Genomic DNA, 54,211 nt, shown 5'->3' with positions numbered 1-54,211 from the left:
GACCAGCAGCGCGACCGGCTCCGCGTTTGTCGCCGACCTCGCCGCCGCCGAAGCGAAGGCGCGTGCGCTGGCACGCGCCAACGGCCCGCCACTGGAAGATCTCAGCCAATGGCGGGCGCTCGAACTGGTCGGTGACTTCGTGCGCCTGGCCAATGCCGGTGACCTCGCATTCGCCGACATTTCCGACGAGCGAATGGCCCACTACCGGCTGCTCGCCCGCGTCCTGCAGCAGACCGATGCGCGCTTGGTTATGCACGGCGAGCGCGTCAGCAACGCCAACACCCTCGGCGACGTGGTGCAGGCGCGTTTCAAGCCGCTGATGGCGATCCTGCAGAAGTTGGTCGCAGGCGCACCATCCGAACACGTTCTGCTGGACCTGAAGTGCGACGAACTGATCGACCTGTCGGACAAACCTTCGTCGTCTGAGGTCGGCGTTCCAGTGAAATCCCGATAGACGTCAGGGGCGGGGCGCCACGTCGCCAGCGTGTTCGGCGATGGGGCGGACATCCTGCACCAGCGTGACCAGCATCTTGCCCGGCTCTTCGATCATGACTTCATGGGCCGACTGTTGTGCGGCCCCGGCGCCTCGGAGGCCGGTGACGGCATGCACAGGCCCACGAGGGTGATAGTCAGGATTGCGGAAATCAGCGCTTTCATCAGGATTCGTAACGCTCAGTGCGATGCAGCCTGGGAGGATAGCCGGACCCGGGATGCGTTCTTCCAGTTGTTGTTGGCCGTGACGGGCAACACACCCGGTACTGATGGCCTACGTGCCCCGGCGGGCCTTGCTGCATCATCGACCGGTCCGGGAGCCCCGCTCCCATCCAACCCCGGAGCCGCCATGCGCCGCACCCTCGTCCTATCCGCCTTGTCCCTGGCCCTGCTGACCGCGTGTGCCACCACCGCGCCGACGGGCACCACCGCCACCGAGCCGACCTCCACCGTCGCGCAGGCCGGTGCCACCTCCGAAGACGCGCGCCTCAATGCGTGGTTCGAGCGCAAGTACGAGGAGCAACTGCAGTTCAGCCCGATCCAGATGACCTTCCTCGGGCGCAAGGACCGCTACTCCGAACTCGACGACATGTCGCGCGAGGCGTCCGACCGGCAGCTGGCCTGGCAGGTCGCGGCGCTCGAGGAGATGAAGTCGACGTTCGACTACGACGCGCTCAGTGATGCCACCAAGTTGTCGTGGGACCTGTTCGAGTACCAGACGAAGGCCGCGCAGGCGGCCGACCGGTTCACCGACCACGGCTATCCGTTCGAGCAGATGGGCGGCATGCAGTCGCAGTTGCCGACCTTCCTGATCAGCTTCCACAAGGTCGAGGAAGAGTCCGACTACACCGCCTACATCGCACGCCTGCGCGAGGTGCCGCGCGCGTTCGGGCAGCTGATGGACCACGTGAGGCATTCGGCCGAGCTCGGCATCCGCCCGCCGCGCTTCGCCCATGAGGGTGTGATCGAGCAGGGCACCAAGGTCATTACCGGCGCGCCGTTCACCGATGGCGAGGACAGCGCGCTGTGGGCCGACGCGCAGGCCAAGGCCGATGCGCTGGTGAAGGCCGGCAAGATCGACGCCGCCCGCGCGGAAGAGCTGAAGGCCGAAGCGCGCGCGGCGCTGCTGGAGGCGGTGAAGCCGGCCTACGACGAGGTGCTGGCGTGGTTCAAGGCCGACCTGCCGAATGCGCTGGAGAATCCCTCCGGCGTCGGCACCACCCACCCGGACGGCGCCGCGTACTACGCCCAGCGGCTGCGTGCTTCGACCACCACCGACCTCACCGCGGAGCAGGTCCACCAGATCGGCCTGGACGAGGTCGCCCGGATCCGCGGCGAGATGGAGGCGCTGAAGGACAAGATGGGCTTCAAGGGCGACCTGAAGGCGTTCTTCGAGTTCATGCGCACCGATCCGCAGTTCAGGTACCCCAACACCGACGCCGGCCGGCAGGCTTACCTCGACGACGCGACCAAGGCGATCGCGACCATCAAGAAGCAGCTGCCGAACTATTTCGGCCTCCTGCCGAAGGCCGACCTCGTCGTGAAGCGGGTCGAGCCGTTCCGCGAGGTCGACGGCGCCGCGCAGCACTACTACCCCAGCACGCCGGACGGCAGCCGCCCGGGCGTGTACTACGCACATCTGTCCGACATGAACGCGATGCCCAAGACCGAGCTGGAGGTCATCGCGTACCACGAGGGCCTGCCGGGTCACCACATGCAGATCGCCATCGCGCAGGAGCTGGAAGGCGTGCCGGAGTTCCGCAAGCAGGCCGGCTTCACCGCCTATGCCGAAGGCTGGGGCCTGTACGCGGAGTGGCTGGCGCGCGAGATGCCGGGCACCTACGCCGATCCGTATTCGGAGTTCGGCCGCCTGACCTCGGAGATGTGGCGTGCGATCCGCCTGGTGGTCGACACCGGCATGCACGCCAAGGGGTGGACCCAGCAGCAGGCGGTCGAGTACTTCGCCGAGAACAGCTCGGTCCCGCATGAGGCGATCGAGGCCGAAGTGCGCCGCTACATCACCTGGCCGGGCCAGGCGACGGCCTACAAGATCGGCATGCTCAAGATCCAGGAGCTGCGCGCGAAGGCCGAAGCCGAACTGGGTGACGACTTCGACATTCGCCGCTTCCACGATGCCGTGCTCGGCGGCGGCGCCCTGCCGTTGACCCTGCTGGAGCGCAAGATCGACCAGTGGATCGAGGACGAGAAGAAGGCCTGAGTAGGCCGCGACGGCCATTGGGGGTGGGGCGGCTGCCGGCCGCTCCACCCGGAGACCGGTCATGAAAGCCACCATGTTGTTGCCTGTGCTGTTGATGCTCGCCGGGTGCAGTACGCGCCCGGCGGATCCGGCGCACGGCGGAAACGCGCCGGAGTGTTCTAACGCGGGCGCCCCGCGCCCGTGCATGCCCGAGGCGGAGAGGACGCGGCGGGTGCAGATGCACCTCGACAGCGGCGTCGCCGGGCCAGCACCGGTGACGTTCCATTGCGACGGCGACAGCCGGCCGCTCACCGCCGTGTTCTACAACGATCTGGACCCCGAGGCGGCCGTCCTCACCTGGGGTGGCGACCGGGCGATCGTGTTCCCGGCGGTCGCGGCCAGCGGCGCGCGCTACATCGGCAACGGCGTCGAGTTCTGGGAACACCAGGGCGTGGCCCGCGTCGACTTCCGTGGCCACCCGCTGGTGTGCCGGCCGGGGCCATAGCCTCGCGGCCACCATCCATTCCGGGTCGCAGCCCGTGCGGAAGTCTCGGTTCGGTGAGCGGCCGCTTGAGCGGATGAAGGCGCTTTTAGAACGAGATCCGGTGGCACAGCGACGCGCGCTCGCCCGTGTGGGCGGCGCTGCCACGTGACGTCCGTGGCGGGTTCACCCGCTCCCTGTCGGCACGACCGGGAGCGGGGACCCGTTCGCTCACTTCTTCAGCGTCTCCGGCGTCACCGCACCGGTCACGTTGCCTTCCGCGTCGAGGAACTCGATCGAGGCGCTCCCGTCCGGCTCCACCTTGAGCCGCAGGCGCGTGTCGCCCGCGGCATCCATCGCCGTTCCGGCAAGGCACTGCATGGCTTCCGGCCAGACCTCGCCGACGCCGCTGCGGCAGGCCGGTCCGTCGACCCCGGCGCGGTTCATTTCCGCCACCGGCAGGCTCCAGAAGAAACTCAGCCGTGGCGTGGGATCATCCGGCCGCGTACCAACGGGGAGCATCCCGACCATCCGTCGCGCGCCGATGTAACGCTGCTGCAGCTCGTCCGGCCAGGGCCAGTCGACGCCGGTCGTCTGCCCGCCCGTGCCGTAACCCACCACCGCCACCCGCAATCGCCCGTGCGGCGCCGAGCCCCCGTTCACTGGCACTCGCGCCCGCATGGACGTGGGTCCCCGTCGCCGTCCATCAACGGGTTGTTCCGTTCCGGATGGCGAAACCGGAACCACGCGCGTGGCTCCACTCGACGATCTTTCCCTGTCGCCCCATGTCGCTCCCCCTGGCCGGAATCGGCAGTCGGGGGCCTTCCCCAGGGCGCGATGCCTTCTCCATCCGGATTGAAGCCCGCCTGTACCGGGGGCCGGCGGCGCGGCTAAGCGGCGAGGTACGGCTCGACCACCTGCGTGATCCACTGCAGGAACGCCTGCACCCGCGGCGCGAGCTGGCGGCGGTGCGGGTAGACCAGCGACACCGGCATCGGCGCGGCGGTGAACTCCGGCAGCACCTCCACCAGCCGCCCCGCGTCGACCAGCGACTGCGATCCCGGCACTGGCACCTGGATCAGGCCGAGTCCGGCCAGACAGGCCGCGCTGTAGGCCTCGGTGCCGTTGACGATGATCGCGTTGCGCACCGGGTGCTGGAGGACCGTGTCGCCATCGCAGTACTCCCAGCTGGCACCGTGCGGGCTGAGCCGGGTCGAGTAGTGGACGACGCGGTGATGGTCGAGGTCGGCCAAGCAGGTGGGCACGCCGTGCGCCCGCAGGTAGGCGGGGCTGGCGAGGTTGCGCATGGCCATGACTCCCAATGGCCGCGCGATCAGTTCGGCATCGGCGAGCGCACCGACACGCAGCACGCAGTCGAATCCTTCCTGCACCAGGTCGACGTGGCGGTCGGTGGTGCTGATCGCCAGTTCGAGTTGCGGGTGGCTGGCGAGGAACTCCGGCAAACGCGGGATGACCAGGTCGCGGGCGAGCACGTTCGGCATGTCGACCCGCAGGCGGCCGCGCAGTCCGCTCGCCGCTGGGCGGAACATCCCCTGCAGCTGCTCGGCGTCGGCGATGAGCTGGCCGCAGCGATCGAGGAACTGTTCCCCGTCGGTGGTCAGCCGCACGTGCCGGGTCGTGCGTTGCAGCAGCCGCGCGCCCACCCGCGCCTCCAGTTGCCGCACCACGGTGGAGACGCGGCTCTTGGCGAGTCCCAGCTGCTCGGCGGCCCGGGTGAAGCTCCCCAGCTCGGCCACGCGGGCGAACACACGCAGGTCATTGAGTTCCATCGCCGGACTGTACTCCCGATGAGAACAGTGATGTCACTTCACGCGTGTTTATCCGCCACCAATGAATTGCGCACAGTACCCGCGTGGCTTCATTCCCCCCGAAACAGGAGACCGACAATGACCGGATCAACCCGACGCGTGGCGCTCATCACCGGCGCGAGCCGTGGCCTGGGGCGCAGCAGCGCGCTGAAACTCGCCGGGAACGGCGTCGACGTGGTGCTGACCTACAAGGACAACGCCGATGCCGCCCGCACCACGACCGCTGAAATACAGGCGCTCGGCCGGCAGGCGGTGGCGCTTCGGCTCGACCTCGCCGACGCCGGCAGCTTCGCGGCATTCGCGGCCCAGTTGAAAAGCACGCTGGCCGGGACCTGGCAGCGCGAGCGCTTCGACTACCTGGTCAACAACGCCGGCACCGGCGCGCAGGTGCCGTTCGCGGAAACCACCGAAGCCCAGTTCGACGAGCTGGCGGCCGTCCACCTGAAGGGCACGTTCTTCCTGACCCAGGCGCTGCTGCCGCTGATCGCCGATGGCGGACGGATCGTCAACACGTCATCGGGCCTGGCCCGGTTCAGCATGCCGGGCTACGCCGCGTACGCGGCGATGAAGGGGGGCATCGAGGTGCTGACCCGCTACATGGCCAGGGAGCTCGCGCCGCGCGGCATCCGGGTCAACACCATCGCGCCGGGCGCCGTCGAAACCGACTTCGGCGGCGGTCTGGTGCGCGACAACGCGCAGGTCAACGCGCACATCGCCGAAGCCACCGCGCTGGGCCGGGTCGGCCTGCCCGACGACGTCGGCGGGGCGGTGGCGGCCCTGCTGTCGGACGGCAACCAGTGGATCACCGGCCAGCGCATCGAGGTGTCGGGCGGGATGATGCTCTGAACGGACTCAGGGCACCGGCGGCGTGGACGCGCCTTCACCGGCGGGCGTCGTTTCCTCCGGCGACGCGCCGTCCTGCGCGGCAGCCTGCGGCGGCGGTGTCGGCGCCGCCGGTGCCACGGGTGTCTCCGGCGTCACCCGCCAGATGATGTTCGACAGATCGTCGGCGACTATCAGCGCGCCGCGCGGGTCTACGGTCACGCCCACCGGCCGGCCGTAGGTCTTGCCGTCGACGCGGAAGCCGGTGATGAAGTCGACCGGGTCGCCGGCCGGCTCCCCATTGCGGAACGGCACGAACACCACCTTGTAGCCGACCGGGTCGCTGCGGTTCCAGCTGCCGTGCTCGCCGACGAACGCGCCCTCGGCGAACTCCTCCCCCATCGCCGGGGAGGAGAAGTCCAGCCCGAGCGCCGCCACGTGCGAACCGAGCGCATAGTCCGGGACGATCGCCGAGGCGACCTTCTCCGGGTCCTGCGGCATCACCCGCGGGTCGACGTTCTGGCCCCAGTAGCTGTACGGCCAGCCGTAGAAGCCGCCCTCGCGCACCGAGGTCAGGTAGTCGGGCACGAGATTCGGGCCGAGCTCGTCGCGCTCGTTCACCACCGCCCACAGCTGATCGGTGCCGGGTTTGATCGCCAGCGCGGTCGGGTTGCGCAGGCCGGTCGCGTAGGGCCTGTGCATGCCGGTCTGCGCGTCGATCTGCCACACCAGGGCACGGTCGACCTCGGCGGTCATGCCACGCTCGGTGATGTTGCTGTTGGAGCCGATGCCGACGTACAGGAACCGCCCGTCGGGGCTGGCGGTCATCGACTTGGTCCAGTGGTGGTTGATCTTCGACGGCAGCATCGCGACCGACTCGGGCTCGCCACTGGCCTCCGTCTGGCCGACGCGGTAATCGAAGCGCACCAGTTCGCCCTGGTTGGCGACGTAGATCGCGTCGTCGATCAGCGCCAGGCCGTACGGCGCATCAAGGTTGTCGGCGAACACGGTCTGCAACTCGTAGGTGCCGTCACCGTCGGCATCGCGCAGCAGGGTGAGCCGGTTGCCGCTCTTGGCCGAGGTGGTGCCGGCGGCCTTGATCGGGCCGGCGATCACGTCCTTGGGCTTGAGCTTGGGCGCGTTGCCGCCGCGCCCCTCGGCCACCAGGATGTCGCCGTTGGGCAGCACCAGCGTTTGCCGCGGAATCATCAGGTCGGTGGCGATCGGGGTGATCCTATAGCCGTCGGGCACCACCGGGCGGCGGTCGCCCCACTCGCCGGGGTTGGCGATCACCATGCTCGGCAGCAGGCCGCGGTCGGGCTCCGGCAGCGTCGGATTGGCGCCGTATTCCTGCGCCGGCGGGTTGCCGCCACAGCCGGCCAGCACCATCGCGGCGGCGACACCCGCGCACAGCATCGAGCGGTTCATGGCGCACCTCCCGCGCGGTAGGCGGAGAACCCCAGCCACGTCGCCACGCACGCCAGCAGGAACACCACGAGTGACAGCACCGGCGCCTCGGGCATGATCGCCCACGCGTCCTGGCCGTGGACCAGCGCGTTGATGAAGCCCAGTACGAACGTGGCCAGCACGACGATGAAGTACAGCACCGCGCGTCCACCGCGCCGCGCGGCGCGGAACAGGTCGACGATCGCGAACACCAGCACGATCCCGGTCAGCACCATCGCCCCGACGATCAGCCACGACGCGAAGTTGCTCCATTGGATCTGCTGGCTTGAGCGGTACGCCCAATCGGTCAGCAGCGCACCGAGGAACAACGGGACGCTCCCGGCGAGCAGGACCGCGTGCAGCGGGTGGATCGGGTGGACCGCCCGAAGGCGGGTCCGTTCGAACGTGGCGGCAGCCATGCCTCTCTCCTGACGGGACTGAACACGACCACCCCATCACAGCCGGAGTGGACGGGAGGCGAAGGCGAATTCCGTCTTCGACAGGCTGCAGCCGCCCCACGGAGCCCATGGCGCCTCCTGGCCGCGCCCGCGGCGACTAGCGCCCGGTGCCCGCCTCCACCGACGCGATCCACTCGTCCACCACCTGCTCCAGCACCAGCAGCGGCAGGGCGCCGTTGCCGAGCACCACGTCGTGGAAGGCGCGGATGTCGAAGTGCTCGCCCAGCCGCGCCCTGGCGTCCTCGCGCAGTTCCAGCATCTTCAGGTGGCCCATCTTGTACGAGCACGCCTGCCCGGGTTGCACGAGGTAGCGGTTGACCTCGTTGCGCACCTCGCCGGGGTTCATGCCGGTCTTCTCGACCATGTAGGCGACGGCCTGCTCCGGCGTCCAGCGCTTGCGGTGCAGGCCGGTATCGACCACCAGCCGCACCGACCGGAACATCTCCGCCTGCAGGCGACCGAGGTCGGCCAGCGGGTCGTCCTCATACAGTCCCATCTCGGCGACCAGCTGCTCGGCGTACAGCGCCCAGCCCTCGGTGAACGCGCTCGGGTTGAGGCTGCGCCGCAGCAGCGGCAGGTCGGTGAGGGTCTGGCCCAGCGATATCTGGAAATGGTGGCCCGGCGAACCTTCGTGGTACGCCAGCGTCGGCAGGCTCCAGCGCGTGTTGGAGGCGATGTCGCCGAGGTTGATGAAGAACGTACCCGGCCGCGAGCCGTCCATCGCCGGCGGGTAGTAGTAGCCGCCGGGGGAGCTGGCCTGCGCGTGCGCCGGCACCGGCTTCACCTGCAGCGGTTGTTCGGGCACCCGGCCGAAGTACCGCGGGACGTACGGCTGCAGGCGGTCGAGCGCGGCCTCGATGTCGGCGATCACTTCCGCGCGGCCGGCGTCGGAGTCCTCGTAGGCGTAGCGGGGATCCTTTGCCAGCGCCACCACGCGTTCGCCGACCGTGCCTTCGGTCAGGCCCTGCGCGTCGAGCAGCGCATCCATCCGCGCTTCGATCCGCGCCACTTCGTCCAGGCCGATCCGATGGATGGCGTTGGCGTCCAGCGTGGTGCTGGTGTTCCAGCGCAACGCGGCGTCGTAGTACGCGTCGCCGTCGGGCAGCGCCCACATGCCGTGATTGCCGGGGTGCTTTGCGAGCGCCTCGTCGAGGCGTGCAAGCAGTCGTGCGTAGGCGGGATTGGTGTGCGTGCGGACGGCCTCCTCGGCCTCGGTCAGCAGCGCCGCGCGCCGTGCGGCGTCGATGCCCGGCGCCTTGTCCAGCTTCCGCCGCAGGGCGGCGACGAACAGGCTGGCGCCGGGCTCGGGCGCCAGCAGCGTGCGGATCCGCGCGGCGGCGCCTTCGAGCGCGACCTCCGGCGGGACCACGCCGTGCCCGACCTGCATGTCGAAATTGGCGCCCACCTGGTCGAGCTTGGTCGCGATCGCCCCCAGCCGGGCGATGTAGTTCTCCGCGTCATCCTCGTCGACCACCCGGTGGTGGTTCTCCATGAACTGCGGGATCGACACCGGGATGCTGAAGAGCTGGTCGACCGCATACACCGACGCACCCGCCGGCAGCCACGCCGGCGACCAGTCGAACGCCATCAGGTCGATCTGGGTCCGGTAGAACCACGTCGCCAGGTCATGGCTCCAGCGTTCCTGGCCGACCAGCGCCTGGCGATCGAACGCAGTGACCGCCTCCAGCCCTTCTTCCATCTCCGCGCGCAGCACCTCGCGGCGCGGCAGCGACACGTCGTTCATCCGGTGCGACAGGTCGCCCACGCCGTCGTCGGACAGGCCGAGCATGCTCCGCAGCTCGGGATTGCTGTTAATGCTGCGTGCCGTCAGCTCGTCGAGCAGCCGGTGGAAGCTGCCCGGGCGGGCGTCGGCCGCGGCTTCCCGCGCCGAGCTGTTGTCCTGCGGCATGCGGTCGGCCGCCATGGCCGTGGGAAGGGCAGCAGCGAGGCAGAGCGTCAACAGCAGTTTTTTCATCAGGTGTTTTCCTTGCAATTGGCCGACGGGAGCGACGGCGGCATATGGGAATCGGCTGGATGCGCGCTCAGGCATTTTTCCCAGCGGTTTGGCGGGCGAGCAGCGAGGTCCATTTTTTCGACGTGGCCGAGAGCGGGAGCAGTGCCACGTAGACCTCCCGGCCCAGTTTCGACACGGCGTAGCCATTGTCCTGCTTGACCACCAGGCCGGCGGCCCGCAGCTCCTTCAGCCGCGTGTTCAACACCGCGGGCGAGATGGTTTCGCAGGCGGTCTCGAGCTGTCCGAAGGTGCACGGACCCTGCTCGCTCAACACCCACACCACGCCCATCGCCCAGCGCCGGCCCAGCAGGTCGAACAGCGCCATGATCGGGCTGCCACTTTTGGACCCGCGAACGGGCGCGCCTGGAACCGGAACTCTGGCCATCTGACGTGCCTCTCCCGATGCTATTGTTTTCATAGTACGCTATGTTTTCGATAGCGAACAGGGCACGAGCATGAGCCGACCAACGCTCTACATCGGCACCCGGAATGCCTCCAGCTGGGCGATGCGCGCCTGGCTCGCACTCGAGGCCGCCGGCTACGAATTCGACGAGGAGGTCGTCGACATCCGCCGGCCGCAGCGCTTCCGGAACCTGGACAGGATCGGGACGTTCTCGCCGCCGGCGGCGGTGCCGGTGCTCGATACCGGCCACACCGTGATCTACGATTCCAGCGCGATCATGGAGTTCGCCAACGACGTCTGCGACGGCGGGCTGCTGCCACGCGATATCGAAGCCCGCGCCGCGGCCCGCGCCCTCATTGCGTGGCAGCACGCCGGGCTGTCCTCGTTGTGCCACCGGATTTCGTTCGAAAGCGCGTTCTATCCGATCAAGCGGCCGCTCACCGACGCGGAACAGGGCGAATGCGGCCGGCTGTTCCGTTGCTACGAGACAGCGCTGCGTCGTTACGGCGGCCCGTACCTGTTTGGTGACGTCTCGCTGGCGGACTTCATGCACGCACCCACGGTAGTGAGGCTGGGGCGGCACGCGCCCGACACTTCCGCATGGCCTGCGACCCGGGACTGGATGCGCCTGCTGCTCGCCCATCCACTGGTCGCCGAATGGCTGGAGCAGGCCGACCGGCTTCCGCATATCTGGTACGACGACTATCTCGTTTACCCCGCGGCGCTGCTCGGTGGCGGCCCGTGCGCAGGTGTGTCGGAGGTGCCGGCCCCAGCCGCTCAACGACCAAACCGATGAGACACTCGACCGATCGCACGCAGGAGGCAACATGAGCCCACCCGACGAGCAGTCCCCGCCAGCCACCATCCGCAGGGCCGTCACCGGCGACACGCCGGGCGTGCTGGCCCTGATCGACCGCCTCACCGCGTTCGGCCCTCCGAACCATCGCGATGCGCAGGCCATGGCCGCCGTCGATCACGAGGTCATGGCGGCCGCGATCGGCGACACGCAGGACGCGCAGGCGGTGTTCGTGCTCGAGCTCGAAGGCCGGATCGCCGGCGTGCTGCACATGACCACGCTCGTGGACTACTACACACGCCGCGCCAATGCGCACGTCGCCACCTTGATTGTCGATGCGGCCTTCGAAGGACGGGGGCTCGGCGCACGCCTGCTGGCCCATGCGGAAACCTGGGCGCAGGCGCGCGGCGACGACTGGATGACGCTGACGGTGTTCCCGCAGAACACACGCGCAGTGGCGATGTACGAACGCCACGGGTTCCGCCCCGACATGGCCCGCTACCTCAAGCCCATCGCGCTGCCCGGCGCTGCTAACACATCCGTCCGAGTCAAGGAGGGTTACCCGCAGTGAAAATCCCAAACCATCTGTTCGCCGCATGGCTCGGCATTCTCACCATCGGCCTCGGCGTGCTCGTCGTGACCGGCGCCACCTCCGGCGCAGCGACAGGTTCGACGTGATCGACGTACAGCACATCAACGTGCGCGAGCCCGACGGCACGCTGCGGATGACGATATCGAACATGGCCGAGTTCCCCGGTCTGTTCCTAGACGGCAAGGAGTATCCGCACGAACGCGAGGTCGCGGGAATGCTGTTCTTCAACGACGAGGGCACCGAGAACGGCGAGCTGGTCTTCGCCGGCAGCAAGGTGAGCCACGGTGTGCACCTGAGCATGGACCAGTTCGAACAGGACCAGGTGGTCGCGCGCTCAACAGCATCGAAGCAGGTGGACGCCGTCGCAGTGGCTTGACTGTCGGCGACCGCCCCGACCGTCCCATCGTGCAGGACGTGCAGGAACGCGAGAACCTCGAGGCGACGCCCGATGCGGAGCGCAAGGCATTGATGGAACAACGCCGTGCCCGGAACTACTACGGCGCGAACCGCATGTTCTCGGGTCGCAACGGAGACCGGGAATCGGTCATCGACCTGATGGTACCCGGCAGCCTGGCCCGGGCGCGCTACCGCGATACGGTGCACTCGACCTGGCATCGCGGGGGCGCCGTGCTGCTTGGCGATGCCGCGCATGCGATGAGCCCGCAGCTGGGGCAGGGCGTCAACATCGGTGGCCACGCGATGCGCTCGCGCCTCTGGGCGGCCGACGGCCTGCTGTGCGAGCGGCTGGGCTGCTGGTGCATTACCGGGGGTGGCTGCATGTCGACCCGCTCTGACGGCGCAGTCATCGTCTTCGATGGCGTCTGCGTGCTGTGCAATGGCTGGGTGCGGTTCCTGCTGCGGTACGACCGTGAAGCGCGGTACCGGTTCGCGGCGATGCAGTCGGCATCCGGGCGCGGACTGCTGTCCCGGCACGGGCTCGATCCGGACGATCCGCTGTCGTTCCTGGTGGTCGACGAGGCCGGCGCGTGGACCGACACGGACGCGATCGCCCGGGTCCTGCACGGACTCGACGGTGGCTGGCGCGTGGTGGCGCAAATGCTGCTTGCGGTGCCCCGCGGGTGGCGCGACCGGGGCTACCGGCTTACCGCGCGGAACCGCTATCGGTGGTTCGGGCGGCGGGCGCAGTGCCGGGTTCCGGAGCCGGCGGAACTCGATCGCTTCCTGCCGTGGGCAGCGCGCACGTGGCGGCGTGGATCGGCAGGCCGTCCAACGCCTGCAGGAACTCGTCGAGGGTGAACAGGTCCAGACACGGGCGCGCACCGCCGCCGGGCAGTGCGCCGCGTGCGAGCTTGCGCGCGAGCACGACCGCCGCGGTCGCCGGGATATGCGGACCGCTGCCTTCGGCCGATGCCTCGGCCGAGTGCCGGTTGCGGCCGGTCAACACCAGCTCCAGCAGGTCATCGCGCGCCAGCGCCGACGCGATGCGCCGGCCGAACTGGCCGTGGGCGCCGATGATGACAATCCGGAACGTGGGCGTGGAGCGGGTTCTGCTCAGGGGCGGGAGGCGGACGCGAACGAGGCTCCGCTCCCGACCAGTCCCGCCACCGCACGCCCGAATGCCGCGCCGGCTTCGGGCGCGGTGTCGAGGTAGAAGTCCGGCTCGATCAGTTCGGCTTCCATCAGCAGCCAGCGGCCATCCACGTCCGGCACGGTGTCGATGCGGGCGTACAGCAGCGGCGCGTCGATCGCGGCCAGCGTCTGCTCCGCCAGCGCGAGCGCGCCGGTGGGCGGCGTCGGCACCGGCGTGTAGATCCCGCCGTACTGCACCTGGATGCGGAACTCGCCGGCGACCGGCCGCTTGTTGACGGCGTGGCTGAAGCGGCCGCCGAAGAACAGCAGCGAGGTTTCGCCTTCGGTCTCGATGGTCGGCAGGTAGGGCTGGATCATCGCGTCGCCGGCCGGGATGTCATGCGTCACGCCGTCGTGCGTTACGTCGTCGAGCGCATCGCCACGGCGCAGGCGCCGGGTCTTCCAGCCGCCGCCGGACACGGTGGGCTTGACGATCAGCTGCCCGGCGCCGGTGCTGGCGAACGCGGCTTCGATCCGTTCGGCCGTCACCCGCGGTGTCCACACGGTCGGCGGCACCGCGATGCCACGTTGCGCGAACCGGTCCAGATAGCGCTTGTCGGCGTTCCACGCGAGCACGTCGGCGGGGTTGGCAAGGCGGATGCCTGCGGCCTGCCACGCCCGGCAGGCCTGCTGCCAGCGCTCGGGCACGTAGTGGTAGCCCCAGACGATCAGCGGCAGCACCAGCGGGAACCGTTCCAGTCGGCCGGCGTCGTCGAGGTGGTCGGTCCACGGCGTCGGCACCGCGCGCACGCCGGCGCCGGCCAACGCTTGCTGCAGGCGCTGCAGGACGCCCGGCCACAGGGCCGCGAAGGTGGCGTCGGACGGGTCGGGGGTGAGGATGGCGATCTCGGTCATCGGGGCTCCTGGGCTTGGGGAGGCGGTCAGGCCAGCCGTTCCTTCAGCGCCTGGCGGTAGCGGCGGCTCACCGCGACCGTGCCGCCGCCGTGCAGGTGCGCGCGGGCGTCGCCGGTGTCGAACGGCTCGATCTCGCGCACGCGGTCGAGGTTGACGATCGCGCTGCGGTGCACGCGGGCAAAGCCCTGGCCGTCGAGCTTCTGCTGGATGCCGGCCATCGTCTCGCGCAGCGGGTAGACGCGCTCGCCGACGTGCAGGTTGACGTAGTTGCCCGAGGCTTCGATCCAGTCGATCTGGTCGACCCGCACCAGGAACTCGCGGCCGAGCTTCTTGACCAGGAAGCGGTCGGCCACCGGCTCGGGCGGCACGTCCTCGACGCCCTCGGCGATGAACCCGGCTTCGCCCTGCCAGCGGCGCAGCACGAAGCGGTACAGGTGGATCAGCGCGAGGAACAGGATGTAGCTGCGCACGTCCTTCAGGTACTCGTACCACAGCCGCCCGGCCCAGCCGCCGAAGTCGTATTCGGCGCCCATGCCGGCATAGCCCAACTCACGCAGGGCGACCATGCCCAGCACGTGCAGCAGCGACACCGGGATGGTGAACAGCAGGTGGGCCGGCACGCTGCGGCGGAAGTGGCCGGCCTGCAGCGGGAAGCGCCCGGTGAACCACAGCAGCAGCGGGATCAGCGCCAGCCAGGTGACGGCGCTGGTCGCCTCCCATACCCAAGGCTCCCACCGCGCCACGTCGAGGCCGCTGTTGGCCATGTCGATATTGACCGTGATGGCGTTGCCGGTGCAGTTGACCGCGGCCGCCAGCACCCAAAGGCCGATCTCGTAGCGGCGTCGGTGGCGGAGATAGGTCTGCGGCTGCACGGCGGTCCTCGGCGTTGGGGGCGGGCGCGGGATGCGATGTGACCGCTCCTGTGGCGGGCGGGCGAGTCTAGCGCGGCCGTCCGTCCCCGGCTCCCGCCATTCGTCCCCGGAACGCCGCGGGACGGCACTTTCCGCTGGCGGGCGGCGCCCGGCGACGCGAGCCTGCGGTCCCTTCCCGAGGAACCCGGCCGATGCCTCCCGCCCCGCTGACCCGCGCCCCGGACCACGCCGCCGAGGGCGGCCGCCGCCACGACGTCGACGCCCTGCGGGTGCTCGCCTTCGCCGTGCTGATCCTCTATCACGTCGGCATGTTCTACGTGCCGGACTGGGGCTGGCACGTCAAATCCGGCCATTCGTTCGAATGGCTCAAGTGGCCGATGATCCTGGTCAACCAGTGGCGGATGTCGCTGCTGTTCCTGATTTCCGGCGTGGCGGTGCACTTCCTGCTGCGCCGCGTCACGGCGCCGGGGTTCGCCTGGTCCCGGGCGAAACGGCTGCTGGTGCCGCTGCTGTTCGGCATGGCGGTGGTGGTGCCGCCGCAGGCCTGGCTGCAGGCGCAGGCCAACGGCGCGTTCGACGGCGGCTACCTGCAGTTCCTCGCCGCCTACTTCACCTTCCAGCCGTGGCCGGACGGAGCGTTCGACGGTTCGCACGTCGGCGTGACCTGGAACCACCTGTGGTACCTGCCGTACCTGCTAGCGTACTCGCTGTTGCTGGCAGCGTTGCTGCCGCTGCTGCGCGGTCGCGTGGGCACGGTGGTCGGCGGCTGGTTCGCCGGCATGCGCGGATGGCGGCTGTGGCTGCTGCCGGTCGCGCCGCTGGTGCTGGCGACGTGGACGCTGTCGGCGCGCTTCCCGACCACCCACGACCTGCTGCACGACTGGCACATGCACGCGCAGTACGGGGCGATGTTCCTCTACGGCTACTGGATCGGCGCCGACGCAGGCCTGTGGGCCGAACTGCGCAGGCGGCGCTGGTGGCTGCTGGGCGCGGCGCTGTGCACGTTCGCCGCGTTCCAGTGGCTGCGCTTCACCACCGAGCCCGAACCAAGCGCGGAGCGCGCGCTGTACGACGTCGCCCAGCGCCTCAATGCCTGGACCTGGCTGCTGCTGGTACTCGGCTGGGGCCACCACGTGCTGAACCGGCCGTTCCGCTGGCTGCCGTGGGCGAGCGCGTCGGTTTACCCGTGGTACGTGCTGCACCAGACCATCACCGTCGTCGCCGGGGTGTGGCTGGCGTCGCTGCCGCTGGGGCCGTGGATGGAGCCGCTGGCGCTGGTCGGTGCGACCGCGCTGGGCTGCGTGCTCGTCACCGAACTGGTGATCCGCCGCGTGGCATGGTTGCGGCCGTTGTTCGGGATGGGCGCTCGGCCGGAGTCCGCGCCTGCCGTGGCGGTCCAGGCAACGCCGGCACGCTGATCCGCCACTCCCGGGCAACCCGAGCGCCGGCATGTTCATGCGTGCCGGCCGATAATGCCGGCCCGTCGACAACCGCGCAGGCACCCATGGAACTTGGCGTCGAGGTCATCGCCCTGCTGATGGCGGTGGCGTTCGTGGCCGGCGTGATCGACGCGATCGCCGGTGGCGGCGGACTGCTGACAATCCCGGCGCTGATGGCCGCCGGGGTGCCGCCGGTGCATGCGATCGCGACCAACAAGCTGCAGAGCAGCTTCGGCACCGCCAGCGCGGTGGTCGCATTTGCGCGCAAGGGGCGGATCGACTTCGGGCGCTTTCTCAGGCCCGCGATCGGAGCGTTCCTCGGATCGGCGGTCGGCGCATGGGTGCTGCAGCGGGTCGACCCGGCGTTCCTGGCCGGGCTGATACCGGTGCTGCTGATCCTGATGGTGATCTATTTCACCGTCGCGCCGAAAGCGTCGGAGGAGGACCGCCACAGCCGCCTCGGCGCCGGCGCGCTGGTCGGCATCGTCACCGCGATCGGCTTCTACGACGGCTTCTTCGGGCCCGGCACCGGTTCGTTCCTGACCACCGTGCTGGTCGCGCTGTTCGGCATGGGGCTGGTGTCGGCGACCGCGCACACCAAGTTCCTCAACCTCGCCAGCAACGTCGCCGCACTTATCACGCTCGTCATCGGCGGCCAGGTGCTGTGGGCGGTCGGCCTGATGATGGCGGTGGCGAGCATCGCCGGCGGGCAGGTCGGCGCGCACCTCGCGCTGCGCGTCGGCGGCAAGGTGATCCGCCCGCTGCTGGTGATCATGGCGCTGTTGCTGACGGCCAAGCTGCTGTCGGATCCGGCGAACCCGCTGACCGCGTTGGTGCTGGGAAACCGCTAACCCGGGCGTCACATCCGCAGCCCCTGTCGTCGGTCCCATGGAAGCGTGATCCGGACAACTGCTCTACTGGGCCGGATTTCCCGTTGTCCTGTCCGACATCCCCAAGGAGCTCCAGATGCAAAGACCGCTTATTCCCGTCGCAGGCCTCATCCTCGCCATGTCGGTGTCCACCGCGCTGGCGCAGTCCGCACCGACCGCCGCCGAGCGCATTGCCGGCACCGAGCTGATTGCGCGCGAGGCGCTGTTCGGCAACCCCGAGCGCGCGATGGTCATGATCAGCCCGGACGGCCGGTACCTTAGCTGGGTCGCGCCGGTCGACGGCGTGCTCAACGTCTGGGTCGCGCCGGCCGACAATCCCGACGCCGCGCGTCCGGTGACCAATGACACCACGCGCGGCATCCGCAACTACTCGTGGTCGTACCGGCCGGGCACCCTGCTGTACATGCAGGACACCGGCGGCGACGAGGATTTCCACCTCTACGGCGTCGACGTCGCGACCGGCACCGCGACCGACCTGACGCCGTACCCGAAGACCACCGCGATGGTGGTCGGCGCGAGCCACTCGCAGCCGGACACGATCCTGGTCGGCATGAACGACCGCGACCCGGCCTGGCATGACCTGTACAAGGTCGACCTCGCCACCGGCGAACGCACGCTGCTGGAGAAGAACGATGCACGGATCGGCGGCTACCTCGCCGACGACCACCTGCAGGTGCGCTACGCCACCCGTTCGCGCGACGACGGCGGCAGCGACATCCTGCAACCCGACGGCAACGGCGGCTGGAAGGTGTACTCGGACATCCCCTTCGAGGACTCGATGACCACCACGCCGGCCGGCCTGACCGCCGACGGCAGCACGCTGTACATGCTGGATTCGCGTGGCCGCAACACCGCGGCGCTGTACGCCGTCGACGTCGCCAGCGGCGAGCGGACCCTGGTGCTGGAGGACGCGCGCGCCGATGTCGGCCATTCGCTTGCCCATCCCACCACCGGCGAGGTGCAGGCGGTCGCGGTGAACTACCTGCGCGAGGAATGGCAGCCGGTCGATCCGTCCATCCGGGCGGACCTGGAAAAGCTGCAGGCGATCGGCCCCGGCGAGATCGGCATCAACGCACGGACCCGCGACGACAAGGTCTGGATCGTCACCTACTCGGCAGCCGAAGACCCGGTGTCCTACTACCGCTACGACCGCGGCAACGGCGGGACGCTGACGAAGCTGTTCTCCGCGCGGCCCGAACTGGACGGCAAGCCGCTGGTGCCGCAGTGGCCGCAGGAGATCGAGTCGCGTGACGGCAAGATGCTGGTCAGCTACCTGTCGCTGCCCCGCAGCGCCGACCCCGACGGCGACGGCAAGGCCGACCGGCCGGTGCCGATGGTGCTGTTCGTCCATGGCGGCCCGTGGGCGCGCGACAGCTACGGCTACAGCGCCTACGACCAGTGGCTGGCCAACCGCGGCTACGCCACGCTGTCGGTCAACTTCCGCGGCTCCACCGGCTTCGGCAAGGACTTCACCAACGCCGGCAACGGCGAGTGGGCCGGCAAGATGCACGACGACCTGCTCGACGCGGTGCAGTGGGCGGTCGACGAAGGTGTCACCACCGCCGACCAGGTCGCGGTCATGGGCGGCAGCTACGGCGGCTACGCCACGCTGGCCGGGCTGACCTTCACCCCGGACGCGTTCGCCTGCGGCGTCGACATCGTCGGTCCGTCCAACCTCAACACGCTGCTGGGCACCGTGCCGCCGTACTGGGCCAGCTTCTACGAGCAGCTGGCCAAGCGCATGGGCGACCCGCGCACCGAGGAAGGTCGCGCGTGGCTGACCGAGCGTTCGCCGCTGACCCATGCGGAGAAGATCAGCAAACCGCTGCTGATCGGCCAGGGCGCCAACGACCCGCGGGTGAAGCAGGCCGAGTCCGACCAGATCGTCGCGGCGATGCAGGCCAACGACATCCCGGTGACCTACGTGCTGTTCCCCGACGAAGGCCACGGCTTCGCACGGCCGGAGAACAGCCTGGCGTTCAACGCGGTGGCCGAGGGCTTCCTCGCGCAGTGCCTGGGTGGTCGCGCCGAGCCGATCGGCGACGATTTCGACGGCTCCAGCATCAGCGTGCCGACCGGCGCCAGCGGCGTGCCGGGTCTGTCCGCCGCGCTGGAGGGGCATGAGCAGGTGATCCGCAAGTAGGCCGTCAGGGCGGGCCGCTTGCCGGCCCGCCGGGTTTTTCGGCAGGAAGCGGCGGTGCGCGCCAGGAGGTTGCGGCGGGCCCGGAAGCTTTTGGTCGCGAAAGTGGTGACACCATCGAATGCACCGGCGATGATCCGCGGGGCGGCGCCATGGGGATGGCGCGCCGATGCGACGAACTGAAACCAGGGGTGAGTGATGAAGAAGCTTTTTGCAGCCGCAGCGCTGCTGGCGATGCTGTGCGCGGGGGATGCGGCGCAGGCCCAGGAGGCCGGTCAGCCGCAGATCGAGTTTGATTGGCAGCGTGGGCCGGGCACCGGAGCGATCGGGAGCCGCGCGGCGATCGAAATTCCGGAGGATTACGTCTTCCTGGATGCCGACGAGACCCGGCGCTATGTCGAATGGACCGAGAACGTGCCGAGCGGGGAGGAGTACCTGTTCGGCCCGACCAGCGACAAGTGGGAGGCCTACTTCTCGTTCTTCGACGAAGGTTACGTCGAGGACACAGAAGCGCTCGACGCCGATGAACTCCTGGCCTCACTGCGCGAAAGCCAGGAGGCGTCCAACGAAGAACGGCGCCGCCGCGGCTGGCCGGAACTGCACATCGACGGCTGGCAGGTGCCGCCGCGCTACAACCCGGACACGAAAGCGCTCGAATGGGCAACGCGCCTGAGCGATCCGGCGTCGGGCAACGTGACCATCAACTACAACACGCGTGTGCTGGGCCGGAAGGGCACGATGAGCGTGCAGGTGGTCGCGCAGCCGGATAACTTCGACGCCGGCATGGCCGAGTTCAAGGCGAGCATGGACGGCTTCGCGTACAACCCGGGCGAGCGCTACGCCGATTACGTGCCCGGCGATCGCGTGGCGGAGTACGGTCTGGCCGCGCTCATCACCGGCGGTGCGGTGGCGGTGGCGGGAAAGAAGGGTTTCTTCGGTGCCATCGCGGCGTTCTTCGCCGCCACCTGGAAGCTGCTGCTCGCCGGGCTGGTCGGGCTGGGGGCGTGGCTCAAGTCGCTGCTGAAGAAGAAAGACAAGGAGTGATCGCGGCCTCCGAGCTGCTGCTGGTGACGGGCGCGCTGGCGATGTACGTGCTGGATGCCGTCCGGCTGCTGTATGTCGGCGAGTTCGTGATGGAGGGTGGTCGAGGACGGTGGCGCGTGCGTGATGGCGCCGTCGTGCTGGTCGCCGGGCGGCGTCCCTTGTTGCCCGACCTGCTGCGACCGGCGCGTGCGTTGCTGCCGGTCTCGGTGGAGCGGCTGGTGCCGGGACGCGACGTGCCCGGCAATGACGTCGGCCACTTTCTCGCCGCACTGCATCCGTTCGGCCGACGCGCGACGGTGTTGATGCTGCTGTTCTTCCCCGGCCTCCCTCTGGTGTTGCGTGCCTTCGGTACCGGCATCGAGCTGCTTGGCTGGATGGGGGCGGTGTATGCCGTGGTCGGCTCGATCGTCTGGCGGCTGTGGCGGTACCGGCGGGTGCTTGAGCTGACGCCGGCTGCCGTGGTGTCGCTGGCGCTGGAGTGTCTGCTGTGCGCGCCGTTCGCGATCAACATCGTGCGCAAGCTGAGCGGTCGCGTCGAGCGGATCGGACTGCACGACGCACCGCGGGTGCTCGGCGTCGTGGGTGGGCATGCATTCCGCCAGGCCGCCGTGCGCCGCATCGACGACATGCTGTCGTACCTCCCGTCGAACGGTCCGGGGGCCGGTACCTTGGCGGAGCAGCGCGCGGCGCTGATGGAAGGAGTGGCGCAATGACCTTCACCGAAATCGTGGTCGTCATCGGCGGGCTGGCGCTTGGTTACTGGACCGTCGCGGTACTGTTGCCGGCGCTTGGAGGCAAGAGCGATGAGCCGCACGGTTCCGACGCCGACGCCGACGCTGCCGTGCGGACTGAAGAAGCCGAAGTCCGTGGCAACCGGGAGGACGTGGTGGGCCGGCAGCAAGCGGGCCAAGGCGGGGCAAAAGACGGCGTGCCGCAAAGCCGCGAGGGCGACGCGCGCAAGCGCGACCAGCAGGACATACGTACGTCCGGACAGGATGAGGGTGGCCGCGCCAAGGACGACCCGAGCCGCGCACCGGAGTCGGGAACGCCCTGACCGGTCGCGTCCGCGATGTGCCGGGTGACGGCTGACCGCGTTCCGTGCATGGCGGGGTGTTCCCGCCACGGCAGGGATCGACTGTCGCCCAGCGCCACACTGGCCTCTACGCCCGGCTGATTCGAGCGGCGTAGCAGCCGCGGGTGGCGTAGTGGGCCTGGATGTAGTCGACGCGCGCGTTCGCCAGCAGGCGGCCGATGGCGCCTTTCGCGTCGCGCCCGTCGACCAGTTCGGCATCGACCATCAGGTGCGCGCGATCGAATGCGCGCAGCGACAGCACGCGACTGCGCATCGCGCCGGGGATCTCGCCCACGCGGTCATAGGCGTCGGCCGCACCCTCGAGTACGAAGATCGCGTGGCTCGCCCGGTAGGGCGTGTCGGCGGGCTGGTGGACGTGGTTGACCAGGAGCAGCGTTTCACCCGCCGCGGCGTCGCGCAGTTCGATGCGGTCGGGCAGGCGCGAGCCGGCTTCGGCAATCCAGCGTTGCGCACCGTGTTCGGCGAGCGCCACGTCGGACAGCCCGTAAAGCGGCAGAAAGGGCTGGGGTGACAGGCCGGTGATGCGGAAGTTCATGCGGGCTCCTGGTGGATGGACGCCGCAACCGTAGGCCGCAAAGCCGGCCGATTCTCGCCGTTTCCGGACGCGGCACCGCGCGTCGGTGCCGCGTTGAGTTCCGTCTGGCGGGCCCCATCCACTGAGAGTCCCCGCCGTTGCAGGAGAGCTCCATGTCCCAGTACCGCAAAGACCCCGACGTGATCGCGAAGCTCACTCCCGAGCAGTTCCGCGTCACCCAGCAGAGCGGCACCGAACATCCCGGCACCGGCGAGTACCTGGGCAACAAGGCGCCGGGCATCTACGTCGACATTGTGTCCGGTGAGCCGCTGTTCGCCTCCAGCGACAAGTTCGAGTCCGGCTGCGGCTGGCCGAGCTTCACCCGGCCGATCGAGCCGGCGCACGTCAGCGAGATCCGCGACACCTCGCACGGGATGATCCGCACAGAAGTGCGCTCGACCCATGGCGACAGCCACCTCGGCCATGTGTTCCCGGACGGCCCGATGGACCGCGGCGGGCTGCGCTACTGCATCAACTCCGCGTCGCTGCGGTTCATCCCGCGCGAGGAGATGGAAGCGCAGGGCTATGGTGCGTACCTCGATCAGGTGAAGAGTGGCGAGGACGTGTCCAGGGAGGGCGGGCGATGAACACCGAGCGCGCAGTGCTGGCCGGCGGCTGCTTCTGGGGCATGCAGGACCTGATCCGCAAGCTGCCCGGCGTGGTCTCGACCCGGGTCGGCTACAGCGGCGGCGACGTGCCCAACGCGACCTACCGCAACCACGGCAGCCACGCCGAGGCGATCGAGATCGTGTTCGACCCGGAGCACATGAGTTACCGCCGGCTGCTGGAGTTCTTCTTCCAGATCCACGACCCGACCACGCCGGACCGGCAGGGCAACGACCGCGGCAGCTCGTACCGCTCGGCGATCTACTTCACCTCGCCGGAGCAGCAGCGCGTGGCCGCGGACACCATCGCCGACGTCGAGGCTTCCGGACTGTGGCCCGGCAAGGTGGTGACCGAGGTCGCGCCGGCCGGTGACTTCTGGGAGGCCGAGCCCGAGCACCAGGACTATCTGGAGCGCTACCCGGAGGGCTACACCTGCCACTTCATCCGGCCGGACTGGGTGTTGCCGCGGCGCGGGCAAGATTGAGCCGCGGTCCGCCGGCATCGGGCTAGCCGGCGGGCACCCGCACCATCCGGTCGAGCAGGTGCTGCAGCGAGCCGGCCGGATCGCTGCAGTGGCCCATGTGTACCGGCGCGGTCTGGATGATCGAGCTGCGCTTCGCCGTCAGCCAGTGGAAGCGGGCGCGCCGCGGCAGTGCGCCGATCGGACCGGCGTCGGGTCCACCGGCGCAGATCCGGGCGATTGCCTGCAGGTGCCGTTGGACCGCGCCGATGTCCACCGTCGGGTCCAGCGCCCGCAGGCGCGTTTCGTCGAGCTCGAAGCGCGCTTCGAGGAAGCGCATGGACTCGCACGACAGGATCACGCCGGCGTTGATGAACTCGCCGCGCTCGACCCGCGGCACCACCCGCACCACGGTGTAGTCATAGCTGTCAGTCGCGTGCACGCAGGGCCTCCTCGACGAAGCCGCGGCGGTGCGCGAGACGTTGCAGGAAATGCTCGACATAGGCCGCGCGCGTGCCGGCGGGATCGGTCCACGCGTCCGGGCCGGCCAGCCAGCCGTCCGGTACGCGGGCGAGGATGTCCTGCAGCAGGTCCGGGGTGACCTGCGGCGCCAGCCGCGCGTCGGCGGCCTCGATCACGCTGGCGGCGGGCAGCAACACGTGCTCGCGCACCATCGGGAACCGGCTCGCCGCCGGCCCCTGCGATCCGTCCCAACCGTGGTGGAAGTAGAGCGCGGCGCCGTGGTCGATCAGCCACAGCGCGTCGTGCCAGACCAGCAGGTTGGGGTTGCGGAAGCTGCGGTCGACGTTGCTGGTGAACGCATCGAACCAGACCACCGCCGAGGCGAGCGTGGGGTCGGGGTCCTCGGCCACCGGGTCGAAGTTGATCGAACCGGGCAGGTAGTCGAGCGCCAGGTTGAGTCCGGCGCTGGCGCGGATCAGTTCCTGGATCTCCGGATCCGGCTCGGTGCGTGCCAGTGCGGGGTCGAGTTCGACAAGGACGAGCTCGGGCACCGGCAGCCCGAGCGCGCGGGCGAGTTCGCCACAGACCAGTTCGGCGACGAGCGCCTTCGGCCCCTGGCCTGCGCCGCGGAACTTGAGCACGTACATGCCGTCGTCGTCGGCCTCCACCACGGCGGGCATCGAGCCGCCCTCGCGCAGCGGTTCGATGTATCGGGTGACGTTGACGGTGCGTAGTGGCGGCACGGGCGGGTCCGGGGGTCGGGCGGGCACAGGCGGGCACGGTACCAAGTTATCCGAGCGCGGCGATCACCTCGTCGGTGCCGACCACGGTGCCGAACTCCGCATGCAGCGTCGCCAGGTGCGCGCGGTGGATCTCCGACGCGGGCACGGTCGCGCCGCCCGCGTCCACCAGGTCGAAGCAGGCGGTCGCGTCGCCGACCACGACGGTGCGGTAGCCGAGGTTGGCCGCCACCCGCGCGCTGGTCGACACGCACATGTCGGTGGTCAGGCCGAACAGCACCACCTGTTGCACTTCGAGCCGGCGCAGGCGCAGGTCGAGGTCGGTGCCGATGAAGGCGGCGTTGACCGACTTGCTGACCAGCGGCTCGTCGCCCTGCGGCTCGAAGCCGGGGCGCAGCGGATTGCCGGGCTGGCCGGGGCGGAACGGCGAACCGGGCTGGACCGAATCGTGGCGCACGTGGATGAGCGGCCGTCCCGTGCCGCGCCACGCCGCCAGCAGGCGCAGGCCGTTGGCCTCCATCGCGGGGTTGCTGCTGGCCCCCAGGTCGAAGGCCTGCTGCACGTCGATCGGGATCAATGCGGTGGGTACGTCGAGGGCGAAGGTCATCGTTGGTTTCGTCGATGGTGTGGACAGGCGCCACGATGCGCGCCTGCCCGCGCCGGTCTCAACCCGGCAGAATGACGGGCGCACCGCCACATCGAAGGCCCGCCTTGAAGCCGCTCGACGCCACCGACCGCAAGCTCATCGCCCTGCTGCAGGACAACGCGCGGCTGTCCACCGTCGCGCTGGCCAAGGCGGTCGACCTGTCGCGCAGCAGCGTGCAGGAGCGCCTGCAGCGCCTCGAGTCGGGCGGGGTGATCGCGCAGTACACCGTGCGGCTGGGCAGCGGCGGCGACCCGTTGCAGGCGTGGCTGTTCCTGCGCTACGCCGAGGGTTTCAGCTGCGACGACGTGATGCCGCTGCTGGCCGGGCTGCCGGCGGTGCGCACCTGCCACAGCGTTGCCGGCGAGATCGACCTGCTGGTGCTGGTGCAGGCCGACACGCCGTCGATGCTGGCCGACCTGCGCGAGCGCATCGCCGCCTTCAAGGGCGTCGACGACGTCACCACGGTGCCGGTGCTGCGGGTCACGCTGGACCGGCGCTGAGCCTCAGCGGTTGCGGCGGGTGCGCTCGCGGGTGAGCGTCAGGCCGATCACCCGGCCGACCACCGCGGCGATGTAGCCCACGCCGGCGAACTGCTCCAGCATCACCACCGCGCGGGCCTGCGCGCCGATCGGCATGATGTCGCCGTTGCCGGTGCCCGACAGGGTCGCGAAGCTGAGGAATAGCAGCTCGATCCAGCGCCGGTCGCGGTCGGGTTCGATCATGCCGGTAAAGCTGCCCGGATACAGCGCCTGGCAGACCAGGAAGGCGTAAGCGAAGCCCCAGGCCAGCAGGGTGAACGTCGCGGCGGCGGCGAACAGTTCGTCCACGCTGATCCGGTGGTCTTCGAGCATGTAGCGGATGAGCGCGGCCGCGGCGTAGAAGTACAGCGCCGATTCCAGCGCGGCCGAGCCGGCCACCATGCCGGGGCGGTCCAGCGCGATCGCCGTCAACGACAACGCGATCGCCGGCACCGCCAGCGCCCACGCGACCCAGTTGGTCGAGCGGCTGCTGCGTACCACCCAGACCGTCAGCGGCACCACCACCAGCGCGACGGCGCCGAACACGACACGGCCATCGCGCGTGTCGTCCATCGCCGGGTAGACCAGCAGGCTCATCAGCTGCGCGGCCAGCAGCAGGGCGGACGGGTGCCCCGCGGCGAGCGCGAGCCAGCGCGGGGGCGAACGGAGGAGCGGAACGCGCGACGGGAGAAGCGACATCGCGCAAGGATGCCGCATACGGGAGCGTCCTGGCAGGGATCTGTGGCGATCGGCGCTCGACGATGGTCCTGGTGGGTGTGCCCGCTCGAAAAGAAAAGGCGCGGCCTTGGCCGCGCCCTGTGGGCCGTTGCCCCTTCGGTTATTGCTGCGGCTCGTTGTCCGGCAGCGGTTCGGTCGGATCGGTCGCGTCGTTCATCTGGGTGGGGTCGTTCGGGTCCGGCTGCGTTTCCAGCGTCGGATCCTGGTACGGGTTGGTCGCGTCGCCCATGGTGGACGTGTCGTTCAGCTCGTCGGTGGTCTGGAGCGAGTCGTCCATCGCGGTGGTGGTGTCGTCGATCACCGGCTCGGTCGCCGCGGTGGTGGCCGGCGTGTTGGCGTCGATGTCGGCGGTGGTGTTGTCCTCGGCGCAGCCGGCCAGCGCCAGCGAACCCAGCAGCGCGAGCGTCAACGCGGAAATGTTCAAACGGCTCATGTGATCCTCCTCTCGTGGGGCCCCGGGAAGGAGCGCCGGGTCGCTACGGCCGGCGGACATGCCGACGACCACGCCCGGAGATTGCCGGTGGCGTCGTTAAGACATCGGAAGATGCATGTGAAGGGTCCGCGGCCGTTCAGGCACTGCGGCCTGCCGGTCAACGAGCGGCGATCGGCTCGGGAATGTCGCAGTCGCGCACCGCGTTCCCGGGTTCGGTGCCGACGCACAGGTCGAACCGCCGCAGGCCGGGAATCTGGCGGCTGTGGCCGCTGGCGACGGCGAAGCGGTCGACCGGCACCGTGGAGCATTTCTCCGCCGCAGCGGGCGCGGCATCCCCGCAACGGCTGGCGAGCACCGCGTAGTGGCATTGCCCGCTGGCACTGCGCAGGCATTCGAAGCGCGCCACGCCGGCCTCTACCGTGGTGCGGCTGTACAGGGTGTCGATGCCATCGGCGACCGCGCGATGCACCTGGGTGCTCGCGCCCAGGTCGACGCCGAGCAGCGACAGTACGAAGGAGCACAGGGCGATGAACTTGTTCACGGGTCACCTCGGAGGAGTGGTGGTGGGATGCCGCCGGCGGCCGCGGGGTTGCCGCGGGCCGTGGACCGGACGCGCCGGGCGGTCACATGTGACGGAACAGCGTCATGAAGGGCGCGCTGACGGCGAGGGTTTCCGCCCGCGATTTGAGCCGTACCGTGCCGCGTCCGCTGTCGTCGCGGACCACCCCGGCGATCGCCTTCAGGTTGACGATGGTGGAGCGGTGGATCTGCTTGAAGGTGTGGGTGTCCAGCATGTTGAGCAGCTCGCGGATCGGCGTGCGCAGCAGCGCCTCGCCGTCGGCGGTGACCACCGTCGTGTACTTGTTGTCGGCGCGGAAGTAGGCGACTTCGTCGACCAGGATCAGGCGCGTCTCGCGACCGGCGCTCGCGGTGATCCAGGTCAGCGGCGGCGGTGCGTCCGCACGCGGGCGGGCGGCGGCGAGTTCCGGGCCCAGGCGCTCGAGCAGCGCGGCCAGGCGCGCGGCCTCATTGTCGCCGCTGCGCGCCTGCAGGCGCTCGACCGTGGCGGCCAGCCGCTCGGGCGTCACCGGCTTGAGCAGGTAGTCGATCGCGCCGCGCTCGAAGGCGTCGATGGCGTACTGGTCGTAGGCGGTGACGAACACGATCCGGGTGAGCGGGCTGGCCTGCGCGGCGGCGGCGGCGACTTCCAGCCCGGTGAGCCCCGGCATGCGGATGTCGAGGAAGGCGACGTCGGGGCGGTGCTCGGCCAGCGCTTCGAGGGCGTGGGCGCCGTCCTCGCACTCGGCCACCACGGTCAGCTGCGGCCAGGCGGTGGCCAGGCGGTCAAGCAGGGCGCGGCGCAGCAGCGCCTCGTCCTCGGCCACGATGCAGGTGGGGCCGCCGGCGCGCGGGGCGGAAGCATTCGGCTCAGACATGGTCGACCTCCCGCGCCGGTGCCGGCACCGTGATCGTGGCGGCCACGCCGGCGGGGAAGTTGGCCACCACCGCCAGTGAAGCCTTGCCGCCGAAGCCCAGCCGCAGCCGCTCGCGCACGTTCTTCAGGCCGATGCCGGTGCCACTGGTCTTGGCGTTGAAGCCGTCGCCATCGTCGGCCACCGTCACCGCGACCTCGCCGTCGTTGCGGCGCGCGCGGATCCACACGGTGCCGCCGCCGGTGCGCGGCTCCAGGCCGTGCTTGATCGCGTTCTCGACCAGGGTCTGCAGCATCATCGGCGGCAGCGCGGTGGTGCGCAGCGGCTCGGGCACGTCGACCTGCACCTGCAGGCGCGAACCCATGCGGATCTTGAGGATCTCCAGGTAGGCGATCGCGCGTTCCAGTTCGGCGCCGAGGGTCGACATTTCCTCGTCGGTGCTCGGCAGCGAGCGGCGCAGGTACTGGATCAGATGGCCGAGCATCTCGTCGGCGCGGGCCGGGTCGCTGCGGGTCAGCAGTTGCGCGCTGGCCAGCGTGTTGTAGAGGAAGTGCGGCTCGACCTGCGCGTGCAGCAGGCTCAGCCGGGCGACGGTGAGCTCCTTCTCGGTCGCGGTCTGCGCGGCGTCGGCCTTCTCGCCGCGGCGGCGCTCGGCGACCCGGCGGGTGATCGCGCGGGAGATCGCCTCGGCGTTTTCGAAGTTGGTGGCGTCGTCGACCAGGAACCAGTCGCTCCACGCCGGGCTTTCGGGCTCGCAGATCAGGGTGACGCTGCCGCTGTCGTGGCCGGGGGTGACGGTGGCGAGGATCTGGTTGCGCGGGATGCCGAACCACCACAGCAGCGGGTTCCAGCGGCCCAGCGAGTGCTCGCCGTAGGTTTTCGGGCGGCCGACGCGGGCGCGGACCTGCAGGCTGTCGCGCGCACTCTCGACGTGCTCGATGCGCGGCAGCTCGCGGATCGCGGCGTCGAGCAGGTCGAACGCCTCACCAGCCTCGAACGGAATCTCGATCTGGCGGCGCTGGCGGTTGGCCAGGGTCGACTTGTCGATGCGACCGGCGATCAGCCTGACCCGGCCCAGGTGCGACAGCGCACCGGCGACCACCAGTGCCATCGTGATCATCCCGGCCAGGATGATCGGCCATTCGATCCAGCCGATCAGCGGCAGGTTGGACCACAGCGCCGCGACCAGGAAGATCGCCAGCATCCAGGCGATGGCGAGGCGCAGGACGAAGAAGGTGCTCTTGATCACGGGGAAAGCCCAAGGGAGTGATTGCGGCGGAGCATAGCGAGCGGTTGCGCCGCCGCGGTGGCCGGTGCGACGGACCGTGGAATATCGCGATGAAACGGCCGTGGCGTGGGATGGGCATCCCGGCCGGCCCAACGACAACGCGGCCCGGGACTTTCCGCTACCGTCTACGCCATTGCCGACGACTACCACGGAGCCGCCATGGCCGCAGGCACGCAGGATCTCGAACTGTTCGTACGCGAGGCGCTGGCCAGGGGGGCGTCGCGCGACGCCATCGAGGCTACGCTCGCCGACGCCGGCTGGCCGTCCGAGCAGATCCACAGCGCACTTGGCGCCTTCGCCGCGGTGGATTTCCCGGTGCCGGTGCCGAAGCCGCGCCCCTACCTGTCGCCGCGCGATGCGTTCCTGCACCTGGTCCTGTTCGCCACCCTGTACCTGTCCGCCTGGCACCTGGGCAGCCTGCTGTTCGACCTGGTCAACCGCGCGTTCCCCGATCCGGCCGATCCGGCCTACGCGATCGGCCAGGCGGCGCACTCAATGCGCTGGTCGGTCGCCTCGCTGGTGATCGCGTTCCCGGTGTTCCTGTTCGTGGCGCGCCACCTGGCACGCGAGCTCGCACGCAATCCGGTCAAGCGCCTGTCGCCCGTGCGCCGCTGGCTGACCTACCTGACCCTGTTCGTCGCCGCCACGGTGCTGATCGGCGACATGATCACGCTGGTCTACAACGTGCTGGGCGGCGAGCTGACGGTGCGGTTCGCGTTGAAGGTGCTGGTGGTGGCGGTGATCGCCGGCACGGTGTTCGGCCATTACCTGCTGGACCTGCGCCGCGAGGAGCGCGAGCCGTGAGCGCCGTCGACCGCAGCGGGACGGGCCGCTGGCTCGCAATCGTCGCCAGCGTCGTGGTGGCGGCCACCGTGGTTGCGGCGGTCGCGGTGATCGGCTCGCCCGCCGCGCAACGCGAGCTCCGCCTCGACCAGCGTCGGATCAACGACCTGCAGCACATCGCCCAGCTGGTCGAGCTGCACGTGCGCCAGTACGACGCCCTGCCGCCGGACTTGGCCGCCCTTGCGCGGCAGCCCGGGCAGCGCATCAATGCGACCGACCCGGCCGACGGCACGCCGTACGGCTATGAGGCGACCGGCCCGCGCGGATACCGCCTCTGCGCGAGCTTCGCCACCGACACCGCGGTCACCCGCGACGGTGCCGTTCCCGACGCGTGGAGCCACGGCCGGGGCCGGCAGTGCTTCGATCGCGAGGTACGGGACACGCCGGTGGACTGAGGAGGCGGACGCCCCGCGGCCGCCGGTTAGGGTGAGCGGTTCGTCGAATCCGGCGCGGCACGTGGCCCGGCGCCAGGCGCAGCGCCGGGGCCGGACGTCAGGCATCACGCCTCAGAACCGGTGCCACAGCCTCGCGAAGTACGCGGTGCCGTTGAGGCCGAACTGCACGCTCTCGAACACGTGGCCGTTGTCGGTCTCGTCGGGGTTCTGCCGGGTCGGGAACACGTCGAACACGTTGGCCGCGCCGACGGTGAGCCTGGTCTCCGGGTTGAACGAGTACGACACGCTGGCATCGGCCGAGGTCTTGTCCGCGTAGTGCTGGTACACCGGCGGCCCCGACCACGTGCCGAGGGTCTGCTCGCCGAAGTGGATCACCTTCAGGCTGAAGTCCCACGGTGCCAGCGCGTAGTCGAAGCCGAGCACCGCCTTGCGGCGCGGCGCGCCGTATTCGAGGAACAACCGGTCGCGCTCGCTCATCAGCACGTCCTCGCGTCCGGCGAGTTCCGGCGGCGTGTTGACCCGGGTGATCTCGGTCCTGCTGTAGTTCACCCCGAGCCAGGTCGAAAGCTCGCCGTCGCCCAGCGGCATGTCGTGGGCGACGGTCAGGTCGATGCCCTGGGTGCGGGTGTCGGCGGAGTTGAAGAAGAACCGCGCCAGGCCGACATCCATCGATTCGAGAATGGGTCCAATGGCGGGATCACTGGTGTCGAACTCGCCGCTGAGCACCACCCGGTCCTCGATATCGATGCGGTAGGCGTCCAGGGTCAGCGACAGGTTGTCGCGCGGCGTCCAGGTCAGGCCCAGCGTTCCGCCCTGCGAGGTTTCCTCGGTCAGGTTGGGGATGCCGGCCGCACGCGCCAGTTCGCTGTCGTTGGCGGCGATCACCACGTCGACCGGCTCGCCGGCGATGAAGTCGGTGATGGTCGAGGAGAAGTACTTCTGCTGCAGCGACGGCGCGCGGAAGCCGGTGCTGGCCGAGCCGCGCAACAGCAGCGTGTCGCTGACCTCGAACGCCATCGCGAGCTTGCCATTGAGGGTGGAGCCGAAGTCGCTGTAATCCTCGTAGCGGGCGGCCACGCCAAGCAGGAAGCGATCGGTCAGGTCGAACTCGAGGTCGACGTAGGCCGCGTCACTGTCGCGGCTGCGGTCGGTAACGTCCGACGGCTGGAAGCCGGGGAAACCCTGGCTGCCCGGATTGCCGCCCTCGCCGGCGCCGTCCGCGTCTATGTAGGAACCCGGCTCGCCGGCGCGGATGCGGTAGCGCTCTTCGCGGTGCTCCAGGCCGAACGCGAGGTTCATGCCGTTGAGCACGCCATCGAAATAGCGCGACACGTCGAGGTTGGTGGTGTCCTGCTCGAACGAGAAGCCGCCGGCGTCGAAGCTGTCCGGGCTGATGCCGGTGCCGCCTTCGAGGAGGTCCAGGTGGGCGATCGAGGCGTTGAGGGTGTTGTTGATGGTGTAGCGCAGCTCGTTGTAGCCGTGCGTCTGCGACAGGTCCCAGTGCCAGTTGCCGGCATCGCCGCGCACGCCGGCGATGGCGAAGCGGTCGTCGAGCACGCCGTCGATGAAGGGCACGAAGCCGTCCGGGTACATCGCCGCGGAGTTGCGTGACGGAATGTCTTCGGTGCCGAGGCCACCGCGGCCGAACGCGGCCGACGATGCGTCGCGGTTCTGCATGCCGGCGGTGAAGTACAGCTCGGCCGGCTCGCCCAGCGGGATGTCGCCGTTGAGATAGACGGTGCGGTTGTCGACCTCGGAGTCGCCGATGATGCGCGGGCTGCCCTTCGGCTCCGACCGGTCGGAGCGGCCGCGGTCGAGCCACTCGCCGGTGACCGCCAGCCCGCCGCCGGTCGCGAACTCGACGCCGCAGTACGCCGACGCCAGCGCGTTGTCGCCGTCGCCGCGCGAGTACTGGCCCCAGCCGAGCACCGCCTCGCAGCCGGGCCGGCGCTTGAGCGCGATGTTGATCACGCCGGCGATCGCATCCGAGCCGTACTGCGCGGCGGCACCGTCGCGCAGGACCTCGACCCGGTCGATCGCCAGCACCGGAATCGCGTTGAGGTCGGTGCCGGTGTTGCCGCGGTTGCGCGCGCCGTAGATGTTGACCAGCGCCACGGTGTGGTGGCGCTTGCCGTTGACCAGCACCAGGGTCTGGTCCGAACCCAGCCCGCGCAGCGCCGCGCCGTCGATCAGGTCGGCGCCGTCGGCACCGGTCTGGCGGGTCGAGGTGAATGAGGGTGCGGTGTACTGCAGCGTCTGCGCGAGGTCGAACTGGGCCCCCGACTGCGCCTGCTCCTCCATCGGGATGACGTCGACCGGCACCGGCGAGGTGGTGTCGGAGGAGCGGTCGAGCCGGCGCGAGCCGAGCACGGTGACCGCTTCCAGCTGGACCGCGTCCTGCGACGTTTCGGCGTCAGCGGGTGGGCCCTGCTGCGCCAGCGCGGTAAGCGGCAGTGGCAGCGAAAGGGCGAGCGCGATCGCCCGGCACAAATACGTGCATCTGGTGTTGCGTTCCATGCAATTCCCCGGGACTGGCTTGACTGGCTGGAGTCAAATGACTGGATCCCCCACTGCGTGGTCGAATCTAGTACGCGGCCGGGGCAGCGTCCACAACCGCGCTCACGACGTTTTCGATTCGTCGCGGACAAACGCCAGCGCCGCCGCCATGGCCGCGGGAATCACCGACCCGTGGGTTTCCCCTTCAAGCACGTGGAACTCGCAGGGCAGGCCCCGGTTGCGCAGCAGTTCGGCGAACGCGCCCGCGTTGTCGACCATGTGCTGCTCGCCGAGCACCGCAGCGTCGGCTTCGCCGGCAACCTCGACCGGCTTCTCCGGTCCGGCCACCTGCTCTCCGGAGCCGACAGTGATCAGCACCCGCGCATCGCGTGCCGCGGACCAGTCGATCCGGTGCGCCTCGCCGAGGATGCGTGCCCCGTCCCACCAGATCGACGGGCTTGCCGCGACGAAGTGCTGGAACCTGCCCGGTTCCGCCATCAGCGCCTGCAGCGCGAACAGGGCGCTGAGCGAGTGGCCGACCAGCGCCTGCCGGTCCGGATCGAGTGGCAGGGCATCGAGGTAGCGTGGCTGGAGTTCCCGCGTGAGGAACGCGAGGAACGCCTTGGCGTCGCCGTCCTCGTTCCACTCGGCAGCGCCGCGTGGCGGTGGCACGTCGTGGCGCGCCGGAAGGGTGAAGTCACGCCGGCGCAGATTGGGGTCGACCCCGCCCTCGTTGTCCCAGCCGATGCCGATCACCGCCACTCCGTCTTCGCCGTGCTCGTGCAGCGCCTGTTGCATCGGCGCCCAGGTGGTCGGGGTGTCGAGCAGCCAGATCGCCGCGTGACCGCCGTCGGGCGGATCGCCGGGTGGCAGATGGACGCGAATGTCGTACTTGCGCCCGATGGCGCTGCGGACCTGGTCGTGCATCGGTGGTTGTTCTGTGATTGCCGCGAGGGTGCGCCGCGGCACGGCGCTACCGTGAAGGTAGCGGTGAACCTGTGTGCGGCGGCTCAACACGGTCCGTCGGCAGCCCTGCCGGGTGGCGGTTTACGGGGCTGTCACTGCGGTGCGCCGACGATGCGTGTCCGCGACTGGCTTTCTTCAGGAGGAGCCGAGCATGAGCACTTCATCCACGCCCGACCGGCCGTCACAGCCCGGATCCCGCCTCACCCCGCGGGCGCCCGACGCTCCCGCGAGCGACGACCGCGCGGACAACGGCCGCACCGACGATGCCGGCTATGGCGGCGGCAACCTGGTCGGCAGCAACACCAGCGGCATCGAGTCGGCCGCGTCGGCGCAGAACGGCACCTCGCATGGCAACGGCGGCAACGAGGCCTCCGCTGGCGACCAGCCGATCGGATCGGCGCTCGCCGCCAGTGACGGCAACGAGCTGTCAGGTATCGGCAACGCCTCCGAGTCGGGGCCGGGGACATTGGGGGCGACTTCGGGTGGCGAGCGGGCGTCCGCCGGCCGCGCCGACGTCAACCGCTCCCCGCGCGATCACGGCAACAGCCTCGACGAGTGAGCGACGGCTCGATCGCGGATGGCCATGCTGCTTCCCAGGGAAGCGGACCGCTGCTTAACGGATTTTCGACGTAGCCCAACGGTGGCCGAACATCCGGCCGGATCGCGGCTTGAAACCAGATGGTCGCCACCTATCTGGCGTGGCAGGAGCGGCGGGGGCCGCTCAAGCACACGAGAGAACCGACCATGAACCAGATGATCCGCCATCAATGGCAGAACGAGAGCCGCCCGCAGGATCCGCTGCGCCAGCTGATGGACCGGCTGTTCGAAGGCAGCCTGTTCAACGCGACCTCCGCCGACGAGTCGTCGGTGGTGACCAGCCAGTGGATCCCGCGCGTGGACATCAAGGAGGAGCCCGACCGCTTCGTGCTGTACGCCGACATTCCCGGCGTCGACCCGGAGGCGATCGAGGTGCAGATGGACAAGGGCATGCTGACGATCAAGGGCGAGCGCCGCAGCGAAGCCACGGGTGATGCCGAACGCTTCTCGCGGATCGAACGCCGTCACGGTGCCTTCCACCGCCGCTTCGCGCTGCCCGACAGCGCGGACGCCGAAGGCATTTCCGCACACGGGCACAACGGCGTGCTCGAGATCACCATCCCCAAGCGGCCGGAGACGACGCCGCGGCGCATCCAGGTGGGCGTCCGCAAGGACTGACCGCTCGCCATGCACCGGCCGCGGCGCTGGCCGCGGCCGGATCCGGCGCGGCGGGTTCGCGCCACTTCCGGACTGCAGGTGGCTCCCGGGCCGGTAACCCGGGGCGTGCGGCGGCCGCCCGCCGGCCGCCGCACGCCGGCGGGTCGACAGCCGATCCGCAGCCGAGTCCTGTGCCGATCGGCCGCGCGCGCCTCAGGCAGGCGGTGCCGGGACGTCGAGCGGCAGGCGCACGACGAAGTCGCTGCCCCGGTCCAGCCCGTCGCTGCGTGCCTCGACGCTGCCGCCGTGCAGCTCCACGATCTCCTTCACCAAGGCCAGGCCGATGCCCATCCCTGCGTGGGCCATCGGCGTCGACGCCTGGGTGAACATCTGGAAGATCCGCTTCAGCATCTCCGGTGCGATGCCGATGCCGTTGTCGGCAATGCGCACCACCAGCCAGCGGCCGTGCACATTGCCCTTCACCCAGATGCGGCCGTGGTCGTGGGTGTACTTGATCGCGTTGAGCAGCAGGTTGACGAACACCTGCTGCAGGCGCACCCGGTCGCCGGGAACCGTGATCGCCTCGCCGGGCGGGAGCAGCAGCTCGATGATGCGAACCGCGTCGGGCGTGCGCTGCTGTGCCGTATCGATGGCGGACCTGAGCAGTGCCTCCAGCGGCAGGCGCTCGGGGAACAGCTGGAGCTTGCGCGCCCCTGCGCGGCTGGCGTCCTGGAGGTCGTTGATCAGCCGCTCGGCGAAATCGACGTTGCGCTCGAGAATCGACAGGAGCGGCTGCAGTTTCGGCTCGCCGCCGGCCAGCCGGCGCAGGATCCCGGTCGCCATGCCCAGCGACGACAGCGGGTTGCGCAGCTCGTGGCCGATCGTGGCGATGGCGGTGGTCTTGATCTCGTTGGCTTCCGCCATCGCCGAGGCGCGCCCTTCGAGCGTTTCGATGCGCATCTTGAGGTCGGTGAGGTTGCGCATCACCTTGGCGAAACCGACCAGCCGGCCATCCTCGCCGCGGAGAGCCACCATCATCCCGGACGCCCAGAAGCGCGCGCCATCGGCGCGCTGCATCCAGCGGTTGTCCTCCGCCGAGCCGTGGCTGGTGGCAACATTGATCTCGTGTTCGGGGATACCCAGGCGCCGGTCTTCGGGAATGAAGAACCTTGCCGACGGCTGGCCGACGATGGCGGGCGCCTCGGCGCCAAGTACCTTGGCGGCGCCCGGGCTGGCCCAGACGATCGTGCCGCCGGGTGCAACCAGCAGGATCGCGTGGTCCTCCGATTGCCGCGCGAACGCCCACACCAGTTCCCTGGCGGTCGCATCATCGATTGCGCCCGACGGACCCGCCGATGCCGTGGGCTCGGGTGGGATGCCGCTCACGGGATGTCCCCGGATTTCATGCGGCCAGCATGGGTGCCGGCAGATGAGTTTTCGGTTAAGCGCCGCGGGCGGTGCCGATCCTCCATGCACGGTTCCACCTGACCTTGATCGCCCCGCCCCACCATGACCCTTTCCGAATGGAGCGACCCGGAATGCCGATCAAGGTCCGTACGTCCGGCTGCCTGGTCAGCATCGTGCTGTCGGTGGCGTTGACCATCGCGCTCAACCTGATGCTGCGCAGCTGCGGTTGAGCGGCAGTGCCTGCCACCCGCCTTGAATGTCGATGCCCGCGGTGCCATTGCGGACGGATCGTCACAGGAGACATCCATGAAGACAGTCCTCGTCACCGGCGCCAACCGCGGCATCGGCCTCGCCCTGACCCGCCGCTTCAGCGGACGCGGAGACCGCGTCATCGCGGTCTGCCGGCACAGCAGCCCGGAACTCGATGCGACCGGCGCGGAGGTCGAAGCCGGCGTCGACGTCACCGACGGACCGGCCGTGGCGGCGCTCGCGCGGCGACTCGCCGACACCCGCATCGACGTGCTCGTGCTCAACGCCGGCATCCTCGGCAACGAGTCGTTCGGCACGATCGACGATGACGGTTTTGACAGTATGCGGCGTCAGTTCGAGGTCAATACGCTCGGCCCGCTGCGAGTCGCGCAGGCGTTGTCGGAGCGGCTCGGCGAAGGCGCGAAGATCGGCATCGTCACCAGCCGCATGGGATCGGTGGCCGACAACGGCTCCGGCGGCTACTACGGCTACCGCGCGTCCAAGGCGGCGGTGAACGCGGTCGGCAAGTCGCTCGCGCTGGACCTGAAGCCGCGCGGCATCGCGGTGTTCCTGCTGCACCCGGGCTACGTCGCGACCGACATGGTCGGGGGCACGGGCGACGTAACCCCCGAGCAGTCCGCGGCGCAGCTGGTCGAACGGCTGGACACCCTCACCCTCGAGCAGAGCGGCACGTTCTGGCATGCCACCGGCAGCGCCCTGCCGTGGTGAGCGCGGCGTTGCCGGCGTGCTAACGGCCGCCGTGTGACCGTGCCGGTGCCGGCGTCCTCCCGGGCGCCGGTCCGCACGCTTCATGGAGGACGTATGAACCATCCCGACCGGAATCAGCATGGCACCCGCACCGATGTCGCCCCGCCGAGTGAAGAACGCCGGGCCATGCAGCCCGACGACGACCCGGTGACCGGCCCCACCGCCGCCAACCTGCTGCACGAGGAGCAGGGCGCCGAAGACGCGCGCCTGGAGAACCAGGGCGAACCCGTCGAGGACGACCTGCAGGGCCGTCGCGGCAGCGGCATCCCCGCCGTCGACGACGTGCGCAGCGACAACATCGACGAGCAGACCCAGGCGCGGCGTTGATGCGGTCACGCGTCGTCGTTGCAGCGACGCCCGGCCATCACGCGCGCGCGGGCCGCTTCCGCTGACGGATCGTGACGGCGCATCGCGCCGCGGCAATGGCAGCATGTCGCCCTCAAGCCTCTCCAAGACCCGCCCATGACCCAGCCCGACGAATACGACCCCGACGACAACTTCGCCCACGGCTTCGATGCCGGCGCGGATGCCGATGACGAAGCCGGCACCGAGGCGGTGGTCTGGCAATTGCTGCTGCTGATCAACCCGGGCGACGAGGACGCGGCGTTGCAGCAGTTCGCCGCGTTCCAGGAGGTCTGGGCGGAGGGCGCCGACGACGGCGATGTCGCCGCGATCCTGCAGGACGTGATCGACTGGCGTGCCGGTTTCCGGGTGGACGACGGCGACACCGCCGGCGTGGTCGACAGCCTGGCCGAGCTGGCCGCGCGCTGGAACCTGCGCATCGACTGGGGCGTCGAGGACCCCACCGACGACGACTTCCTCGATGGCGTCGAGGTGGAAGCGTTGCTCGCCACCGCGTTCGACCGCCTGCGTGAGCACGGCTACACCTTGTGGATGCGCGAGACCGACGGCGGCCACGCCGGGTGGATCAGCCTCGGCCGGGACGACGAGGCGATGCGCGTGCTTGCGCCGGCGCTCGGCATCGACGTGCGTCCCGCGGGCGGCTAGCGGGTCGCGCCGGGCCTCACTGAACCGGCTGTCGATGCACGCCGCCATGTTCACCGGTTGTTTCCCGCCGTCGCCCGAGACTCGGCCCACCCAACCGCATCCGGAGGACACCATGAACAAGATCGCCGTGCTGAGCCTGGCCCTCGCCGCGTCGCTGCCCGCGGCCGCGTTCGCGCAGGACGCCATGACGGAGCAGCAGATCCGCGCCGAGCTGACCGCTCAGGGCTACACCCGGGTCAACGACGTGGAGTTCGAGGACGGCGTGTGGAAGGCCGACGCCCGCAGCGCCGACGGCAACCGCATGGAAGTGCGCATCGACCCGGCGACCGGCAAGGTCTACCCCAACACCGGGGTGGCCGCCCTGGGCGAGGCCGATGTGCGGGCCCGCCTGGCCGCCGCCGGCTACCTCAACGTGCACGACGTCGACTACGAGGACGGCATCTGGAATGCCGAGGCCGACGACCCGGAAGGCCGCGACGTCGAGTTGAAGATCGATCCCGATACCGGCGAAGTGATCGGCACCGAAAAGGACTGATCCGGACCGCGCCCGATCCGACACCCCGCCGTTGTCCGGCGGGGTGTCGCTGTTTCCGCATCAGGCTTCGCGCTGGCGTTCGGCCCGGCCGGCCCGATCCGCGGCGTTGACCTCCTCCGCGCCCGGCGAACGGGTGTCCGCGCTGTGCACGGACAGTCCGCCCGGTGCGGGCGGTTCATCGCGACTGTCGCCGGCGCGTGACAGGTCGGCACGCACCCGCGGCAGCGACTCGGGATGGTGGCTGTGCAGGAAGCAGATCATCCGTTCGCGCGCGACGCAGCGCAGGTCGAACAGATCGCCCGAATTGCGCGCGCTCACCAGCAGGCGCACCTGCATGGTGGTCTGGTCGGTCTCGGTGACCTGGGCCACGCAGACGCGTCCGTCCCAGCGCCCGTCGCTTTCGCAGATGCGCCGGAGCTCGTCGCGCACCGCGGCCATGGGTGTGCGGTAGTCCAGCCACAGGAACGCGGTGCCGAGCAGCTGCGCACTGGTGCGGGTCCAGTTCTGGAACGGGTTCTCGACGAACCACTGCAGCGGCACGACCAGCCGGCGCTCGTCCCACACCCGCACCACCACGAACGCGCTGGTGATCTCCTCGATGCGGCCCCACTCGCCGTCGACGATCACCACGTCGTCGAGCCGGATCGGCTGGGTGAGTGCGATTTGCAGGCCGGCGATCAGGTTGCCGAACACCGGCCTGGCGGCGATGCCGGCCACCAGCCCGACGATGCCGGCCGAGGCGAGCAGGGTCGCGCCCAGCTCGCGGATCGCCGGGAACGTCATCAGCGCGATCGCCACGCCGACCAGCCAGATCGTGATCTGCGCCACCCGGCCGAGCACGCGTGCCTGGGTCTGGATCCGCCGGGCCTCGAGGTTGTCGGCCACCTCGACCGGATGGCGGCGCAGGATGCCGCGCTCGATCGCGCCGATTACCCGCACCGCGAGCCAGGTGATGCACAGCAGCCCGCCCACCGCGAGCCAATGCTGGATCCGCCCGACCCAGACCTCCGGCAGCGGCGCGCCGGCGACCGCGAGACTCAGGAAGAACAGCGGCAGCGCCACCGCCGCCGGCATCGCGATCACTTCCACCAGGCGCGCGCGCCGGCCGGGCGAGCGTGCACGTACGCGACGGGCCACGGCCAGAACCATGCGGCGCACCAGCCACGCGAGCGCCAGCGCCACCAGCAGCGGCCAAGCGATCGCGACGAACTGCTCCCAGCTGAAAGTCAATTCGGGCTCCGCGGCGGACGAGCCCCGATGCTGCGCCGGCGGGTGTCAAACCCGCGTAGGGTTCGTTGCTGCGAGGTGCGGTGAACATCCCAGCGGACCACGCAAGACGGCCGCGCCGGCGGATCTCGCGCATGTCCCGCGCTTGTGTAGGAGCGGCTTCAGCCGCGATCGGATGATCGTCCGCCAGTGCCCATTCCACGATCGCGGCTGAAGCCGCTCCTACAAAAGCCCAGGCCTGCATGCCCGCCCGGCATCCAGAGCCCTCGCCAGCCGGGTGCAGGCGCTAAGGGCGCAGGCGGGCGCTGCTCACTCCGCCGGTCCCTGCCGCGCCGCGCGCAGGCGCTCCAGTTCGAGCTGGTCGCGCTTCTCCTGCTGCTTGCGCAGTTCCTCCTGCCGCATCGCCTCGACTGCTTCCGGACTCGGCTCCTCGTGCAGCGACAGCGACAGGCCGGCGGCCGCCGAGGGTTCGCCGCGGCGGCTCTTGAGCTTGATGCTGAGCCGCAGCTCGTTGGCCGAGTCGGCGTTGCGGATGGCTTCGTCGTAGGAGATCAGGCCCTCGTTGTAGAGCTCGAACAGGGCCCAGTCGAACGTGCGCATGCCGAGCTCGCGCGACTTGTTCATGATGCCCTTGAGCTCGTTGAACTCGCCCTTGAAGATCTTCTCGGCGATGGTCGGGGTGTTGAGCAGGATCTCGATCGCCGCGACCCGGCCCCTGCCGTCCTCGGTGCGGATCAGCCGTTGCGAGACGATCGCGCGCAGGTTCGCCGACAGGTCCATCAGCAGCTGGGTGCGGCGCTCCTCCGGGAAGAAGTTGATGATCCGCTCCATCGTCTGGCTGGCGCTGTTGGCGTGCAGCGTGCTCAGGCACAGGTGGCCGGTCTCGGCGAAGGAGATCGCGTGCTCCATCGTCTCGGCGTCGCGGATTTCGCCGACCAGGATGACGTCGGGTGCCTGCCGCAGGGTGTTCTTGAGCGCGTGGTGCCAGGAGTGGGTGTCGACGCCGACCTCGCGGTGGGTCACCAGCGACTTCTGCGACACATGCGCGTACTCGACCGGATCCTCGACGGTGATGATGTGGCCGGCCGAGGTGCGGTTGCGGTGGTCGATCATCGCCGCCAGCGACGTCGACTTGCCCGACCCGGTACCGCCCACGAGGAGCACCAGGCCGCGCTTCTGCATCACCACGTCCTTGAGGACCTCGGGCAGGCGCAGCTTTTCGAAGTTCGGGATCTCCGCGGCGATGGTCCGCAGCACCATGCCAACGCTGCCCTGCTGCACGAACACGTTGACCCGGAAGCGCGACAGGCCGGGCACGACGATCGCGAAATTGCACTCCATCTGCTCGGCGAACTCCGCGCGCTGCTTGGCATTCATCAGCGCCTCGGCGAGCCTGGCGGTCACCGCGCCGGTCAGCTTCTGCTGGCTCAACGGGGTCATCTGGCCGTGGGCCTTCATGCTCGGCGGGAAGTCGTGGGCGATGAACAGGTCCGAGCCGCCGGCCTTTACCATGGCCGCGAGCAGCTTATGCATGTAGTCGCGGGCCTGTTCCTCGGTGAGCGTCGTCATGGGCGGGGTGGATGCGGGCGGGCGGCGATCATGCCAGCCCGGGTGCGACGGCCAGGTGGCGGGACTGCACCGCGGCCATGCCGCGCGCGGACAAGTGCGGGCGGATGCCTCAGTGCTCCTCGTCGCGGCGCTTGCCGTACCAGAAATCCAGGCGGTGGCGCGAGCGCAGCATCCGTCGCCCGCCGACCATGAAGCGCGCAAGGAACCCCAGCTGTTCGAGCAGCGAGAACGTGCGCAACTTGCGGGCCGAGGTATGCACCGCTTCGCGCAACACCACGAAACGCCCCTGCCGGGCCAGCGCCCGGCTGATGGCGACGTCCTCGCCGGCGTAGTAGCGCTCGTCGAAGCTGCCGGCGGCGTCGAATGCCGCGCGGGTGCAGAACACGAAACAGCCGGGCGCGATCCGGGTGGCGCGGAACAGCAGGATGGACAGGGCCTGCAGTCCGCGTTCGTGTGCCGCGAGCGGCCCGCGCAGGCGCACCGCCGCGCCGCCTCCTACCGCGCCGGCATCCATCGCCGCCAGCGCGGCGGACACCACCGCGCGGTCGACGACGGTGTCTGCGTCGATGAAGAAAAGCCGGCCGCCGCGGGCGTGGCGTGCGCCGGTATTGCGGGTCGCCGCGATATGACGGTGCTCCACCCGGATCACCGCCACGCCACGGTCGCGGGCGATCGCGGCGGTGCGGTCGGTGGATGCATCGTCGACCACGAGGATTTCGCAGGGCTCGTCGAGCGAACCGGCCACCGCGTGCAGGGCGTCCAGGGTCGCGCCGATCAGGCGCGCTTCGTTGTGGGCCGGGACGATGAAGGAAATCACGCAGGCTCCGCTGCGGGGGGGCGCCGCCATTGTCCCCGGCCGCTGTCAAAGGCCCGGTGACAATCGCTTGGACGACATCAGACCGGCGGCGGATTCCGTTCGGCGAACTGGCCGTTCCAGTAGGGGTAATACGGGTAGGGCGGCGTCACCCGGCTGGCCTCGTCCAGGCGCGCGATCTGCCCGGCGTCCAGCGTCCAGCCGACCGCGCCGAGGTTCTGCCGGAGCTGCTCCTCGTTGCGCGCGCCGATCAGCACCGTCGACACCGTCGGCCGCTGCAGCAGCCAGTTGATCGCCACCTGCGGGACGGTCCTGCCGGTCTCGGCGCCGACGGCTTCGAGCGCGTCGACCACGCGGTACAGGCGTTCCTCCTCGACCGGCGGCGCGAAGCCGGCGGTGTCATGCAGGCGGCTGCCGTCCGGCAGCGGCTGGCCACGGCGGAGCCGCCCGGTCAGGCGGCCCCAGCCCAGCGGGCTCCAGACCACCGCGCCGATGCCCTGGTCGAGCCCGAGCGGCATGAGTTCCCACTCGTAGTCGCGGCCGACCAGCGAGTAGTACGTCTGGTTGGCGACGAAGCGGCCGGTGCCGAGGCGGTCGGCGGCGGCCTGCGACTTCATCAGCTGCCAGCCGGAGTAGTTCGAAGCGCCGAGGTAGCGGACCTTGCCCGCGCGGACCAGGTCGTCGAGCGTCGACATCACGCTGTCCACCGGCGTCATCGCGTCGAAGTGGTGCAGTTGCAGCAGGTCGATGTAGTCGGTGCCCAGCCGCTGGAGCGCGCGGTCGGTGGCGCGCAGCAGGTGGTGGCGCGAGGCGCCGACATTGTTCGGGCCCTCGCCGGCACGCAGGCTGAGCTTGGTCGACACGATGACCTTGTTGCGGCGCCCCTTGATCGCCTCGCCGAGGACCGATTCGGCGGCGCCGTCGGAGTACACGTCGGCGCTGTCGAACAGGTTCATGCCGGCATCGAGACAGATGTCGACCAGCCGTCGCGCCTCGGCGACGCCGGTGGTGCCCCAGGCGCCGAACAGCGGACCCTTGCCGCCGAATGTGCCGGTACCGAGGCCGAGCGCGGGCACCTTGAAGCCGGAGCGGCCGAGAAAACGGGTTTCCATGGGAGTTCCTTGGTGGTGGGAGGGGAAAGGCGCAGGCGTCAGCGCGGACAGGCCGCCGGCGCGGTAAGTGGCGGCGTCGGCGCCCGGTCTGGCACGCGCCGGTCCCGCCGCACGCTCCAGAGCGCCACCGCCAGGCCCAGCAGGGTCACCAGCGACGCGACCCAGGTCACCGCGGTCAGTCCCGGGCCGTGGGCGATCACCACGCCACCCAGCCACGCGCCCAGCGCGTTGCCGAGGTTGAAAGCAGCAATGTTGAAGCTCGACGCCAGGCTCTGCCCCGCGCCTTCGGCTTTCTGCAGCACCCGCATCTGCAGCGGCGCGACAGTGGCGAACGCGGCGGCGCCGAGCAGGCCGGTGAACAGCACCGCGGCCGGCTTGCTGTGCAGCGCGAACGTCATCAGGCCCAGCACCAGCGCCAGCAGAGCCAGCGAGCCGAGCAGGGTGGGCACCAGCCGGCGGTCGGCGAGTTTCCCGCCGAGCAGGTTGCCGGCGACCATGCCGACGCCGAACACCAGCAGGATCGGCGATACCGCGCTGTCGGCGAAGCCGGTGATGCGGGTCAGGATCGGCTGGATGTAGGTGAACACCGCGAACACGCCGGCGTAGCCGACCACCGTCGCCAGCAGCCCGAGCAGCACCTGCACGCGGCCGAGCACCCTGACCTCCTCGCGCATCGAGATCGGCGCCTGGTCGGTGCGGTCGGCCGGCACCAGCGCGGCGATCACCGCGGTCGCGACCACGCCGATCGCGACCACCGCCCAGAACGTGGAACGCCAGCCGAAGTGCAGGCCCAGCCACGCACCGGCCGGCACGCCGAGCAGGGTCGCAACGGTCAGGCCGGTGAACATGATCGAGATCGCCGAGGCCTTGCGGTCCTCCGCCACCAGGCCGGTCGCGACCACCGCGCCGATGCCGAAGAACGTGCCGTGGGCGAGCGAGGTGACCACCCGCGCGACCATCAGCCACGTGTAGTCCGGGGCCAGCGCGCAGGCCAGGTTGCCGAGCGTGAACACCATCATCAGTGCCACCAGCGCCGCCTTGCGCGGCAGCCGGCTGGTGGCCGCGGTCAGCAGCGGCGCGCCGACGAACACGCCCAGCGCATAGCCGGAGATCAGCAGGCCGGCGGCGGCGATGGTGACCTGCAGGTCGGCGGCGACCTGCATCAGCAGGCCCATGATCACGAACTCGGTGGTGCCGATGCCGAACGCGCCGATGGTCAGCGCGTAGAGGGCGAGGGGGATGCGTGCCGGGGGCGGAACGCCGGTGGCGGGGCGGATGGCGGGAGGCATGGCGGGCAGGCCGGAGAAGGAGCGGGCAGCCTGCGCCCTCGCTTTATCGCCGGAAACCGTCAATATCGACAATCAGTTTCCACGGAAAGTTGAAAATCGATGGAGCGCCTCGACGATATCGCCCTGTTCCTGCGCGTGCTCGACCTCGGGTCGATCAGCGCCGCCGCGCGCAGCCTCGACCTTTCGGTCGCGGTGGCGAGCCAGCGTCTGAAGCGGTTGGAACGCGAACTGGGCGTGCGGCTGCTGCACCGGACCACCCGCCAACTGCACGCGACGCCCGAAGGCCTGCTGCTGGCTACCCAGGGACGCGCGCTGGTCGAGGACCTGGAGGCGCTGACCGCCGGCCTGCGCCAGTCCGGCGCCGGCGTCGCCGGCACGCTGCGGGTGACCATGTCGTCGACGTTCGGACGCATGTACATCTCGCCGCTGCTGCCCGAGTTCCTCGCGCTGCACCCGGCGGTGCGGGTCAGTGTCGGCCTCGACGACCAGAAGGTGGACCTGGTGAGCGCCGGCCTGGACCTCGCGATCCGCATCGGTGCGCTGGACGACTCGAGCCTGGTCGCGCGCAAGCTCGCCACCAACCGGCGCGTGCTGTGCGCCTCGCCCGAGTATCTGCGGCGCCATCCCGTGCCGAAGACCGCCGCCGACCTGGCAGAACACGAATGCCTGCTGCTGGTCGGCAGCCAGGGCCGGCAGGACACCTGGCGCCTCACCGACCGTCGCGGCCGCGCCGCCGCCGTGCGGGTCGGCGGCCGCATCGAGAGCAACCAGGGCGACCTGCTGCGCGATGCCGCGCTGGCCGGACTCGGCGTCGCCCTGCATTCGCTGTGGCATGTCAGCGACGACCTGCGCTCGGGACGCCTGCGACAGGTGCTGCCCGAATACCGGCTGGCCGACACCGGCATCCACGCGGTGATGCCGCAGCGGCGGCTGGTGCCGCCACGGGTGCGGGCCTTCGTCGATTTCCTCGCGGCGAAATTCGACGGCACGCCGCCATGGGAGCGGGAAACCTAGTCCGGGGTGGCAGGGCCGGCGCCGGGCGCCGGCCAGCGTTGCGCGCCTCCGCCGGTCGCTCCCAGCGCATCGGCCGGATTGGCGAGCCGGCACCGCGTGATCGACACGCAGCCGCAGCCGATGCAGTCGTCGAGCGTGTCGCGCAGTTGGACGAGCTGGTGGATGCGGGCGTCGAGTTCTTCTCGCCAGCGCGCCGACAGCCGAGCCCAGTCGCTCCGGTTCGGGGTGCGGCTGTCGGGCAGCTCGGCGAACGCGGACGCCACGGTCGCCAGCGGGATGCCGACGCGCTGGGCGGCGCGGATCACCGCCACCCGGCGCAGGCTGTCGCGCGGGTAGCGGCGCTGGTTGCCGGCGGTACGGCGGCTGTGGATCAGCCCCTTGGCCTCGTAGAAGTGCAGCGCGGACACCGCCACGCCGCTGCGCTGTGCCAGTTGCCCGACGCTGAGCTCGGCGGGGACCGCCATGGCCTTGACCTCGAGTTTGCTTGAGCTTTTATCCTCGGCGTCGACGCGGTCGCGGTCAACGGAAGGAACAGCGGTGGACATGCAGGCGGACATGGATCGAAACGCGGGCAACGATGCGGGTGGCAACGCCGGGCCGGATGCCGCCGTGGCGGACGGGCTGCTCGGCCGGCCGCACCGCGCGCTGACCCTGGGCGCGGTATCGCTGGTGGCGCTGTACGCATTCGAGGCGCTGGCGGTGGCGACCGCGATGCCGACCGTTGCGCAGGCGCTGGACGGGCTCGCGCTGTACGCGATGGCCTTCGCCGGCACCCTCGCCTCGAGCGTGGTCGGGATGGTCGCGGCGGGCCGCTGGGCCGACTGGCGCGGACCGCGCACGCCGCTGCGGCACGGCATCGCGTGGTTCGCGCTGGGGCTGGTGATCGCCGGGCTGGCGCCGGCGATGTGGGTGCTGCTGGTGGGGCGGGTGGTGCAGGGCTTCGGCGGCGGGTTGATGTCGGTGTCGCTGTACGTCGTGGTCGGCCGCGCCTACCCGGCCGGACTGCGCGCGCGCATCTTCGCCGCGTTCGCCGCGGCCTGGGTGCTGCCGGCGGTGGTCGGGCCGACGATCAGCGGCCTGATCGTCGAACATCTGGGCTGGCGCTGGGTGTTCCTGCTGGTGCCGCTGGTCGCCGGCGCCGCGGCGTGGATGGTGCTGCCGGCACTGCGCGGGCTGGGGCCGCTGCCGGACGAGGGCGGTGGCGAATCGCGCGACCGGCACCGGTTGGCATGGGCGGTGGGCGCCGCGGCGTGCGCACTGGGGCTGCACTACGCCGGCCAGCAGGCGGGTGCCGCCGCCGCGGTGCTGCTCGCGGGTTCGGCCGCGGCGCTGCTGGTGAGCATCCGCCGGCTGCTGCCGCCCGGGACGCTGCGGGCCGCGCGTGGGCTGCCGTCGGTGATCGCGCTGCGCGGCATCGCCGCCGCCGCGTTCTTCGGCACCGAGGTGTTCCTGCCGCTGCTGCTGTCACGCGAGCGTGGGCTGTCGCCGACCTGGGCCGGGGTCGCGTTGACGATCGGAGCGCTCGGCTGGTCGGCCGGCTCGTGGTATCGCGGCCGGCTGGCCGCGCCGTCGCCGGTGCGGGTGCTGCGTGCCGGCATGTCGCTGCTCGCGCTGGGCATCGTGGGGGCGGCGCTGGCGATCAGCCCGGCGGTGCCGGTGCCGGTCGCGATGGCGGGATGGGTCGTTGCCGGACTCGGCATGGGACTGGTGTTCCCAAGCCTGTCGGTGCTGACGCTGGAGCTGTCGCCTCCGGCGCGGCAGGGCGTGAATGCCTCGGCGCTGCAGTTGTGCGATGCGCTGTTCACCGCGGCCACGCTGGCGCTCGGCGGTTCGCTGTTTGCGGCGTTGCTGGCGCGCGCGCCGCTGGCAGCCTACCTGTCGGGGTTCGTTGCCACGGCGGTACTGGCGATGGCCGGGGCGATGGTGGCCGGGCGGGTGAGGCCGGCGACCGTGTCGCGCGACCCGTAGGAAGTCCCCTTGGGGCAAGGACCCGTGGCGGTCCTGGTCAGGAACCACTCTCGCGGATCGCTAACGGCACCTGTGCAAGGGTGGGACCGTCGACCGGCGTGATGCGCCGGCCTGCTTTCCCCACCCAAGGAGGAGCGCCATGAACAGCCCCGATCGTTCGACCTCGATCTCGACGTCCACCCCGGCCGACGGCAGTGCCCGCGCCAGTGGCCAGCACCAGGGCCTGCGCCAGCCCGACGACGACCACCGCGTCGAGGACGCGCTCGACAACGTCGGCCTGAAGGACAGCTCGGCCACGCTGGAGGACCAGTTGCGCGACCGTCGCGGCAAGGGCGTGCGCGGCGGCTACGACGACTCGATCGAGCACGACGCCGGCAATGGGCCGGTGAGCGACGACGAAGTGGCCCGCTCGCCCCGCAACACCTGAGCGACCGCGCTCGCGCCGCGCCGGCTCAAGGTTCCGGCGCGGCCGCCGATATCCCCGGATGACATGGGGCCGACCGTCCGGCCAACAGGGGGAGTCGTGCGGCCCGTCAGCGCAGAAGAGGTGGAACTGGGTACGCCACTGGCGTGGTCGGTCTACGACCGTGCCGGCAAGCTCCTGTTCGTGCAGGGCATGGTGCTGGCGTGCCAGGCCCACCTCGACATCATCCTCGAGCGCGGACTGGTGGTGCCTGAGACCGCCACCAGCGGCGGCGCGATGGCCCCGCCGATGCATCCGGAATCCGGTGAGGACACCGAGGTCGATGCGGAGGGCGAACAGGACGACGAAGCGCCGGGCGAACCCGAGCCGCCGGTATTCCGCGCCATGCAGCAGTTGCGGCGCGAACTGCAGGGCCTGCATGCCGGCCTGCTGAGCTGCAGCTCCGACGAACTGGGCGAGCAGGCGCGCTGGCTCGCCCTGCGCCTGCAGTCCCTGGTCGCGCGCGATGCCGACGCCGCGCTTGCGGCCATGCAGCTGGAGGTCGGCGACGACGGCGAGGTGGCGCGGGTGCTGCACGCGGCGACCCTGTGCCAGGTGCTGGTGCAGGCGCTGCAATGGGAAGCCGACGAAGGCCTGTCGGTGCTCGCCGCGGCGCTGACCTACGACGTCGCGCTCGGGCCGGTCTCGACCGTGCTCAACCGCCAGACCGGCGCGCTCACCGTCGACCAGCGGGCGATGATCGACACCCACCCCGAGGCCGGCGTGGAGCTGCTGCAGGCCGCGGGCGTGGACGACGAGGTCTGGCTGGAGGCGGTACTGCAGCACCACGAGCGGCTGGACGGCAGCGGCTACCCGGCCGGGCTGTCGGGCGAGGCGATCAGCCGCGGCGCGCGCATGCTGGCGATCGTCGACATCTATTCGGCGATGGTGCGGCCGCGCGCGTATCGCGAGGCGATCCACGCCCGCCACGCGTTGCGCAGCCTGTTTCTGGAGCGCGGCAAGGCGGTCGACGAGCGCCTGGCGACGCTGCTGGTGCGCGAGATCGGGGTGTTCCCGCCGGGCACCCCGGTGCGGCTGGCCAACCGCGAGGTCGGCGTGGTGCTCCGCCGCGGCACCGATGCGGCGCGTCCGGTGGTGGCGCGCCTGATCAACGCGAACGGCACGCTGGCGGCGATCGCCGCGCAGCGCGACACGTCGCAGGCGGAGTTCGCGATCACCGAGACGGTGCCGCCAACCAAGTACCAGGCGCTGGTCGCCAGTGCGAGCGAGCTGTGGTGCAACGACCGCGGCCGGCTGAGACCCTGAGGCGCGCGGGCAGCGGCGTCGCGTCTCGGTCCGAGCGGACCTAGGCGCCGACGCGCTCGCGGACCGCCTGCATGTCGCGCACTGGGCGCACTTCGATGCAGCCGGTCTGCGCCCACGGGAACTCCGAGGCGATCCGCACGGCTTCGTCGAGGCTGTCGGCTTCGATCAGGTTGAATCCGGCCAGCACTTCCTTGGTTTCGGCAAACGGGCCGTCAAGCACCTGGGTGCGGCCGTCGCGGATACGCACGGAACGCGCCTTGCGGCTGGACTCGAGCTGTTGCGACTGCAGCAGGCGCCCTTCGCGCTGCATGTCGTCGGCCTTGGCGAAGCAGCCTTTCATCCGGGCGTCGAATTCGCCTTCGGGCATGGCATCGAGCAGTTCGTCGTCGTTGTAGACCAGCAGCAGGAATTGCATGGCGGTTCCGGCGGGTGGGAGTGGGCGAATGATGCCGCAGATGGACTCGGGGTGGTCGCCTTGTCCGCTGGCGCCGGGAGCGTGGCGGCGGTGATGCGGTGCAGCGGGGGGCGGCCGCGCTTCGGGAGTGCGAGGGGGAGCGGGCGTCGAGGGGAGGGGGCTTCTTCGCGGTGCCGCACCGGCTTGCGTGCGCCTCGCATTCGGGACGCGACGTACAGACCGCGACTCGCGCCGCTCCTGCGCGCGCGAGCCACGCGCCGCGGTGTCGATTCCGCGCCCCGCCGCCCGTCGTAGGGACAGGAGCACGCCACCGCCTCCGCGGACCGGCGGTTCCCGCCCACTTCAGGAGAAACGACATGCGCGTGATGGTGATGGTCAAGGCGACCGCCGATTCGGAGGCCGGGGTGATGCCCGGCGAGCAGCTGCTGGCCGACATGGGCCGCTTCAACGAGGAGCTGGTCAACGCCGGCGTGATGCTGGCCGGCGAGGGCCTGCACCCCAGCGCCAAGGGCGTGCGGGTGAAGTTCTCCGGACGCGAGCGCACTGTCGTCGATGGACCGTTCGCGGAGACGCGCGAGCTGGTCGCGGGCTTCTGGCTGTGGCAGGTGCGCTCGATGGACGAGGCGATCGAGTGGGCGCGGCGCTGCCCGAACCCGCACCCCGGCGAGTCCGAGATCGAGATCCGCCCGGTGTTCGAGGACGACGACTTCGGCGCCGGGTTCACTCCCGAGCTGCGCGAGCAGGAGCAACGCCTGCGCGAGCGGATCGCCGACCGCTGAGCCCAAACGACACCAGGAGAACGCCATGGCTTCGAAGATCTTCGTCAACCTGCCGATCAGGGACCTCGACCGTTCGGTCGCCTACTTCACCGCGCTGGGCTACCGCTTCAACCCTCAGTTCACCGACGAGAACGCGACCTGCATGATCGTCGCCGAGGACCGCATCTTCGTGATGCTGCTGGTCGAGCCGTTCTTCCGCGGCTTCACCGACCGGGCGGTGTGCGATACCGCCACGTCGATCGAGGCGATCATCGCGCTGGACCTGGACAGCCGGGAAGCGGTCGATGCGATGCTGCAGAAGGCGCTCGCGGCCGGCGGGCGCGAACCGCGGCCAGCGCAGGACCTCGGCTTCATGTACCAGCGCAGCGTGGAGGATCCCGACGGGCATCTGTGGGAGTACTTCCACATGTCCGGCATGCCGGCGCAGTGACGTCGCGCCGTCGCGGCCATGGTCCCGATTGCGACCCCGGCACAGGATCGGATCGCGCCGTCCCGCCACTTGCCGGCCACGGCCGGCGGTGGTGTGATCGGCGCCGATGACGACACCCACGCCGCGGCACGACGTCCACCACGCCATCGACGCGATCTGGCGGATCGAGTCGCCCAGGGTCATCGCGCGGCTGGCGCGGATGCTGCGCGACGTCGGCTTGGCCGAGGACCTCGCGCAGGACGCGCTGGTGGCGGCGCTGGAGCACTGGCCCGCGGCCGGCGTACCCGACAACCCGGGCGCGTGGCTGATGACCACCGCGCAGCGCCGGGCGATCGACCGCCTCCGCCACGACAGCCTCGTGCGCGAGCGTCACGAGCAGTTCGGTGAGGCGCTGGAGCCGGCATCGATGGGCACCCCCGACGACACCGCGCGGCTGGACGACGACATCGGCGACGACCTGCTGCGGCTGGTGTTCACCGCCTGCCACCCGGTGCTGCCGGTCGAGGCGCAGGTCGCGCTGACCCTGCGCCTGCTGGGCGGGCTGACCACCGCCGAGATCGCCCGCGCGTTCCTGCAGCCCGAACCGACCATCGCCCAGCGGATCGTGCGCGCCAAGAAGACGCTGGCGACGAAGCGGGTGCCGTTCGAGGTGCCGCGCCGGGCCGACCTGCCGGATCGACTGGCGGCGGTGCTCGGCGTGGTCTACCTGATCTTCAACGAGGGCTATGCCGCCACCGCCGGCGAGGACCTGATGCGGCCGGCGCTGTGCGAGGAAGCGCTGCGGCTGGGCCGGGTGATGGCCGGGCTGGCGCCGCGCGAACCGGAGGTGCACGGACTGGTGGCGCTGATGGAAATACAGGCCTCGCGGGCGAAGGCGCGCACCGGTCCGGACGGCGCGCCGGTGCTGTTGCTGGAGCAGGACCGCGCGCGCTGGGACCGGCTGCTGATCGGCCGCGGGCTGGCGGCGCTGGAACGCGCGCAGCAACTGGGCGGAACGGACGGCCCGTACGCGCTGCAGGCTGCGATCGCCGCCTGCCATGCGCGCGCGGCGACCGCCGCCGACACCGACTGGGCACGCATCGCCGCGCTGTACGCCAGGCTCGCGGAGGTGACCGCGTCCCCGGTGGTCGAGCTCAACCGCGCAGTCGCGCTGTCGATGGCCGAAGGACCGGCGGCGGGGTTGGCACTGGTCGAGGAACTGGCGGGCGAGCCGGCGCTGCGGGACTACCACCTGCTGCCCGCGGTGCGCGGCGACCTGCTGAGCCGGCTCGGCCGCGGCGGCGAGGCGCGCGGCGAGTTCGAGCGCGCCGCCGCGCTGACCCGCAACGAGCGCGAGCGCGCGCTGTTGCTACAGCGGGCGGAGGCCTGCGAAGGCCCGGGCAGGTAGTCCCCGGCACCGAAGTGACAAAGCCCCGGCGGCAGCCGGCGCCCAGTGCCGGCCCGCCGCCGCGGCGTCTCCCTGACGAGGAGGCGGCCAGTGTCCGGCGTGGTCGTCGCAGCGGGCGAGACGGCGCCGCGCCCGTCGTTTTTCGCAAGCGCCAGGCTCATCCGGGGCCGCGCGTTGTTTCCACATGCGCCACGCATGCCCGCGACCGCCCGTCGCGCCAAGTGCTGGGCGCCCGCCGCGTGACAAGCCCCGCGCGTGGCGGGGCTCGTCAGGCGCGCGGCAGCCGATGCTCAGGCGTGCTTCTTCACCCACGCGATGAACGCATCCATCCAGCCCTGCAGGAACTCGCGGCTGCCTTCGCCGATCCGGCCATCGTCGGTGAACAGCCCGTCCTTGACCTGGATGAAGGCCTCCGGCTGGCCCAGCGTCGGCATGTCGAGGTAGGCCAGCGTGTTGCGCAGGTGCTGCTGCGCCAGCGCGCTGCCGATCGAGCCGATCGAGGCGCCGATCACGCCCGCCGGCTTGCCGGCCCAGGCGCTCTGGCCGTAAGGGCGCGAGGCGTGGTCGATCGCGTTCTTGAGCACGCCCGGCACCGAGCGGTTGTACTCGGGGGTGACGAACATCACCCCGTCGGCGGCCTGGATCGCCGCCTTCAGGCGCTTCACCGGCTCGGCCTGGTCGTCGTCGTCGTCCTGGTTGTACAGCGGCAGGTCGCCGATCCCGGCAAACGCGAAACTGCAGTCCGGCGGGGCCAGCTTGACCAGCGCCTCGGCCAGCTTGCGGTTGAACGACTCCTGGCGAAGGCTGCCGACAACGACGAGGATCTGGCTCATGGAAAATCTCCTGGGGCGGGCGTGATGCGCGGGGCGGCCGCCGCGATGCGGCCATGCAGGCGATCCACTCTGCGCGCCACGTCGTTACCCGGCCGTCGAGACCGTCCGCGCGGCTTGCGTCCGGAGCTACCCGCCCGCCGCCCCGGCCGGAGACAGGGCGGTGAACGCCGGACACGACAGCGGTGCAGCGACGGCGTCCAACGGCGGGCCGGTGAATTCCGCGACCCGTGCGGCCAGGCGGGCGTAAGCGCCTCCGCCTGCGAGGAGCCGGCACTCAACCGGCGCACACCGACAGGGTCACCGTTCCGGGCCGAAACACAGTCTCCCGCCAGAAGGGTTTATCGCCGCCACCGGTGCGGGCAAGCTGGGCCTCCTTCGCGCCTGCAGGAAGCGTCCGTGCCCCCGATCATCACCGTCCGCGACCTTACCAAGA

The 54,211-nt window shown here is 70.3% G+C and carries 59 protein-coding genes and 3 pseudogenes (2 of these 62 running past the window's edge); 34 read left to right on the top strand and 28 right to left on the bottom strand.

Annotated elements, in window-relative coordinates:
• From U8331_RS13530 to U8331_RS13520, 3 genes are all read left to right on the top strand, one after another.
• Positions 1–454, top strand: partial view of a metallophosphoesterase gene (locus tag U8331_RS13530; protein ID WP_481131527.1) — the 3' portion only. 1,736 nt of this gene lie to the left of the window's left edge; the window shows 454 of its 2,190 coding nt (coding positions 1,737–2,190); the start codon falls outside the window, past its left edge; it ends in the stop codon at positions 452–454.
• A 387-nt stretch (positions 455–841) separates the two neighbouring features.
• Positions 842–2,710, top strand: a complete 1,869-nt coding sequence (locus tag U8331_RS13525) for a DUF885 domain-containing protein (RefSeq protein WP_481131526.1) — start codon at positions 842–844, stop codon at positions 2,708–2,710.
• Positions 2,711–2,927: 217 nt separating this feature from the next.
• Positions 2,928–3,194, top strand: coding sequence for an MliC family protein (locus U8331_RS13520; protein WP_481132997.1), 267 nt, complete (start codon positions 2,928–2,930; stop codon positions 3,192–3,194).
• Between the two features lie 207 nt (positions 3,195–3,401).
• Here U8331_RS13520 and U8331_RS13515 read toward each other — a convergent pair whose 3' ends face one another.
• Together U8331_RS13515 and U8331_RS13510 are read right to left on the bottom strand one after the other, a co-directional pair.
• The gene (locus tag U8331_RS13515) at positions 3,402–3,833 is read right to left on the bottom strand and encodes a hypothetical protein (RefSeq protein WP_481131525.1); all 432 of its coding nucleotides are present in this window, start codon (positions 3,831–3,833) and stop codon (positions 3,402–3,404) included.
• Between the two features lie 227 nt (positions 3,834–4,060).
• Positions 4,061–4,960 (bottom strand): LysR family transcriptional regulator, encoded by a 900-nt coding sequence (locus U8331_RS13510; protein WP_481131524.1) that lies wholly within the window; start codon positions 4,958–4,960, stop codon positions 4,061–4,063.
• Between the two features lie 117 nt (positions 4,961–5,077).
• On the opposite strand from U8331_RS13510, the gene U8331_RS13505 reads away from it, so the two are divergent.
• Positions 5,078–5,845 carry an SDR family NAD(P)-dependent oxidoreductase gene (locus U8331_RS13505; RefSeq protein WP_481131523.1) on the top strand — a complete coding sequence of 256 codons (768 nt, stop codon included), beginning with the start codon at positions 5,078–5,080 and terminating at the stop codon, positions 5,843–5,845.
• A 6-nt stretch (positions 5,846–5,851) separates the two neighbouring features.
• Here the strand turns inward: U8331_RS13505 and U8331_RS13500 are convergent, their stop codons facing one another.
• The 4 genes from U8331_RS13500 to U8331_RS13485 all read right to left on the bottom strand — a co-directional run bounded on the left by U8331_RS13500 (position 5,852) and on the right by U8331_RS13485 (position 10,064).
• Complete coding sequence (locus tag U8331_RS13500; protein ID WP_481131522.1) at positions 5,852–7,249, bottom strand: PQQ-dependent sugar dehydrogenase; 1,398 nt, start codon at positions 7,247–7,249, stop codon at positions 5,852–5,854.
• On the bottom strand, positions 7,246–7,686 hold the full coding sequence (locus U8331_RS13495) for a DUF2231 domain-containing protein (protein ID WP_481131521.1): 441 nt from the start codon (positions 7,684–7,686) through the stop codon (positions 7,246–7,248). Before U8331_RS13495 ends, U8331_RS13500 begins: the two co-directional genes overlap by 4 nt.
• A gap of 136 nt (positions 7,687–7,822) precedes the next feature.
• Entirely contained in the window at positions 7,823–9,700 is a 1,878-nt protein-coding gene (locus tag U8331_RS13490) for a DUF885 domain-containing protein (protein ID WP_481131520.1), read from the bottom strand.
• A 67-nt stretch (positions 9,701–9,767) separates the two neighbouring features.
• On the bottom strand, positions 9,768–10,064 hold the full coding sequence (locus tag U8331_RS13485) for a winged helix-turn-helix transcriptional regulator (protein ID WP_481131519.1): 297 nt from the start codon (positions 10,062–10,064) through the stop codon (positions 9,768–9,770).
• 181 nt (positions 10,065–10,245) lie between these two features.
• Here U8331_RS13485 and U8331_RS13480 point away from each other — a divergent pair, with 181 nt between their 5' ends.
• The 5 genes and pseudogenes from U8331_RS13480 to U8331_RS13460 form a co-directional block, all read left to right on the top strand.
• Positions 10,246–10,938, top strand: a complete 693-nt coding sequence (locus U8331_RS13480) for a glutathione S-transferase family protein (protein ID WP_481131518.1) — start codon at positions 10,246–10,248, stop codon at positions 10,936–10,938.
• Between the two features lie 31 nt (positions 10,939–10,969).
• Positions 10,970–11,509: an N-acetyltransferase family protein gene (locus tag U8331_RS13475; RefSeq protein ID WP_481131517.1), complete on the top strand. Its 540-nt coding sequence runs from the start codon at positions 10,970–10,972 to the stop codon at positions 11,507–11,509.
• Between the two features lie 103 nt (positions 11,510–11,612).
• Positions 11,613–11,906 (top strand): hypothetical protein, encoded by a 294-nt coding sequence (locus U8331_RS13470; RefSeq protein ID WP_481131516.1) that lies wholly within the window; start codon positions 11,613–11,615, stop codon positions 11,904–11,906.
• A gap of 176 nt (positions 11,907–12,082) precedes the next feature.
• Positions 12,083–12,262, top strand: a pseudogene (locus tag U8331_RS13465) (FAD-dependent monooxygenase); the annotation flags it as partial.
• Between the two features lie 45 nt (positions 12,263–12,307).
• Positions 12,308–12,715 (top strand): annotated as a pseudogene (locus tag U8331_RS13460) (thiol-disulfide oxidoreductase DCC family protein); the annotation flags it as partial.
• A gap of 327 nt (positions 12,716–13,042) precedes the next feature.
• On the opposite strand, the gene U8331_RS13455 reads toward U8331_RS13460, so the two are convergent.
• Positions 13,043–13,975, bottom strand: a complete 933-nt coding sequence (locus U8331_RS13455) for an ATP-grasp domain-containing protein (RefSeq protein WP_481131515.1) — start codon at positions 13,973–13,975, stop codon at positions 13,043–13,045.
• Between the two features lie 26 nt (positions 13,976–14,001).
• On the bottom strand, positions 14,002–14,847 hold the full coding sequence (locus tag U8331_RS13450) for a LytTR family DNA-binding domain-containing protein (RefSeq protein ID WP_481131514.1): 846 nt from the start codon (positions 14,845–14,847) through the stop codon (positions 14,002–14,004).
• 191 nt (positions 14,848–15,038) lie between these two features.
• Here U8331_RS13450 and U8331_RS13445 point away from each other — a divergent pair, with 191 nt between their 5' ends.
• From U8331_RS13445 to U8331_RS13420, 6 genes are all read left to right on the top strand, one after another.
• Complete coding sequence (locus U8331_RS13445; protein WP_481131513.1) at positions 15,039–16,265, top strand: acyltransferase family protein; 1,227 nt, start codon at positions 15,039–15,041, stop codon at positions 16,263–16,265.
• Between the two features lie 86 nt (positions 16,266–16,351).
• The gene (locus tag U8331_RS13440; RefSeq protein ID WP_481131512.1) at positions 16,352–17,137 is read left to right on the top strand and encodes a TSUP family transporter; all 786 of its coding nucleotides are present in this window, start codon (positions 16,352–16,354) and stop codon (positions 17,135–17,137) included.
• 115 nt (positions 17,138–17,252) lie between these two features.
• On the top strand, positions 17,253–19,319 hold the full coding sequence (locus U8331_RS13435) for a S9 family peptidase (protein ID WP_481131511.1): 2,067 nt from the start codon (positions 17,253–17,255) through the stop codon (positions 19,317–19,319).
• A gap of 195 nt (positions 19,320–19,514) precedes the next feature.
• Positions 19,515–20,360, top strand: coding sequence for a DUF2167 domain-containing protein (locus U8331_RS13430; RefSeq protein WP_481132996.1), 846 nt, complete (start codon positions 19,515–19,517; stop codon positions 20,358–20,360).
• Positions 20,357–21,073 carry a hypothetical protein gene (locus U8331_RS13425; protein ID WP_481131510.1) on the top strand — a complete coding sequence of 239 codons (717 nt, stop codon included), beginning with the start codon at positions 20,357–20,359 and terminating at the stop codon, positions 21,071–21,073. The genes U8331_RS13430 and U8331_RS13425 overlap by 4 nt, the downstream gene beginning before the upstream one ends.
• Entirely contained in the window at positions 21,070–21,414 is a 345-nt protein-coding gene (locus tag U8331_RS13420) for a hypothetical protein (protein WP_481131509.1), read from the top strand. Before U8331_RS13425 ends, U8331_RS13420 begins: the two co-directional genes overlap by 4 nt.
• A 106-nt stretch (positions 21,415–21,520) precedes the next feature.
• Here U8331_RS13420 and U8331_RS13415 read toward each other — a convergent pair whose 3' ends face one another.
• Positions 21,521–21,988, bottom strand: a complete 468-nt coding sequence (locus U8331_RS13415) for a DUF1203 domain-containing protein (RefSeq protein WP_481131508.1) — start codon at positions 21,986–21,988, stop codon at positions 21,521–21,523.
• A gap of 152 nt (positions 21,989–22,140) precedes the next feature.
• On the opposite strand from U8331_RS13415, the gene msrB reads away from it, so the two are divergent.
• The gene (gene msrB / locus U8331_RS13410) at positions 22,141–22,614 is read left to right on the top strand and encodes a peptide-methionine (R)-S-oxide reductase MsrB (protein ID WP_481131507.1); all 474 of its coding nucleotides are present in this window, start codon (positions 22,141–22,143) and stop codon (positions 22,612–22,614) included.
• Positions 22,611–23,117: a peptide-methionine (S)-S-oxide reductase MsrA gene (gene msrA / locus U8331_RS13405; RefSeq protein ID WP_481131506.1), complete on the top strand. Its 507-nt coding sequence runs from the start codon at positions 22,611–22,613 to the stop codon at positions 23,115–23,117. Before msrB ends, msrA begins: the two co-directional genes overlap by 4 nt.
• A 22-nt stretch (positions 23,118–23,139) precedes the next feature.
• Here the strand turns inward: msrA and U8331_RS13400 are convergent, their stop codons facing one another.
• The 3 genes from U8331_RS13400 to U8331_RS13390 form a co-directional block, all read right to left on the bottom strand.
• Positions 23,140–23,535: a DUF3037 domain-containing protein gene (locus tag U8331_RS13400; protein ID WP_481131505.1), complete on the bottom strand. Its 396-nt coding sequence runs from the start codon at positions 23,533–23,535 to the stop codon at positions 23,140–23,142.
• Positions 23,522–24,235 carry a HipA family kinase gene (locus U8331_RS13395; protein ID WP_481132995.1) on the bottom strand — a complete coding sequence of 238 codons (714 nt, stop codon included), beginning with the start codon at positions 24,233–24,235 and terminating at the stop codon, positions 23,522–23,524. The genes U8331_RS13400 and U8331_RS13395 overlap by 14 nt, the downstream gene beginning before the upstream one ends.
• 109 nt (positions 24,236–24,344) lie before the next feature.
• Positions 24,345–24,902 carry a cysteine hydrolase family protein gene (locus U8331_RS13390; protein WP_481131504.1) on the bottom strand — a complete coding sequence of 186 codons (558 nt, stop codon included), beginning with the start codon at positions 24,900–24,902 and terminating at the stop codon, positions 24,345–24,347.
• A 104-nt stretch (positions 24,903–25,006) separates the two neighbouring features.
• Between U8331_RS13390 and U8331_RS13385 the strand changes: the two genes are divergently transcribed.
• On the top strand, positions 25,007–25,441 hold the full coding sequence (locus tag U8331_RS13385; RefSeq protein WP_481131503.1) for an Lrp/AsnC family transcriptional regulator: 435 nt from the start codon (positions 25,007–25,009) through the stop codon (positions 25,439–25,441).
• A 3-nt stretch (positions 25,442–25,444) separates the two neighbouring features.
• On the opposite strand, the gene U8331_RS13380 is transcribed toward U8331_RS13385, so the two are convergent.
• The 5 genes from U8331_RS13380 to U8331_RS13360 form a co-directional block, all read right to left on the bottom strand.
• Complete coding sequence (locus U8331_RS13380; protein ID WP_481131502.1) at positions 25,445–26,158, bottom strand: ion channel; 714 nt, start codon at positions 26,156–26,158, stop codon at positions 25,445–25,447.
• 139 nt (positions 26,159–26,297) lie between these two features.
• Complete coding sequence (locus U8331_RS13375) at positions 26,298–26,630, bottom strand: hypothetical protein (protein ID WP_481131501.1); 333 nt, start codon at positions 26,628–26,630, stop codon at positions 26,298–26,300.
• A gap of 157 nt (positions 26,631–26,787) precedes the next feature.
• The gene (locus U8331_RS13370) at positions 26,788–27,171 is read right to left on the bottom strand and encodes a hypothetical protein (protein WP_481131500.1); all 384 of its coding nucleotides are present in this window, start codon (positions 27,169–27,171) and stop codon (positions 26,788–26,790) included.
• A gap of 82 nt (positions 27,172–27,253) precedes the next feature.
• Positions 27,254–28,066 (bottom strand): LytR/AlgR family response regulator transcription factor, encoded by an 813-nt coding sequence (locus U8331_RS13365; protein ID WP_481131499.1) that lies wholly within the window; start codon positions 28,064–28,066, stop codon positions 27,254–27,256.
• Positions 28,059–29,312 carry a histidine kinase gene (locus tag U8331_RS13360; RefSeq protein WP_481131498.1) on the bottom strand — a complete coding sequence of 418 codons (1,254 nt, stop codon included), beginning with the start codon at positions 29,310–29,312 and terminating at the stop codon, positions 28,059–28,061. The genes U8331_RS13365 and U8331_RS13360 overlap by 8 nt, the downstream gene beginning before the upstream one ends.
• 198 nt (positions 29,313–29,510) lie before the next feature.
• Between U8331_RS13360 and U8331_RS13355 the strand changes: the two genes are divergently transcribed.
• Together U8331_RS13355 and U8331_RS13350 are read left to right on the top strand one after the other, a co-directional pair.
• Positions 29,511–30,155: a DUF5671 domain-containing protein gene (locus U8331_RS13355; protein WP_481131497.1), complete on the top strand. Its 645-nt coding sequence runs from the start codon at positions 29,511–29,513 to the stop codon at positions 30,153–30,155.
• Positions 30,152–30,589 (top strand): hypothetical protein, encoded by a 438-nt coding sequence (locus U8331_RS13350; protein WP_481131496.1) that lies wholly within the window; start codon positions 30,152–30,154, stop codon positions 30,587–30,589. The genes U8331_RS13355 and U8331_RS13350 overlap by 4 nt, the downstream gene beginning before the upstream one ends.
• 111 nt (positions 30,590–30,700) lie before the next feature.
• Here U8331_RS13350 and U8331_RS13345 read toward each other — a convergent pair whose 3' ends face one another.
• Together U8331_RS13345 and U8331_RS13340 are read right to left on the bottom strand one after the other, a co-directional pair.
• Positions 30,701–33,106 carry a TonB-dependent receptor plug domain-containing protein gene (locus tag U8331_RS13345; protein WP_481131495.1) on the bottom strand — a complete coding sequence of 802 codons (2,406 nt, stop codon included), beginning with the start codon at positions 33,104–33,106 and terminating at the stop codon, positions 30,701–30,703.
• Positions 33,107–33,208: 102 nt separating this feature from the next.
• Positions 33,209–34,012 carry an alpha/beta hydrolase gene (locus tag U8331_RS13340; RefSeq protein ID WP_481131494.1) on the bottom strand — a complete coding sequence of 268 codons (804 nt, stop codon included), beginning with the start codon at positions 34,010–34,012 and terminating at the stop codon, positions 33,209–33,211.
• A gap of 190 nt (positions 34,013–34,202) precedes the next feature.
• On the opposite strand from U8331_RS13340, the gene U8331_RS13335 reads away from it, so the two are divergent.
• Both U8331_RS13335 and U8331_RS13330 read left to right on the top strand, forming a co-directional pair.
• Positions 34,203–34,610 carry a hypothetical protein gene (locus tag U8331_RS13335; RefSeq protein WP_481131493.1) on the top strand — a complete coding sequence of 136 codons (408 nt, stop codon included), beginning with the start codon at positions 34,203–34,205 and terminating at the stop codon, positions 34,608–34,610.
• 251 nt (positions 34,611–34,861) lie between these two features.
• Complete coding sequence (locus U8331_RS13330) at positions 34,862–35,266, top strand: Hsp20/alpha crystallin family protein (RefSeq protein WP_481132994.1); 405 nt, start codon at positions 34,862–34,864, stop codon at positions 35,264–35,266.
• A gap of 192 nt (positions 35,267–35,458) precedes the next feature.
• Here U8331_RS13330 and U8331_RS13325 read toward each other — a convergent pair whose 3' ends face one another.
• Entirely contained in the window at positions 35,459–36,631 is a 1,173-nt protein-coding gene (locus U8331_RS13325; protein WP_481131492.1) for a PAS domain-containing sensor histidine kinase, read from the bottom strand.
• 327 nt (positions 36,632–36,958) lie between these two features.
• Here U8331_RS13325 and U8331_RS13320 point away from each other — a divergent pair, with 327 nt between their 5' ends.
• The 4 genes from U8331_RS13320 to U8331_RS13305 all read left to right on the top strand — a co-directional run bounded on the left by U8331_RS13320 (position 36,959) and on the right by U8331_RS13305 (position 39,212).
• Complete coding sequence (locus U8331_RS13320) at positions 36,959–37,630, top strand: SDR family oxidoreductase (RefSeq protein WP_481131491.1); 672 nt, start codon at positions 36,959–36,961, stop codon at positions 37,628–37,630.
• 165 nt (positions 37,631–37,795) lie between these two features.
• On the top strand, positions 37,796–37,996 hold the full coding sequence (locus tag U8331_RS13315) for a hypothetical protein (RefSeq protein WP_481131490.1): 201 nt from the start codon (positions 37,796–37,798) through the stop codon (positions 37,994–37,996).
• 135 nt (positions 37,997–38,131) lie between these two features.
• Positions 38,132–38,677: a DUF6630 family protein gene (locus tag U8331_RS13310; RefSeq protein WP_481131489.1), complete on the top strand. Its 546-nt coding sequence runs from the start codon at positions 38,132–38,134 to the stop codon at positions 38,675–38,677.
• A gap of 112 nt (positions 38,678–38,789) precedes the next feature.
• The gene (locus U8331_RS13305; protein ID WP_481131488.1) at positions 38,790–39,212 is read left to right on the top strand and encodes a PepSY domain-containing protein; all 423 of its coding nucleotides are present in this window, start codon (positions 38,790–38,792) and stop codon (positions 39,210–39,212) included.
• A gap of 60 nt (positions 39,213–39,272) precedes the next feature.
• Here the strand turns inward: U8331_RS13305 and U8331_RS13300 are convergent, their stop codons facing one another.
• The 5 genes and pseudogenes from U8331_RS13300 to U8331_RS13280 form a co-directional block, all read right to left on the bottom strand.
• Positions 39,273–40,442: a mechanosensitive ion channel family protein gene (locus tag U8331_RS13300; RefSeq protein WP_481131487.1), complete on the bottom strand. Its 1,170-nt coding sequence runs from the start codon at positions 40,440–40,442 to the stop codon at positions 39,273–39,275.
• A gap of 444 nt (positions 40,443–40,886) precedes the next feature.
• Positions 40,887–42,008: pseudogene (locus tag U8331_RS13295) on the bottom strand (PilT/PilU family type 4a pilus ATPase); the annotation flags it as partial.
• A gap of 109 nt (positions 42,009–42,117) precedes the next feature.
• The gene (locus U8331_RS13290) at positions 42,118–42,825 is read right to left on the bottom strand and encodes a glycosyltransferase (protein ID WP_481131486.1); all 708 of its coding nucleotides are present in this window, start codon (positions 42,823–42,825) and stop codon (positions 42,118–42,120) included.
• 77 nt (positions 42,826–42,902) lie between these two features.
• Positions 42,903–43,934 carry an aldo/keto reductase gene (locus U8331_RS13285; protein WP_481131485.1) on the bottom strand — a complete coding sequence of 344 codons (1,032 nt, stop codon included), beginning with the start codon at positions 43,932–43,934 and terminating at the stop codon, positions 42,903–42,905.
• A gap of 38 nt (positions 43,935–43,972) precedes the next feature.
• Positions 43,973–45,223 carry an MFS transporter gene (locus U8331_RS13280; RefSeq protein WP_481131484.1) on the bottom strand — a complete coding sequence of 417 codons (1,251 nt, stop codon included), beginning with the start codon at positions 45,221–45,223 and terminating at the stop codon, positions 43,973–43,975.
• Between the two features lie 99 nt (positions 45,224–45,322).
• On the opposite strand from U8331_RS13280, the gene U8331_RS13275 reads away from it, so the two are divergent.
• Positions 45,323–46,237, top strand: coding sequence for a LysR family transcriptional regulator (locus tag U8331_RS13275; protein WP_481131483.1), 915 nt, complete (start codon positions 45,323–45,325; stop codon positions 46,235–46,237).
• On the opposite strand, the gene soxR is transcribed toward U8331_RS13275, so the two are convergent.
• On the bottom strand, positions 46,234–46,701 hold the full coding sequence (gene soxR / locus U8331_RS13270) for a redox-sensitive transcriptional activator SoxR (protein ID WP_481131482.1): 468 nt from the start codon (positions 46,699–46,701) through the stop codon (positions 46,234–46,236). The genes U8331_RS13275 and soxR overlap by 4 nt on opposite strands.
• Before the next feature lie 91 nt (positions 46,702–46,792).
• Between soxR and U8331_RS13265 the strand changes: the two genes are divergently transcribed.
• The 3 genes from U8331_RS13265 (at position 46,793) to U8331_RS13255 (ending at position 49,934) form a co-directional block, all read left to right on the top strand.
• Positions 46,793–48,205, top strand: coding sequence for an MFS transporter (locus tag U8331_RS13265; RefSeq protein ID WP_481131481.1), 1,413 nt, complete (start codon positions 46,793–46,795; stop codon positions 48,203–48,205).
• 139 nt (positions 48,206–48,344) lie between these two features.
• Positions 48,345–48,632, top strand: coding sequence for a hypothetical protein (locus tag U8331_RS13260; protein ID WP_481131480.1), 288 nt, complete (start codon positions 48,345–48,347; stop codon positions 48,630–48,632).
• A gap of 96 nt (positions 48,633–48,728) precedes the next feature.
• Positions 48,729–49,934: an HD-GYP domain-containing protein gene (locus tag U8331_RS13255; protein ID WP_481131479.1), complete on the top strand. Its 1,206-nt coding sequence runs from the start codon at positions 48,729–48,731 to the stop codon at positions 49,932–49,934.
• A 40-nt stretch (positions 49,935–49,974) separates the two neighbouring features.
• On the opposite strand, the gene U8331_RS13250 is transcribed toward U8331_RS13255, so the two are convergent.
• Complete coding sequence (locus U8331_RS13250; RefSeq protein WP_481131478.1) at positions 49,975–50,349, bottom strand: YciI family protein; 375 nt, start codon at positions 50,347–50,349, stop codon at positions 49,975–49,977.
• Between the two features lie 356 nt (positions 50,350–50,705).
• Here U8331_RS13250 and U8331_RS13245 point away from each other — a divergent pair, with 356 nt between their 5' ends.
• The 3 genes from U8331_RS13245 to U8331_RS13235 all read left to right on the top strand — a co-directional run bounded on the left by U8331_RS13245 (position 50,706) and on the right by U8331_RS13235 (position 52,945).
• Entirely contained in the window at positions 50,706–51,128 is a 423-nt protein-coding gene (locus U8331_RS13245; protein WP_481131477.1) for a YciI family protein, read from the top strand.
• A gap of 25 nt (positions 51,129–51,153) precedes the next feature.
• Positions 51,154–51,558, top strand: a complete 405-nt coding sequence (locus U8331_RS13240) for a VOC family protein (protein ID WP_481131476.1) — start codon at positions 51,154–51,156, stop codon at positions 51,556–51,558.
• Between the two features lie 106 nt (positions 51,559–51,664).
• Entirely contained in the window at positions 51,665–52,945 is a 1,281-nt protein-coding gene (locus U8331_RS13235) for an RNA polymerase sigma factor (RefSeq protein WP_481131475.1), read from the top strand.
• A gap of 290 nt (positions 52,946–53,235) precedes the next feature.
• Here U8331_RS13235 and U8331_RS13230 read toward each other — a convergent pair whose 3' ends face one another.
• A complete protein-coding gene (locus U8331_RS13230) occupies positions 53,236–53,778 on the bottom strand; it encodes an NADPH-dependent FMN reductase (protein WP_481131474.1) in 543 nt (180 codons plus the stop codon).
• Between the two features lie 396 nt (positions 53,779–54,174).
• Here U8331_RS13230 and U8331_RS13225 point away from each other — a divergent pair, with 396 nt between their 5' ends.
• Positions 54,175–54,211, top strand: partial view of an ABC transporter ATP-binding protein gene (locus U8331_RS13225; protein WP_481131473.1) — the 5' portion only. It continues 902 nt past the right edge of the window; 37 of the gene's 939 nt are visible here — the first part of the coding sequence; its start codon is at positions 54,175–54,177; the stop codon falls past the right edge of the window.

The organism is Lysobacter sp. CC-YZS074 (genome assembly GCF_056739745.1).
The sequence above is the reverse complement of the archived record's forward strand: the minus strand, read 5'-3'. Positions and strand labels throughout refer to the sequence as shown.

What these genes read in the sequence shown, in the direction of transcription:
- U8331_RS13525 (WP_481131526.1), top strand. Translation starts at nt 842, where the DNA reads ATGCGCCGCACCCTCGTCCTATCCGCCTTGTCCCTGGCCCTGCTGACC.
- U8331_RS13520 (WP_481132997.1), top strand. Translation starts at nt 2,928, where the DNA reads ATGCACCTCGACAGCGGCGTCGCCGGGCCAGCACCGGTGACGTTCCAT.
- U8331_RS13510 (WP_481131524.1), bottom strand. Translation starts at nt 4,960, where the DNA reads ATGGAACTCAATGACCTGCGTGTGTTCGCCCGCGTGGCCGAGCTGGGG.
- U8331_RS13505 (WP_481131523.1), top strand. Translation starts at nt 5,078, where the DNA reads ATGACCGGATCAACCCGACGCGTGGCGCTCATCACCGGCGCGAGCCGT.
- U8331_RS13500 (WP_481131522.1), bottom strand. Translation starts at nt 7,249, where the DNA reads ATGAACCGCTCGATGCTGTGCGCGGGTGTCGCCGCCGCGATGGTGCTG.
- U8331_RS13495 (WP_481131521.1), bottom strand. Translation starts at nt 7,686, where the DNA reads ATGGCTGCCGCCACGTTCGAACGGACCCGCCTTCGGGCGGTCCACCCG.
- U8331_RS13490 (WP_481131520.1), bottom strand. Translation starts at nt 9,700, where the DNA reads ATGAAAAAACTGCTGTTGACGCTCTGCCTCGCTGCTGCCCTTCCCACG.
- U8331_RS13485 (WP_481131519.1), bottom strand. Translation starts at nt 10,064, where the DNA reads ATGGCGCTGTTCGACCTGCTGGGCCGGCGCTGGGCGATGGGCGTGGTG.
- U8331_RS13480 (WP_481131518.1), top strand. Translation starts at nt 10,246, where the DNA reads ATGCGCGCCTGGCTCGCACTCGAGGCCGCCGGCTACGAATTCGACGAG.
- U8331_RS13475 (WP_481131517.1), top strand. Translation starts at nt 10,970, where the DNA reads ATGAGCCCACCCGACGAGCAGTCCCCGCCAGCCACCATCCGCAGGGCC.
- U8331_RS13455 (WP_481131515.1), bottom strand. Translation starts at nt 13,975, where the DNA reads ATGACCGAGATCGCCATCCTCACCCCCGACCCGTCCGACGCCACCTTC.
- U8331_RS13445 (WP_481131513.1), top strand. Translation starts at nt 15,039, where the DNA reads ATGCCTCCCGCCCCGCTGACCCGCGCCCCGGACCACGCCGCCGAGGGC.
- U8331_RS13440 (WP_481131512.1), top strand. Translation starts at nt 16,352, where the DNA reads ATGGAACTTGGCGTCGAGGTCATCGCCCTGCTGATGGCGGTGGCGTTC.
- U8331_RS13435 (WP_481131511.1), top strand. Translation starts at nt 17,253, where the DNA reads ATGCAAAGACCGCTTATTCCCGTCGCAGGCCTCATCCTCGCCATGTCG.
- U8331_RS13430 (WP_481132996.1), top strand. Translation starts at nt 19,515, where the DNA reads ATGAAGAAGCTTTTTGCAGCCGCAGCGCTGCTGGCGATGCTGTGCGCG.
- U8331_RS13420 (WP_481131509.1), top strand. Translation starts at nt 21,070, where the DNA reads ATGACCTTCACCGAAATCGTGGTCGTCATCGGCGGGCTGGCGCTTGGT.
- U8331_RS13415 (WP_481131508.1), bottom strand. Translation starts at nt 21,988, where the DNA reads ATGAACTTCCGCATCACCGGCCTGTCACCCCAGCCCTTTCTGCCGCTT.
- msrB (WP_481131507.1), top strand. Translation starts at nt 22,141, where the DNA reads ATGTCCCAGTACCGCAAAGACCCCGACGTGATCGCGAAGCTCACTCCC.
- msrA (WP_481131506.1), top strand. Translation starts at nt 22,611, where the DNA reads ATGAACACCGAGCGCGCAGTGCTGGCCGGCGGCTGCTTCTGGGGCATG.
- U8331_RS13395 (WP_481132995.1), bottom strand. Translation starts at nt 24,235, where the DNA reads ATGCCCGCCGTGGTGGAGGCCGACGACGACGGCATGTACGTGCTCAAG.
- U8331_RS13390 (WP_481131504.1), bottom strand. Translation starts at nt 24,902, where the DNA reads ATGACCTTCGCCCTCGACGTACCCACCGCATTGATCCCGATCGACGTG.
- U8331_RS13380 (WP_481131502.1), bottom strand. Translation starts at nt 26,158, where the DNA reads ATGTCGCTTCTCCCGTCGCGCGTTCCGCTCCTCCGTTCGCCCCCGCGC.
- U8331_RS13375 (WP_481131501.1), bottom strand. Translation starts at nt 26,630, where the DNA reads ATGAGCCGTTTGAACATTTCCGCGTTGACGCTCGCGCTGCTGGGTTCG.
- U8331_RS13365 (WP_481131499.1), bottom strand. Translation starts at nt 28,066, where the DNA reads ATGTCTGAGCCGAATGCTTCCGCCCCGCGCGCCGGCGGCCCCACCTGC.
- U8331_RS13355 (WP_481131497.1), top strand. Translation starts at nt 29,511, where the DNA reads ATGGCCGCAGGCACGCAGGATCTCGAACTGTTCGTACGCGAGGCGCTG.
- U8331_RS13345 (WP_481131495.1), bottom strand. Translation starts at nt 33,106, where the DNA reads ATGGAACGCAACACCAGATGCACGTATTTGTGCCGGGCGATCGCGCTC.
- U8331_RS13340 (WP_481131494.1), bottom strand. Translation starts at nt 34,012, where the DNA reads ATGCACGACCAGGTCCGCAGCGCCATCGGGCGCAAGTACGACATTCGC.
- U8331_RS13335 (WP_481131493.1), top strand. Translation starts at nt 34,203, where the DNA reads ATGAGCACTTCATCCACGCCCGACCGGCCGTCACAGCCCGGATCCCGC.
- U8331_RS13330 (WP_481132994.1), top strand. Translation starts at nt 34,862, where the DNA reads ATGGACCGGCTGTTCGAAGGCAGCCTGTTCAACGCGACCTCCGCCGAC.
- U8331_RS13320 (WP_481131491.1), top strand. Translation starts at nt 36,959, where the DNA reads ATGAAGACAGTCCTCGTCACCGGCGCCAACCGCGGCATCGGCCTCGCC.
- U8331_RS13315 (WP_481131490.1), top strand. Translation starts at nt 37,796, where the DNA reads ATGCAGCCCGACGACGACCCGGTGACCGGCCCCACCGCCGCCAACCTG.
- U8331_RS13310 (WP_481131489.1), top strand. Translation starts at nt 38,132, where the DNA reads ATGACCCAGCCCGACGAATACGACCCCGACGACAACTTCGCCCACGGC.
- U8331_RS13305 (WP_481131488.1), top strand. Translation starts at nt 38,790, where the DNA reads ATGAACAAGATCGCCGTGCTGAGCCTGGCCCTCGCCGCGTCGCTGCCC.
- U8331_RS13285 (WP_481131485.1), bottom strand. Translation starts at nt 43,934, where the DNA reads ATGGAAACCCGTTTTCTCGGCCGCTCCGGCTTCAAGGTGCCCGCGCTC.
- U8331_RS13280 (WP_481131484.1), bottom strand. Translation starts at nt 45,223, where the DNA reads ATGCCTCCCGCCATCCGCCCCGCCACCGGCGTTCCGCCCCCGGCACGC.
- U8331_RS13275 (WP_481131483.1), top strand. Translation starts at nt 45,323, where the DNA reads ATGGAGCGCCTCGACGATATCGCCCTGTTCCTGCGCGTGCTCGACCTC.
- soxR (WP_481131482.1), bottom strand. Translation starts at nt 46,701, where the DNA reads ATGGCGGTCCCCGCCGAGCTCAGCGTCGGGCAACTGGCACAGCGCAGC.
- U8331_RS13265 (WP_481131481.1), top strand. Translation starts at nt 46,793, where the DNA reads ATGGATCGAAACGCGGGCAACGATGCGGGTGGCAACGCCGGGCCGGAT.
- U8331_RS13260 (WP_481131480.1), top strand. Translation starts at nt 48,345, where the DNA reads ATGAACAGCCCCGATCGTTCGACCTCGATCTCGACGTCCACCCCGGCC.
- U8331_RS13250 (WP_481131478.1), bottom strand. Translation starts at nt 50,349, where the DNA reads ATGCAATTCCTGCTGCTGGTCTACAACGACGACGAACTGCTCGATGCC.
- U8331_RS13245 (WP_481131477.1), top strand. Translation starts at nt 50,706, where the DNA reads ATGCGCGTGATGGTGATGGTCAAGGCGACCGCCGATTCGGAGGCCGGG.
- U8331_RS13240 (WP_481131476.1), top strand. Translation starts at nt 51,154, where the DNA reads ATGGCTTCGAAGATCTTCGTCAACCTGCCGATCAGGGACCTCGACCGT.
- U8331_RS13235 (WP_481131475.1), top strand. Translation starts at nt 51,665, where the DNA reads ATGACGACACCCACGCCGCGGCACGACGTCCACCACGCCATCGACGCG.
- U8331_RS13230 (WP_481131474.1), bottom strand. Translation starts at nt 53,778, where the DNA reads ATGAGCCAGATCCTCGTCGTTGTCGGCAGCCTTCGCCAGGAGTCGTTC.